Here is a 55,009-nt window from a genome sequence, read left to right as displayed (position 1 = left end):
GGGACGCGCACGGGGGGTGACGGCCGCGCGCGGTGCGCGGGCCGGTCGCGGCCGGGCCGCGGGTCGGCACGGCCCCGCGCCCCTTCGGGGGCGTTCCTAGTCGCCGGCGACGACCGGCTCGGGTCCCGCCCTCTTCGCCTTGCGCTTCAGCACCAGCATCGACGTCGCGCCGATCAGCACCGCCAGCACCAGGCCCAGCCACGAGAAGCGCTTCAGCCAGGACTCGGCGACGATGCCGACGTAGTAGATGACGGCGGTGGTGCCGCCCGCCCAGACGATGCCGCCGAGGACGTTGGCGATCAGGAACTTCCAGTACGGCATCCGCAGCACACCCGCGAGCGGGCCGGCGAAGATGCGCAGCAGGGCCACGAAGCGGCCGAAGAAGACGGCCCACATGCCCCACTTCGTGAAGGACCGCTCGGCGGCCGCGATGTGCCCCTCGCTGAAGTGACGGGGGAACTTGGCGCCCAGCCAGGCCAGCAGCGGCCGTCCGCCCTTGCGGCCGATGGCGTAGCCGATCGAGTCGCCGATGATCGCGCCGGCGGTGGCGCAGGCGCCGAGGACCACCGGGTCGATGTCGCCGTGCTGGGAGGCGAGCAGCGCGGAGGAGACCAGGATGATCTCGCCCGGCAGCGGGATGCCCAGGCTCTCCAGCCCGATGACCAGCCCCACCAGGGCGTACACGGCGACCGCGGGTACGGTCTCGAGCCACTCCTGCACGTGCAACGCCCCGTCCTCCCGGTCCGCCGTTCGTGCGCCGGGTCCCGGCGCACGAACGGGAAGCCTACCGGGTCGTGCCGCGCGCCCGGTCCGGCCGCGGAGCCGGTGGTCAGCCGTTGGGACGCAGGGTCCAGACGACGGTCATCTCGCCGGTGACGGCGCCGTCCTCGCGGCGGACGGCGACCGCGACCGGGAACTCGGGGCGCACGCCCGCGTCGAGTTCGGCGACGACCTCGGCGGCCGGGCGGCCGAGGGTCGCGGTGGCGGTGACCTGGCCCATCGCCAGCTTCTTGTAGGCGATCTCGGCCCGGACGGCCAGCGGCACGGCCCGTGCGAGCTGGTCCCCGAACGCGGCGAGCACGATCGCGCCGCTCGCCGACTCACCGAGGGTGAACATCGCGCCGGCGTGCGGCCCGCCCACGTGGTTGTGGTAGTCGGCCTGGTCCGGCAGGGCCACCACGGCCCGCTCGGGCGTGGTCTCCAGGAACCGGAGATTGAGGGTCCGGGCCATGGGCACCGTGGCGGCGAGCATCTCGCCGATGGTCATCCGGTCTGCGCTCATGAACGGATGTTACCCGCGAGTAGCCTCGATTCGCCATGCCGCGCGGCATCCGGTTTGCTACGTCCCCGTCAAAGGGCGGTGACCCAACCGTGTCCCTGGCGCGGCTAGGGTTGCTGCCCATGTGGCCAGGACAGCAGCCGCCCGGGGGCGAGCAGAACCCGCAGTCGGACAACCCGTACCAGCAGCCGGGGTACCAACAGCCGAATCCGTACCAGCAGCCCGGCTATCAGCAGCCGAACCCGTACCAGCAGCAGCCGGGATGGGGCGCGCAGACCGTGGCGGGCGGGCCTCGGCCACCGCAGGACGGGGGCGGCGGGAACCGGACGAAGCTGGTGGCGGTCGTGGCGGCGACGGCCGTGGTCGTGGCCGCCGGTGTCACCGGCTTCCTGGTGCTCGGCGGCGACAAGGACGACGAGGCCGGCGGCGGCAAGGACGCCAAGCCGACCGCGACCGTGTCCAAGGACACCTCCGCCGAGCCGAGCGTCTCCGCCTCGGACGACAACCCGCGCGGCGGCGAGGGGGACAAGGCGACCGTCCCGGGCTGGAAGGTCGTCGTCAACACGCGCTTCGGCACCGAGTTCGACGTCCCGGCCGACTGGGAGATCGAGACTCCCGGCACCAGCGTGGGCTTCGAGTGGGAGAAGGAGGACGGTGAGATGGACCGCACCACCGTCACCGCCCCCGCGTACCTGAAGTCCAAGTGGTGCACGAGCGACGACAACAAGGACGGCCGCGAGGAGGACACCGCCCTCGCCACCGCCGGCACCCGCGGTGAGAACGGCGCCAAGGACACGGACATGGCGGCCGAGACCCGGGTGCCGTGGTGGATCTACGGCGGGTACACGCAGCCCGACAAGAAGAGCGTGAAGTACGAGAAGCCGAAGGCGTACACCACGGCGTCCGGCCTCAAGGGCAGCGTGGCCACGGCGCACTCGGAGAACACGCCGCAGAAGGGCAAGTGCGACAGCGAGGGCAAGGCGATCACGTTCGCCTTCAAGAACGGCGCCGGGGACTTCGTCACCTGGAACCTGTACGGCGCCAAGGGCGTCAAGGACGAGATCCCGGAGGCGACCGTGCAGAAGATCCTCAGCACGGTGCGCCTCACGGAGGAAGCACCGACGGAGTCGTAGCAGGTCGGGGGGCCGGCAATCCATTTGGCAAGTCGGCCCCGGTCCGGCGATAGTCACCGGGTGCCGACCACCGTCTCCCGCCGTCCCGCCTGGGCCGGCCGCAACTACTCCCTGCTGACCGCCGCCGCCGTGGTGACCAGCCTGGGCAGCCACGGCGCGCTGATCGCCGCCGCGTTCGCCGTGCTGGGCGCGGGCGGCGACGGCGGCGACGTGGGTCTGGTGGCCGCCGCCCGCACCCTGCCGCTGGTGCTGTTCCTGCTGATCGGCGGCGCCGTCGCGGACCGGCTGCCGCGCCACCGGGTGATGGTCGCGGCCAACGCCCTGAACTGTGTCTCGCAGGCCGCGTTCGCGGCGCTGGTCCTCGCGGGCGAGGCGCGGCTGTGGCAGATGATGCTGCTGAGCGCGCTCGGCGGTACCGGTCAGGCGTTCTTCAACCCGGCCGCCGAGGGCATGCTGCTGTCCTCGGTCGAGGGCGAGCAGGCCGGCCGGGCGTTCGCGGTGTTCCGGATGGCGATGCACGGGGCGACGCTCGGCGGGGCCGCGCTGGGCGGGGCCATGGTCGCCGCGATCGGGCCGGGCTGGGTGCTGGCGGCGGACGCGGCGGCCTTCGCGGTCGCGGCGGCACTGCGGGCGTTCCTCGACGTGAGGCACATACCGCCGCGCGCCCCGGGCGGCGGCATGCTCGCCGATCTCAAGGACGGCTGGCGGGAGTTCAGCGGCCGGCCCTGGCTGTGGGGCGTCGTCGTCCAGTTCTCCGTCGCCAACGCGGTCGTCGGCGCGGCCGACGCGGTCTACGGGCCGCTCGTCGCCCGGGACCACCTGGGCGGCGCCGGGCCGTGGGGCGTGGCGCTGGCGTTCTTCGGCGGGGGCACGGTGGTGGGCGCGCTCCTGATGACCCGCTGGCAGCCCCGCCGTCTGCTGTTCGCCGGCACCCTGTGCGTGTTCCCGCTGGCCCTGCCGTCCGCCGCGCTCGCCGTGCCGGCGCCGGTCACCGTGCTCTGTGCGGTGATGTTCGTGACCGGCGTGTCGCTGGAGGTGTTCGGCGTCTCCTGGATGACCGCGCTGCACCAGGAGATACCGGAGGAGAAGCTGTCCCGGGTCTCGGCGTACGACTGGTTCGGCTCGGTCGCGCTGGTGCCGGCGGCGATGGCCCTGGCGGGCCCGGCGGAAACGGCGTTCGGCCGCCCGGAGGCGCTGTGGGGGTGCGCGGCGCTGGTCGTGGTCGTCACGGCGGCGGTCCTGTGCGTCCCGGACGTACGCGACCTGCGCCGCCGAAGCCGCCACGTCACCGGCGCGTCCGCCGCGCCGACCGGTGCCGAACGCCCCGTCGGGGAACTCGGGAAGGCGCCGCAGGACTGAACCGCGGCCCGGACGGTGCGTCAGCCGATGCCGAACGCCCCCGCGGGGGGCTCGGGTGACGGGACCGCGTCCTCGTCGCGCACCGGGCGCGCACCGCGTGTGAAGTCCCGCAGGGCCGCGCCGTGCTCGACCCTCGCGGGGAAGGCGTCGGCGGCGGTGGCGCGGGACAGGGTGGCGACGTCCAGGGGCCGGTGGGCGGCCACCAGGACCGCGTTGCCGAAGCGGCGGCCGCGCAGCACTCCCGGCTCGGCGATGAGCGCCAGCTCCTCGAACCGCGTCCCCAGGGTGGCGATCTGGGAACGGAGGAAGGCGAACGGGGCCGCGTCCGCGAGGTTGGCGAGATAGACCCCGCCGGGCCGCAGGACGCGCGCGGCCTCCTGCGCGTAGGCGGCGGAGGTCAGGTGCGCCGGGACCCGCGAGCCGCCGAAGACGTCGGCGACCAGGACGTCCGCGCTGTCGTCGGGGGCCGTCTCCAGCCAGGCGCGGGCGTCCGCCGCGTGCAGGGTGACATCGGCGTCGGCGGGGAGCGGCAGGTGCTCGGCGACCAGCTCCAGCAGCCCCCGGTCGAACTCCACGACGTGCTGCCGGGAGCCGGGGCGGGTGGCGGCCAGGTAGCGCGGCAGGGTGAGCGCCCCGCCGCCGAGGTGCAGGGCGTCCAGCGGGCGCCCCGGTTCCGCCACGGTGTCGAGGACGTGCCCGAGCCGCCGGGCGTACTCGAGCTCCAGGTGGGTCGGCTCGTCCAGGTCGACGTACGACTGCGGCGCCCCGTCGACGGTCAGCAGCCAGGCCCGCTCCCGGTCCACGTCGGGCATCAGCTTGGCGGTGCCGTGATCGACGACGCGGGACACGGGGATGGGCTCGCTCACCGTCCCATTGTGCCGCCGCCCGTACGGACGGCCGCCCGCCCCGGTCCGGGAGCGGGCGGCCGTCCGCCGCTCAGCCGACCGCCGTCACGGTGCCGGCGCCGACCGTGCGGCCGCCCTCGCGGACGGCGAACCCGAGCCCGGCCTCCAGGGGCACCTCCCGTCCCAGCTCGACGGTCATCGTGACCGTGTCCCCGGGCCGCGCCACCGCCGTCTCACCGAGGTCGACGTCGCCCACGACATCCGCCGTGCGGATGTGGAACTGCGGCCGGTACCCGGTCGACACCGGTGTCGTACGGCCGCCCTCGCGGGCCGACAGCACGTACATCCGCGCGGTGAAGCGCCGGCTCGGCACCACGCCGCCCGGCGCGGACACCACGTGCCCGCGCCGCACCGCGTCACGCGGCACCCCGCGCAGCAGCAGCGCCACGTTGTCGCCGGCCTGCGCCTCCTCCATGGGCTTGCCGAAGGTCTCCAGGCCGGTCACCACGGTCTCCACCCCGGCGCCGCACACCTCGACCCGGTCGCCGGCGCGGACCGTGCCGCGCTCCACCGCACCGGTCACGACGGTGCCCCGGCCGGTGATGGTGAGCACGTTCTCCACCGGCAGCAGGAACGGCGCGTCCAGGTACCGCTCGGGCACGGGCACATACGTGTCCACCGCGTCGAGCAGCGCGTCGATCGACGCCGTCCAGCGCGGGTCGCCCTCCAGCGCCTTCAGCCCGGAGACCCGTACCACGGGCGCGGACCCGCCGCCGTAGCCGTGCGCGGAGAGCAGGTCGCGGACCTCCAGCTCGACCAGGTCGGTCAGCTCCTCGTCCCCCGCGTCGGCCTTGTTGATCGCGACCACGATGTGGTCGACGCCCACCTGGCGGGCGAGCAGCACGTGCTCGGCGGTCTGCGGCATGATCCCGTCGAGCGCGGAGACGACCAGGATCGCCCCGTCGAGCTGCGCGGCGCCGGTGATCATGTTCTTGACGTAGTCGGCGTGGCCGGGCATGTCGACGTGGGCGTAGTGCCGGGTGTCGGTCTCGTACTCGACGTGCGCGATGTTGATGGTGATGCCGCGCGCGGCCTCCTCCGGCGCCCGGTCGATGCGGTCGAGCGGGACGAAGCCGCCGGAGCCGCGCTCGGCGAGGACCTTGGTGATGGCGGCGGTCAGGGTGGTCTTGCCGTGGTCGACGTGGCCCATCGTGCCGATGTTCAGATGCGGTTTGGTGCGGACGTACGCCGTCTTGGACATGGCGGTACCTCGAAGCCTCTCGGTGGTGACGCGTGAGCGTCCCGGACGCGGCGGATCGGGCGCGCGGCAGGGACGGGGACCCCGGGAACCCGGCCGACCCTCCCCCTGGGGGGTCCGCCGGACGATCCGGGGAGGGTCAGCTTCGGGCGCCGTCGACTGCGGCGAGGAAAGCGGGGACGGCAGCCTTCGGGGCATCCGCGACCGCGGATGCCGTGAGGTGGAAGGCGTACCGGAACATGGCGTCGATCCTCGCCGACGGCCCGCCCCGCGTCGAATGGTTTTCCGCGCCGGGCAAGGCCGCTACGCGCCGGCGTTCCTCAGCGCCTCACGCACCGACAGCGGCGCGAACCGTCCCTGCTCGCGCGCCAGGAAGGCCCGTACGGCGTCGGGGTCGGTCCTGGCGTACTCGCGCAGGCACCAGCCGATGGCCTTGCGGACGAAGAAGTCCGGGTGGCCGGACCGGCGCAGGCAGTGGTCGAAGAGGCGCGCGGTGTCGGTGCGTTCCCCGAAGCGCAGCTGGTGGAGCAGGGCGGTGCGGACGAGCCACAGGTCGTCGTCGCCGATCCAGTCGTCCATCTCGGCGGCGAGGCTCCGGTCGGCGGCGACCAGCGCCCCGACGACGTGCGCGGCGAGCGGATCGACGGTGTCCCACCAGGGGACCGTGGTGACGAGGTGCCGGACGACCGGCAGGAAGCCGGAGGAGCAGTGGCGCACGTGGCGGCGCAGGTAGTCCACGGCGAAGTACCGGTACTCGCGCTCGGGCAGCTCCCAGCAGCGCAGCGCGATCGCGGCGCAGTCGGCCTCGCCGGGGCGGGGCAGCCCCTCCACGACGGTGCGGGACAGGGCGCGGCGGACCGGGGTGGCCAGACCGAGGAAGGGGGCGACGTCCTTCATGTACGCCCGCATGGCCACGGCCCGCTCCGGGTCGGCCGCCGGCCCGTACGCGGCGGTGAGCCGCTCCAGCACCGTGTCGGCGAGCGGACTGCCCGGCGCCCGTAGTGCCGCCGTACCGTCCTCTGTGACGCGCATGAGACGAACACTACGGCGATCACACACATATGTCGGTTAGTGTCACCGGATGCTCGATGCCACCACCCGCTCTGGGGGCACCGCCACGGCCTCTCCCCGGGCCACCGCCACGGACCTCGCGGTACCGCTCCCGCCCGCCCCCGCCACGGGATTCGCCGCCCGCTGCGCCAGATTCCTGCTGTCGCCGTGGTCACGGCTGTCCCTGCTGGTCGCCCTGCTCCTCACCGCCGCGTCGCTGGTGCTCGCGTTCGAGCCACAGCGGCTGCTGACCGACGGCTGGCCGGCACAGCTCGGCGGGGCCGCGGCGGTCGTGGCGTACGCGGTGGCCTACGGGGTGTGCACGGTGGCGTTCGTGCCGCGCCCGCTGCTGAACCTCGCCGCGGGCGCGCTGTTCGGCTCCCAGCTCGGCCTGGGCGCGGCGCTGGGCGGCACGGTGCTGGGCGCCGGGCTGGCCTTCTGTCTGGGGCGGGCGCTCGGCCAGGAGGCGTTGCGTCCGCTGTTGCGCGGACGCTGGCTGAAGGCCGCGGACGACCAGTTGAGCCGGCACGGCTTCCGCTCGATGCTCGCGGCCCGGCTGTTCCCGGGCATCCCGTTCGCCGCCTCGAACTACTGCGCCGCCGTCTCCCGTATGGGCCTGCTGCCGTTCCTGCTGGCGACGGCGCTCGGGTCGGTCCCGAACACCGCCGCCTACGTGGTGGCCGGCGCCCGCGCGTCGACGCCGACGTCCCCGGCCTTCCTGATCGCGCTGGCCTGCATCGCCGTACCGGGTCTGGTGGGCGCGGTGGTGGCGTGGCGCAAGCGGCACCGTCTGCGCGGGCGGTGAGCCGGCCGGCGGCTCAGACGCGTTCGAGCACCATCGCGTTGGCGAGTCCGCCGGCCTCGCACATGGTCTGCAGGGCGTAGCGGGCGCCGCGTTCGCGCATCGCGTGCACCAGGGTCGTCGTCAGCCGGGTGCCGCTGGCGCCGAGCGGGTGGCCGAGGGCGACGGCGCCGCCGTGGACGTTGACCTTGCCGAGGTCGGCGCCGGTCTCCTGCTGCCAGGCCAGGACCACGCCGGCGAACGCCTCGTTCACCTCGAACAGGTCGATGTCGTCGAGTCCGAGACCGGCCCGGCGCAGCACCTTCTCGGTGGCCGGGACGACACCGGTGAGCATCAGCAGCGGGTCGGAGCCGGTGACGGCGAAGCTGTGCAGCCGGGCGAGGGGACGCAGGCCGAGGCGGGCGGCGGTCCCGCTCGACGTGATGAGCACGGCGGAGGCGCCGTCGTTGACGGGGCTGGCGTTGCCCGCGGTGACGTTCCACTCGATCTGCGGGAAGCGCTCGGCGAAGGCCGGGTCGTGGTAGGCGGGGCGGAGGCCGGCCAGGACGTCGGCGGTGGTGTCCGGTCGTACGCACTCGTCGCGGGTGACGCCGTCCAGGGGCGCGACCTCGGCGTCGAACAGTCCGGCGTCCCAGGCCTCGGCGGCCTTGCGGTGCGAGGAGACGGCGAAGGCGTCCATCTGCTCGCGGGTGATCGACCACTTGGCGGCGATGAGTTCGGCGCTGATGCCCTGCGGGACGAGCCCCTGCGGGTAGCGCCCGGCGACCCCGGGGCCGAAGGGGTCCTTGCCCTCGGGCACGTTGGACCACATCGGCACCCGGCTCATGGACTCCACCCCGCAGGCGACGACGAGGTCGTAGGCGCCGGAGATGACGCCCTGGGCCGCGAAGTGCACGGCCTGCTGGGAGGAGCCGCACTGACGGTCCACGGTGGTGGCCGGCACCGACTCGGGCAGGCCGGCGGACAGGACGGCGTAGCGGGTGGTGTTCATGGCCTGCTCGCCGACCTGGTCGACGGTGCCGCCGATGACGTCGTCGATCAGCGCGGGGTCCACGCCGGAGCGCTCGACGAGGGTGCGCAGGGTGTGGGCGAGGAGTTCGACGGGGTGGACGTGGGCGAGGGCACCCCGCGGCCTGCCCTTGCCGATGGGGGTGCGTACGGCTTCGACGACTACTGCGTCACGCATGGTGCGGGCCTCCTTGGCCGGAACGGCGTACCAGTGAGTAGGAAATCCGAACTCACCATAGTCCTGTGAGTTGGAAAAACAAACCCTCCCCTAGACTTGGCCGCATGGCCGCCCCCAAAGACCCGCGCCCCTGTTCGATCGCCGACACGCTCGCGCTGGTCGGCGAGAAGTACTCCCTGCTCGTCCTGCGCGAGGTGTGCCTCGGCAACGGCCGCTTCGACCAGTTGGTGCGCAACATCGGCGCTCCGCGCGACGTCCTGGCCACCCGGCTGCGGCGGCTGGTCGACGCCGGGATCCTCGCCAGGCACCCCTACAGCGAGCGCCCGCAGCGCTTCGAGTACCGGCCCACCCAGGCGGGACTGGAACTGGAGCCCGTCCTGCTGACCCTCAAGGAGTGGGGCGACCGTCATCTGCATCAGGACGGCGACCTGCCCATGGTGCTCGAGCACGTCTGCGGCAATGAATTCGTCCCGGTCGTCACCTGCCGGGCCTGTGGTGACGCGGTGCGTCACGAGGACCTGACCTCGCATCCGCAGGCGCCGGGCTGGACGGTGGGCGGCCCGACGGCGGCCTGAGCCACCGCTTCCCGCCGAAGGCGGACGGCCGCGAAGACCCTGTGTCGGAGCTGTCATCTTGGGGCGCTACGCTTCCCCCTCGGCGCACCCGATCATCGATCACCGCCCACGGCGGTGCGGTGCGTCCCGTCGCCCGTCCCACGATCGGCACTTGGACTCCGCTACCTCATGTCTTGGTTCGAATCACTCATCCTCGGACTCGTCCAGGGGCTGACCGAGTTCCTGCCCGTCTCCTCCAGCGCGCACCTGCGGCTGACCGCGGCCTTCTCCGGCTGGGAGGACCCGGGCGCGGCCTTCACCGCGATCACCCAGATCGGCACGGAGACCGCGGTCCTGATCTACTTCCGCAAGGACATCGGACGGATCCTGTCGGCCTGGACCCGCTCGCTGACGAACAAGGAGATGCGCCGCGACCCCGACGCGCGCATGGGCTGGCTCGTCATCGTGGGCTCCATCCCGATCGGTGTGCTCGGGGTGACGCTCAAGGACCAGATCGAGGGTCCGTTCCGCGATCTGCGGATCACCGCGGCGATGCTGATCGGCATGGGCATCGTGCTCGGCGTCGCCGACCGTCTCGCGGCGCGGGACGAGAGCGGCGGCCGGCACCGCGTGGCCAAGCAGCGCAAGGACCTCGGGGACCTGAGCGTCAAGGACGGTCTGATCTACGGCGTCTGCCAGGCCATGGCCCTCATCCCGGGCGTCTCCCGCTCCGGCGCCACCATCAGCGGCGGTCTGTTCATGGGCTACCGGCGCGAGGCCGCGGCCCGCTACTCCTTCCTGCTCGCCATCCCCGCGGTGCTCGCCTCCGGCCTGTTCGAGCTGAAGGACGCCACGGAGGGCGGACACGTCTCCTGGGGCCCGACGCTCTTCGCGACGGTGATCGCCTTCGCGGTCGGGTACGCCGTGATCGCCTGGTTCATGAAGTTCATCTCGACCAAGAGCTTCATGCCGTTCGTCTGGTACCGCATCGCGCTCGGCATCGTCATCATCGCGCTGGTCGCCACGGGAGCCCTCAGCCCGCACGCGGCGGAGTCGGCGGGCTGAGCCCCGACGGGCCCACGGCCCCGGAGCGGGAACGTGTCCGGGGCACGTGACCGAAGACATACGGTGCGCGTAGCCGTCCGGTAGCGCGCTGTCAGACCATGGCCCTAGGCTTGTCCGCATGTCCCCCGATTTAGTGACCCCTGGTTCCGTGCGGTCCGCCGCCGAGGTCAACGAACAGATCCGCGCGCTGTGGCTGCGCGCGGGCGGGGCCCTGTCCGCCCAGGAGCGCGAGCAGTACGAACTGCTGGTGGTCGAGTGGGCGGCGGCGATCCGCGGCCGGGTCGTCAAGGCGGCCTGACCCTCCCCGCCCTCGCGGTACGGCTCAGCGCCCGCCCGCCACTCTCAGCACCGCCCCCGTGGTGTACGAGGCGTCCGGCGACATCAGCCACGCCACGGCCGCCGCGATCTCCTCGGCCCGCCCCGCCCGCCGCAGCGGAACGTTCCCGGCGATCTCCCGGGCACGGTCCGGCGCCCCCATGGCGGCGTGCATCTCCGTGTCGATCACGCCCGGCGCGACCGCGTTGACCCGGATGCCGTCCGGGCCGAGCTCCTTGGACAGGCCGAGGGTCAGGGTGTCGACGGCGGCCTTGGTCGCCGCGTAGTGGACGTACTCACCGGGGCTGCCCAGGGTGGCGGCCCCCGAGGAGATGTTCACGATCACGCCCTCGCCCCGGGGCGTCATGAGCCGCGCCGCCCGCCGCGAGCACAGCAGTGTGCCGGTGAGGTTGACGTCGACGACCCGCCGCAGGGTGTCCGTGTCGACCTCGGTGAACCGTCCCAGCGGGCCCGTCACCGCCGCGTTGTTCACCAGCCCCGTCAGTGGCCCGAGCTCCCGCTCCGCCACCTCGAAGAGGCGGTCCACGTCCCTCTCGACGGACGTGTCCGCACGCACGGTCACGGCCCGCGCCCCGGCCGCCCGCACCCTCTCCGCCACTTCCTCGGCGGCCGCGGAGTCCCGGACGTAGTTCACCGCCACGTCGTGCCCCTCCGCCGCGAGCCGCAGACAGGTCGCGGCGCCGATCCCCCGGCTGCCACCGGTGACCACCGTGACGAGACGCTTCATGAGTACCTCCGGACGAAGAGCGCGGTACGAAGATCCTCAGGCTCGCAGATGCGCGAGCACGTCGTCGTCGAGGGGGTAGGACCGTTCCCCGGGCAGCAGCCCGGCCGCACGGTCGAGCTCTCCCGCGCGCACCAGGGCATGGATCTCCGTGGCGAGCGGTGTCACGTCCTCGATGCCCACGATCCACTCGTCCGCGTACCGCGCGGCCGCCTCCCCGGCGAGCCCCAGCTGGAGCGAGCGGTACGGCAACGGGTCGAGGCGCAGATCCCGCTCCGGGTCCCACTGCACCCGCGCGGGCGCCTGCCGCATCTTCCGCTTCCAGGCCGCCGCGTCACCGTGCAGGACCGGGACGTGGTGCGACAGACACGCGTTCCGCAGCGCCCACACGAACCCCTCCCGGCCGATCTCCACGGCCAGTACGGTCTCCTGGCCCTCCTTCGTGCCCCACCCGCAGCGGTACATCATCCACAGGAAGGACGGCTTGATCCACGTCATGCGCTCCCGGCTCCAGGACGACGGGAAGCGGCCGTGGCGTGCCGCGGCCCGGCCGATCCCGGGCCGGTAGGCCTGGTAGACGGTGACGGTGGAAGCGGTGTGGTGGGCGCGCACCTCGAATTCCGGGTGCCGGTCCGGCTGATCGTTCACGGTGTACAGCCTCGGCCGCGGCGTGCGCCGAAGGCCAGTGAATATCCGCGCACCCCCCTTGGCCCGGCTCACCCGTGGCCGGTGGACGGCTCCTGTGATCGACTGACCCCGCGTGCACTGTCCCGGATCACCGAGGGGACGCACACTGGAGGCACCACGGGGTAGGGAGGCGCCTATGAAGACGCTCGGCCACTGGCTCACCTCCCCCTGGCGGCGCTCGACCGTCGCCGCGGTCGTGGGCGCCCTGCCCGTCCTGGCCTTTCCGGCCCCGTCCCTGTGGTGGTTCGCCTACGTCGCCCTGGTCCCGTGGGTGCTGCTGATCCGTACCGCTCCCACGGGGAGGCGGGCGGCCCGCGACGGCTGGTGGGGCGGGTTCGGCTTCATGCTGGCCATGCACCACTGGCTGCTGCCGAATCTGCACGTGTTCACGTTCGTCATCGCCGCCCTGCTGGGCGCGCTGTGGGCGCCGTGGGGGTGGCTGGTGCGACGGCTGCTCGGCGGGGTGCCGTCGCACGGGCGGGTCGCGGCCGCGCTCGTCGTGGTGCCGTCGGGCTGGCTGGCGATCGAACTCGTCCGCTCCTGGCAGGGGCTCGGCGGCCCCTGGGGCGTGCTCGGTGCGAGCCAGTGGCAGGTGGGGCCCGCGCTGCGGCTGGCGTCGGTCGGGGGGACGTGGCTGCTCAGTTTCCTGGTGGTGGCCCTGAACGTCGCCGTGGCCGTGCTGGTCGCGGTCCGGCAGGCCCGGGTGCCCGCCCTGGCCGGGCTCGTCGCCACGGCCGCCGTCGCCTCCGCCGCCTGGGTGTACGCGCCCCGGCCCGACACCGGCGACCGGGTCCGGATCGCGCTCGTGCAGCCGGGTGTCGTCGCCGGGCCCGACAGCGCGGACCGGCGTTTCGACCGCGAGGAACGGCTCACGCGTGAGCTCGCCGGGCAGGACGCCGACCTGGTCGTCTGGGGCGAGAGCAGCGTCGGCTTCGACCTCGGGCAGCGGCCCGACCTCGCGCGGCGGCTCGCCGCGCTGTCCCGCGACACGGGCGCCGGGATCCTGGTCAACGTGGACGCCCGGCGGTCGGACAGGCCCGGTATCTACAAGAGCTCGGTACTGATCGGCCCGGACGGCCCGACCGGTGACCGGTACGACAAGATGCGGCTGGTCCCCTTCGGCGAGTACATCCCGGCCCGCTCCCTGCTGGGCTGGGCGACCTCCGTCGGCAAAGCGGCCGGCGAGGACCGCCGGCGGGGCTCCGAGCAGGTGGTGATGGACGCGGGGAACGGGCTGCGGATCGGCCCGATGGTGTGCTTCGAGTCCGCGTTCCCCGACATGAGCCGGCATCTCGCCGAGGACGGCGCCGACGTGCTGCTGGCCCAGTCCTCCACGTCGACGTTCCAGCGGAGCTGGGCCCCCGGGCAGCATGCCTCGCTCGGCGCGCTGCGCGCCGCCGAGACCGGCCGCCCGATGGTGCACGCGACCCTGACGGGCGTCTCCGCCGTGTACGGACCGGACGGGGAGCGCGTCGGCCCGCGGCTCGGCACGGACACCGTCGCCGCACAGGTGTACGAGGTCAGGACGGCGCACGGCACCACGCCCTATGTCCGTTTCGGCGACTGGCCGCTGCACGCGGCGCTGCTGGTCCTCGGGATCTGGGGCGTCACCGAGGTGGTGCGCGTCAGGCGGGGTGCTCGTGGATCGCTCGTACCACCCGTTCGCACAGTTCATGGGTCGCCAGCGCGTCCCGGGCGCTGAGCACCCTGCCCGCGCGGACCGCGTCCAGGAAGGCGAGCACCGCCTGCTCGATGCCGCGCTGCCGCGCCACCGGGACCCAGTCGCCGCGCCGCCGCACGGTGGGCTGTCCCTTGTGGTCGATCACCTCGGCGAGGTTGACCACCTGACGCTTGGTGTCCTGTCCGGAGACCTCGAGGATCTCCTCGGCCGAACCGCTGAGCCGGTTCATCACGCCGAGCGCGGTGAAGCCGTCCCCGGAGAGCTGGAGCACCACGTGGTGCAGCAGGCCGTTCCCGGTGCGGGCCCGCACGGTCACGTCGTCGACCGCGCCGGGCACCAGGAAGCGCAGGGTGTCGACGACGTGGATGAAGTCGTCGAGGATCATCGTGCGGGGTTCCTCGGGCAGTCCGACGCGGTTCTTCTGCATCAGGATCAGCTCGCGCGGGTGGTCGGCGCACTGGACGTAGCCGGGGGCGAAGCGCCGGTTGAAGCCGACGGCGAGGCTCGTGCCCCGTTCCTCGGCGAGCGCCACCAGCCGCTCGGAGTCGGCGAGTCGGTAGGCGAGCGGCTTGTCGACGTACGTCGATACGCCCGCTTCCAGGAGCCGGGTGACGATCTCCGGGTGGACCTCGGTCGGCGCGTGCACGAAGGCCGCGTCGAGGTCCTGGGCGATCAGGGAGCCGAGGTCCGCGTGGCGCTGCCCGGGCGGGACGCGGAGGCCGTCGGCGACCCGGTCGAGCGTCGCGGGGGTGCGGGTCTGCAGGTGCAGCTCCACTCCGGGCTGGTGGGCGAGCACCGGGAGGTAGGCCTTCTGCGCGATGTCACCGAGTCCGATGCAGCCGACCTTCACCGTGTGCGCTCCTCTGGCCCTTGCCTGTCGTGGTCCCGCTGAAGCATACGGCGGCCGGGGAGGGCACCACTCGGCGACGCCGGGCCGCCGGTACGGGAAATGCCTGGTGAGCCGGGGCCGAGGTGGGCAAGGATGCCGGCATGACGACCGAGCGCAGCGAACCCGCCCACGACGCCGACGAGCGCACCATGCTGGAGGGGTGGCTCGACTACCACCGCAGCACCCTCGCCCGGAAGTGCGAAGGGCTGACCGACGACCAGCTGCGCACGGCGTCGGTGCGGCCCTCGGAGCTGTCCCTGATGGGGCTGGTGCGGCACATGGCGGAGGTGGAGCGCTTCTGGTTCCGCCGGGTGCTCGTGGACGAGGACGCCGGCCCCCTCTACTTCAGCGAGGCCGACCCCGACGGCGAGTTCCACCTCACCGACGCGGACACCTGGCAGGAGGCGTACGGCACCTGGCAGGCCGAGATCGACGCCGCGCGGCGCAACGCGGCCGGCTTCGCACTGGACGACCTGTCCCGGGGCCGCGGCAGGCACACCGGCGAACCGTTCAGCCTGCGCTGGATCCACACCCACATGATCGAGGAGTACGCGCGTCACAACGGCCACGCCGATCTGCTCCGCGAGCGCGTCGACGGCGCCACCGGCGACTGACGTCACCCTCGGCACGTCCGAAGGCCCCCGTACGGGGCGGGGGATCACCCGTGCGGGGCATGCTGGGCCCGTCCGGCCCTCCCCGGGCGGCCGGAGCCAGCAGAGTGGCGCGGGTGCACCGAACGACGACCGCAGCAACGCTTCTGGTGACCCTGGCCGTCTCGGCCCTCTCGGGCTGTGTGACGGTCCACCGTCCCCTCGCACCCGGACCGGCGACGGCGCCGTCCCACAGGCCGGAGCCCCGTCCGGTCGGGGGGAACGAGACGGAGGTCGTGGAGGCACCGGCGCGCGAGGCCCTGGAGATGATCGGCCCGTCCCGGCCCTCGAGGACACCCGCGCCCCCGCCGCAGCGTGCCGCTCCCGGGGCCACGCAGGAGCGGAAGGCACCGCCCGACGTCCGGCACGGGCAGACCCGGCCGACTCGCCCCACGACCGGTGGGAACGACCGGCCGCGGCGTCCCGCGGCGGACCTCCCCGACCTGGCGGAGTCGATGCGCCGTGACGCCTCCCGCGAGCCGGACGTGTGCGCGCTGGGCAGGAAGTACGGCGGCTGGCGTCCGGGCAGCCCGGAGGCGACCCTCTGCCAGGAGACCTACGGGGGCTGAACCGGCCGGGTGAGGACGGACGCCGGTCCTAGGGACGTCGTCCCGCCAGTCCCCGGCCCCCGGAGGTCCCGTCCTCGTCCAGTGAGATCTCCAGTCGCCGGATGGCGGCCCGTACGCCCTCCCCGTAACGGTCGTCGGCCAGGGTGCGGGCCGCGCCCCGGGCCCGGTGGAGATGGGTGCGGGCGGCGTCGGGGCGGCCGAGGCGGGCGTAGTCGGCGGCCAGGCTGAGCTGCAGGCACGGGTAGAGCGCGCGCACGGCGAGGGATCCCTCGTACGCGCCGACGCGGTCGTCCGCGGCCTCCTCGGCCGCCGTCAGCGCCCGCAGGTCCCAGGCCAGTTCGTCCTCGGGATCGTCCTGCGTGTCGGCGAGGTAGTGGGCCAGGGTGCAGCGGTGCAGCGGGTCCCCGCGCTCGCCGATCTCCGCCCACAGGCCGAGCAGCCGGTGCCGGGCCTCCTCGCGGTCCCCCGCGTGGTGCAGCATCACGACCTGACCGATCCGCGTGAGCACGGCGTCCGGCGCCGTCTGCTCCTGTCGCTCCGCCACCACGTCCTCCGCACCGCTCGCCGACTGTCGCTCCCGACGCTAATCGCAGACCGGGGCGATACCGGACAAGCCACTCCGCAGTGCCTCGAGCGGGCCGGGTGCGGGGCCGATGGAGCGGTCCGCACCCGGCCGGACGGCGTCAGCCCAGATTCGGGATGGTCCAGTCGATCGGCTCGTGGCCCTGCGCGGCCACCGCCTCGTTGATCTGCGTGAACGGGCGGGACCCGAAGAACTTCTTCGCGGACAGCGGCGAGGGGTGCGCTCCCTTGACCACCACGTGCCGGCTCTCGTCGATCAGCGGCAGCTTCTTCTGCGCGTAGTTGCCCCACAGCACGAAGACCGCCGGGTCGGGGCGGTCCGCCACCGCGCGGATCACCGCGTCGGTGAACAGCTCCCAGCCGCGGCCCTTGTGGGAGTTGGCCTCACCGGCGCGGACCGTGAGCACCGCGTTGAGCAGCAGCACGCCCTGCTCCGCCCACGGCATCAGATAGCCGTTGTCCGGGACGGGCGTGCCCAGCTCGGCGTGCATCTCCTTGTAGATGTTGCGCAGGGACGGGGGGACCTTCACGCCCGGGCGGACGGAGAAGCACAGGCCGTGTCCCTGGCCCTCGCCGTGGTAGGGGTCCTGGCCGAGGACCAGGACCTTCACCTTGTCGTACGGCGTGGCCTCCAGCGCCGCGAAGACCTCCTCGCGGGGCGGGTAGACCGGACCGCTCGCCCGCTCCTCCTCGACGAACTCGGTCAGCTCCTTGAAGTAGGGCTGCTGCAGCTCGTCGCCCAGAACCCCGCGCCAGGACTCGGGCAGCATGGCGATGTCGGTCACGTCAATGTCCTTACGTGTGCGGTCGCTTCCAGACCACAGAACCTACAGGCGACCACTGACAACCGGCCCGGCGGACGGCCCTGCCCGGCTCTACCAGCTGGTCTTCCGGGAGAGTTCCCAGACCATCATGATGGTGGACGGGTCCAGCGCCCGCTCCGCGCCCGAGATGTCCCGGCTCGCCGCCACGTGCTGCCGGCCCTGCCACAGCGGCAGCAGCCGGACGTCGTCGACGAGGATCTGCTGGGCCTCCTCGAACTGCTTCACCACGTTGCCGCGGTCGCTCTCCCGGCGGGAGCTGGGCAGCAGCTCGGTCGTGATCTCGGTCGACTCGTAGGGCGTGCCGAGCGCGTTCTGCCTGCCGACGAACGGGGCGATGAAGTTGTCCGCGTCCGGGAAGTCGGGGAACCAGCCGCGCCCGAAGACCGGGTACTCGCCCTTCTGGTAGCCCTCGACGTACGTCTTCCAGGGGCGGCTCCTGAGCGTGACGTCGAACAGCTTCGACGCCTCCAGCTGACGCTCGAGCTCCTTGAACTCCAGCGCGGTCCCGGAGCCGTAGCGGTCCGTGGTGTACCAGAGGGTGAGCGGGACCGGCTCGGTGATGCCCGCCCCGGTGAGGATCCGCCGGGCCTTGGGCACGCTGGGCTCGCCGTAGTCGTCGAAGAAGCCGGTGGTGTGCCCGGTCAGGCCCTTGGGGACCATGGAGTACAGCGGGTCGACGGTGTCCCTGTAGACCTTGTGCGCGATCGCCGCGCGGTCGACGACCTGGGCGACGGCCCGGCGCACCTCCTTCCGGCCGGCCCACGGGTCCTTCGGGTTGAACACCAGGTAGCTGATGTCCGTCCCGGTGCCGTCGATCAGCTGGAGCTCCTCCTCCTTGGAGGTCTCGCCCTGGAGATCGATGATGTCGTCCGCCGCCAGACCGCGGTAGGTCAGGTCGATCCGGTCGTCCCGCAACGCCTTGACCATGGTGCCGGAGTCCTGGAAGTAGCGGATGGTCACCGCGTTGTTCCGGCGTTCGGCGAAGCCCTCGTAGCGGTCGTTGCGGACGAGTTCGGCCTGCTCGCCCTCCGCGTACGACCGGAGGGTGTAGGGCCCCGAGCCGACGACGCCGTCGCCCTCGCGCAGGGCGTCGGCCGGGTAGGCGTCGGGGTCGACGATGGACATCGCCGGGGTGGCGAGCACGAACGGGAAGGTGGCGTCGGGCTTGTTGAGGTAGAAGACGACCTCGCGCTCGCTGGGCGCCTGCACCCGTTCGAGACTGCCCAGCAGACCGGCCGGGCCTCCGTTGACGTTGATCTTCCGGATCCGGTCGATGGAGTGCTTGACGGCCTCGGCGTCGAGGGTGCCGCCGTCGGAGAACCGCAGCCCCTCGCGCAGCTCGCAGCGGAACACCCGGTTGGAACCGTCGGAGAACTCGCAGCTCTTGGCGGCGTCCGGCTGCGGGGTGGTCGCGCCGACCGGGTAGCTCAGCAGGGTCTGGTAGATGTTGCGGAACAGCTCCCAGGAGCTGTCCCAGGAGGCGGCGGGATCCAGCGTGCTGGGCGAGCTGGTGGTTCCCACGACGATGGGTCCCCCGTCGTCCGAGGTGTCCGACGACAGGACGCCGCATCCGGCCACCAAGGACGATATGGACGCGATGGCCGCCACCCGCCGCAGGCATCGGTTCCGGTTGAACACGCGCACGCTCCTCGATCTGCCGTCCCAAGAGTTGGCAGACCATACCGCAGTGTTCGCCCCGTTGACCCCCCTCTGTACGGCCCTTGAGATCGACTTTCCGATGACTACGTTGTCACGCACCGTCGCGACTCCGACACGCCGGCACGGGAGCCGTTTTCGTCGACGGAGGCCCGTGCCGGACCGTCGGACAGCGGCCCCGTGCGGGCGGCCGCGCCACCCGTGCGGCACGCGGAACGGTCCCGCGCGGCGCACGTGTCACACCGCGCGGGTCGTCCGGTTCAGGCGACGCCGGCGTTGAGGAAGATGCCGCCGTCGACGACCAGGGTCTGGCCGGTGACCCAGTCCGACTGGTCGGAGGTGAGGAACGCGGCGGCACCGCCGATGTCGGAGGGCACGCCGAGCCGGCCCAGCGGATAGCCCGCGGCGGCCTCGGCCTCCCGGCCCTCGTACAGCGCCTGCGCGAACTTGGTCTTCACCACCGCCGGGGCGATGGCGTTGACCCGCACCCCGGGCGCGAACTCGTGCGCCAGTTGCTGGGTCAGGTTGATCAGCGCGGCCTTGCTGACGCCGTAGGCGGCGATGAACGGCGAGGGCGCGATGCCCGCGACGGAGGCGATGTTGACGATCGCGCCGCCGTTGTCCTTCTGCCAGGCGTGCCAGGTCTTCTGCGCGAAGCCGAGCGCCGAGATCACGTTGGTCTCGAAGACCTTGCGCGCCACGTTCAGGTCGAGGTCGGCGATCGGCCCGAACACCGGGTTGGTGCCGGCGTTGTTGACCAGGTAGTCGATCCGGCCGAAGGCCTCCATCGCGCGCTCGACGGCGACGGCCTGGTGGGCCTCGTCGTGCGCCTTGCCGGCGACGTACACGGCACGGTCGGCGCCGAGTTTCCCGACGGCTTCCTTGAGGGCCTCCTCGCCCCGGCCGGTGATGCAGACCCGGTCGCCGCGCGCGACCAGCGCCTCGGCGACGCCGTAGCCGATGCCGCGGCTGGCACCGGTGATCAGGGCGACCTTGCCCGAGAGTTCCACAGCAGTCATGTTCCCGGTCTTCCTAGTCGAGCGGTCCGCCGGCGACGTACAGCACCTGGCCGGAGACGAAGCCGGCCGCCTCGCCGGTGAAGAAGGCGATCGCGTTGGCGATGTCCTCGGGCTCGCCGACGCGGGCGACCGGGATCTGGGTGGCGGCGGCGGCCTTGAAGTCCTCGAAGCCCATGCCGACGCGGTCGGCGGTGGCCCTGGTCATCTCGGTGGCGATGAAGCCGGGAGCGACGGCGTTGGCGGTCACGCCGAACTTGCCGAGCTCCTTGGCGAGGGTCTTGGTGAAGCCCTGGAGGCCCGCCTTGGCCGCCGAGTAGTTGACCTGGCCCCGGTTGCCGAGCGCGGAGGAGGAGGACAGGTTGACGATGCGGCCGAAGCCCGCGTCGACCATGTGCTTCTGGCAGGCCTTGGACATCAGGAAGGCGCCGCGCAGATGCACGTTCATGACGGTGTCCCAGTCGGAGACGCTCATCTTGAACAGCAGGTTGTCACGCAGCACGCCCGCGTTGTTGACGAGGATCGTGGGCGCGCCGAGCTCCTCGGCGATCCGCGCGACGGCCGCCTCGACCTGCGCCTCGTCGGAGACGTCGCAGCCGACCGCGATCGCCTTGCCCCCGGCGGCGGTGATCTTCTCGACGGTGTCCTTGCAGGCGGCCTCGTCGAGGTCGAGCACGGCGACCGCGCGGCCCTCGGCGGCCAGTCGTACGGCGGTGGCGGCGCCGATGCCGCGCGCGGCGCCGGTGACGACCGCGACCCGCTGCTCAGTGGTGGACATTGCTGCTTCTCCTCGCGCTTGGGATGCGGCTCCTGCGGCCGGACCGGAATCGGTGAGCGACCGCTTAGTACCTTCAGCAGACGTGACGCTAGAAGCCCTGGCACCCGGTGTCAACGGCACACCGCGCGTGTGTGATCCATTCCCCGCGCGGAGCCCTCTTCCGCCCGCCGTGGCCGTCGCGCACCCGGCGTCCGCGGGGAGCACCCGATCGGCCCAGCGCCGCGCGCCCTCGCGCCGGGCGGCCCCTAGCGTCGAGACGTGAGCCACCCGCGGCCGGAAAGGAGGCGCTCCATGCGCCGTCGCACCGGTGCCATGGGCACGCTGATCGCGCTCGCCGCGATCGTGCCGTTGGCCGACCCCGCTCACGCCCAGGACCTGGACTGCAGCGACTTCACCTACCAGGAGGACGCGCAGACCTTCTTCGACACGGACCGGAGCGATCCGCACCGGCTCGACGAGGACCCGGGTCCGGACGACGGAGTGGCCTGCGAGGCGCTGCCCAGGCGTGGTCTCACCTCGTCCACCTTCCGTCCCTCCCCCTCCGCCTCCGCACCGACCGGGTCACCGTCACCGTCGCTGTCGCCGACGACCGTCTCCCCCACCCGGACCGCGACTCCCACCACCGCGCCGACGACGCGGCCCGCGCCCGTGACCACCACGCCCGCGGCCCCCACCAGGACACCCGCCGCACCCACGACCCCCGCGTCCGTCGCACCGACGCGCGGTGTGCAGGGCGGGCTGGGCGGCTCCTCGGAGTCCGGGCCGAGCGGCTGGGACCTGGGCATCGGCACCGCGTTCGTGACGGGCGCCGCAGCCGCGACCGGCTACCTGGTGAAACGCCGCCGGACCTGACGGGCCATGGGCGACCACGAACCACCCGCGGCCGCCCGCGCCCACCGCCCCGGTCAGCGCACGAGCAGTTCGAGCAGCCGGTCCGCCTCCGCCGCCGGATCGGCGGTGAGCCCGGTGTGCACGGGGCCGGGCTGGACGATGGTGGACCGGGGCGCGATCAGCCAGCGGAAGCGCCGCCCGGCGTCGTCCCGCGCCGCCTGCCCGGCCGCGTCCCCGCCCGCGCAGACGCCCTCGACGGCGCGCAGCGCGGCCCGTACGCCGGGCACGTCGGCCTTCGGGTCGAGGGCCAGCAGCCGCGCCTCGTCGAGATGGGTGCGGGCCGCGACGAACGACTTGGGGCGGCAGTACACGAGCACCCCGGCGTTGACGCACTCACCGCGCTCGATGCGCGGTACGACCCGCAGCAGCGCGTACTCGAAGACGTGCCGGCCGCTCACTGGTCCCCCTCGAGGCCGTGGATGTCGTGGTGGACGGTGGCCGCGCGGGCGATCAGCGGCCGCGCGTAGGCCGCCCGGAGTTCGTCCGGGGTGTCGAAGCCGGGCTCACCGGTCAGCCAGAGGTCGGGGACCTCCGCGGTGACCTCGGCGAGCAGTTCCTCGGTGACCTGCGGCGCGAGCCGGGCCGCGGCGGACGCGATGTCCGGCGCGCAGGGTTTCAGGGCGTGGTCGGAGGCGTCGTAGGGACGGGCGGCGGAGGCCGCCGCACCGGGCCAGTTGTGGTGCCAGATCATGGTCGCGCCGTGGTCGATGAGCCAGAGTCCGCCGCGCCAGCGGAGCATGTTGGGGTTGCGCCAGGAGCGGTCGACGTTGTTCACCAGCGCGTCGAACCAGACGATCCGTCCGGCCTCCTCCGGGCTCACCTCGAAGGCGAGCGGGTCGAAGCCGAGGGCGCCGGAGAGGAAGTCCATGCCGAGGTTGGTGCCGCCGCTGGACTTCAGCAGCCGCTGCACCTCCGGCTCGGGCTCACCGAGCCCCAGCACGGGGTCGAGCTCCACGGTGACCAGGCGGGGCACCCTCAGTCCCAGCCGGCGGGCGAGTTCACCGCAGACGACCTCGGCGACCAGCGTCTTGCGGCCCTGTCCGGCACCGGTGAACTTCAGCACGTAGGTGCCGAGGTCGTCGGCCTCGACGAGTCCCGGCAGCGAGCCGCCCTCGCGCAGCGGCGCGATGAACCGGGTCGCAGTGACTTCCTTCAGCATCGCACCAGGCTACTGGCGCGTCGCCGCACGTCGGAGGCGGCCCGTGCGGGACGGCCCGGGACCGACAGCGGAACGACAGCCGTGGTTTACGCCCGTCCGACCGCGGACAGGCCAGGCTCTCGGCATCGCGTGAACAGCGTGGGCCCGCCGACCGTACCTCTCGACAGATCACGCATCCCCCGGAAGGAACACGGCATGACCAGCGCATCGCTCAAGCCCTCCCCCTCAGGACCCGCCCGTCGAACCGTCGTGGCGGCGGCCGGAGCGGCGGGCCTCACCGCCGCGCTGACCGCGTGCGGAGGCTCCGACGACGACACGTCGAGTTCCTCCGTGGACTCCGGCTCCACCGGCGGCGCGTCGGACGACGGCCGCACGGACGGCGGGGGTTCGGGCGGCGGCGGGGACGCCGGCGCCGCCCCGCTCGCCCCGACCGCCGACATCCCCGAGGGGGGCGGAAAGGTCTTCGCCGACCGTAAGGTGGTCGTCACCCAGCCGACGGCGGGCGAGTTCAAGGCGTTCTCGGCGACCTGCACCCACCAGGGATGCGCGGTGAAGAGCATCGCCGACGGGGTCATCAACTGCCCCTGCCACAACAGCAACTTCTCCATCACCGACGGCAGTGTGCAGAGCGGTCCGGCGACCAAGCCGCTGCCCGCCGTGGAGATCACGGTGAGCGGGGACTCGATCACCCTCGCCTGAGCCGCCGGCGCCGGGCACGACACGAGAGACGAAGGGGCCGTATGACCGCCACGCAGCGCCGGGGCCGGAAGATCATGATGACGCCCGGTGAGCTGGACGATTTCCTCACCGTCCAGCGCACCTGCCGGGTCGCCACGGTGTCCGCCGACGGCGCACCGCACGTCAGCACGCTCTGGTTCGCCTGGGACGGCAGCGCACTGTGGCTGTACTCCGTGGTGCGCAGCAGACGCTGGGCGGATCTGCGGCGGGATCCGCGGGTGGCGATCGTGGTCGACACGGGCGAGGAGTACGACGAGCTGCGCGGTGCGGAGCTGTCCGGACGGGTGGAGTTCGTGGGCGAGGTCCCGCGCACCGGCGGGCTGTGCGCGGAACTCGACGTTCCGGAGACCTTGTTCGCCCGCAAGAACTTCGGCCTGGACGAGATGCCCCACGACGGCCGGCACGCCTGGCTGCGCCTGACCCCGGAGAAGATCGTGTCCTGGGACTTCAGGAAGCTGGCGACGCTGCCGTAGCACCGGTGTTCTCCCCGGCCGCCCCGACGCGCTCCCCCGCCGCCCGCAGCGCCCGCACCGCCGCCCGGATCGACGGGCGGCGGTCGGCGTCCGCGCGCCAGACGACGAAGACGTGGCGTCGTACGCGCTGCCGGAGCGGGACGGTCACCACCCCGTCGGGCAGCGGGTCGCGGCCGAGCAGCGGGGCGATGCAGACGCCGAGCCCCGCCGCGACCAGGCCGAGCTGGGTGTGGCTCTCGGCGGCCCGGTGGCCGATGACCGGTTCGATGCCCTTGGAGCGCAGGGTGAACATCAGCCACTCGTGGCAGAACTCGCCCTCGCCCCAGGTGATCCACTCGTCCTCGGCGAAGTCGGCGAGGTCCACCTGGTCGCGGTCGGCGAACCGGTGACCGGCCGGGAGCGCCACGTCGGCCGGGTCGTCCAGCAGGGGCGCCTTGACCAGGCCGTCGGGCAGCGGCATCGGCTTGTTGTACCAGTCGAGCACCACCGCGAGATCGAGATCCCCGCGCACCACTCCCCGGATGCCCTGCTCCGGCTCCTGCTCGCGGGAGCGCACGCGCAGCGCGGGGTGCCGCTCGCGCAGGTCCCGCAGGGCCGCCGGGAAGAGTCCCCGCGCGGCGGTCGGGAACGCCGAGACCCGCAGCTCACCGGCGACCTGTCCGCGCTGTGCCTCCAGGTCGGACTGGGCGAGCTCGACCTGGGAGAGGATGCGCGCCGCGTGCTCGGCGAGCAGCCGGCCCGCGTCCGTGAGCCGGATCCCGCGCCCGTTCCTGGCCAGCAGCTGCTGACCGACCTCGCGTTCCAGCTTGGACATCTGCTGCGAGACGGCGGAGGTCGTGATGTGCAGGCCCTCGGCCGCGCCGCTGACCGAGCCGTGCCGGGCGAGGGCGTCGAGGGTGCGCAGGCGCTCCAGGTTCAACATGTAAGCGATGCTACGAGATACCGGGTGCGAAATCTCGATTGTGCTACGAGATGGATGTCCCGCATCGTTGCGTCCATGAGCAGCGTCACCGCGACCACCACCGCACCGGCCCCGGCCGGCCCCGCCCCGGAGCGCACCCTTCCCCGCCTGGACTGGCGGCTGCGTTTCGGCGCGCTCTCCCTGATCTGGGGGTTCAGCTTCCTCCTCATCAAGGTCGGCACCCAGGGCTACGCCCCCTTCCAGGTCACCCTCGGCCGGCTGGCCTTCGGTACCGCCGTCCTGGCGGTGGCGATGCTGGTGCGGCGGGAGGGGCTGCCGCGCGGTGCGCGCACCTGGGGGCATCTCGCGGTCGCCGGGTTCCTGCTGAACGCCCTGCCGTTCTCGCTGTTCGCCTTCGCGGAGCTGACCATCCCGTCCACGCTGGCCGGCATCTGCAACGCGACCTCGCCGCTGTGGGGCATGGCCCTGTCGCTGGTGGCGCTGTCCGAGGACCGGCCGACCCGGGTGCGGGTGGCGGGGCTCGGTGTCGGCTTCCTCGGGGTGCTGACCGTGCTGGGTGCCTGGCAGGGCTTCGCGGGCCTGGACGCCCGGGGCACGGCGCTGGCCCTGCTGGCCTCGCTGAGCTACCCCGTCGGCTGGATCTACGTCCGCCGCACCCTGGCGGGCAGCAGCCACTCGAACCTGTCCCTGACCGGCGGCCAGTTGCTGCTGGCCACGGTCCAACTGGCCGTCGTCACGCCGCTGTTCACCACACTGCCGAGCCGCTTCGCCGTCGGTCCGCTGCTGGCGATCGCCGCGCTGGGCATGCTGGGCACGGGTCTGGCCGTGCTCATCCAGTACGGCCTGGTGGCCGAGGTCGGCCCGACGACCGGCCAGATGGTCACCTACTTCGTCCCGGTGATCGCCGCCGCGGCCGGCATCGTCCTCCTCGGCGAGACCCTGACCTGGTCGACACCGGTGGGCGCGGCGATCGTCCTGGCGGGCGCGGCCCTCACCCAGGTGAGACCGAAGAAGCCGGCGTAGCCCCGAACCCACGGAGCTGCGGCCGGCCGTGCCTCCCCCCGCGCCTCGAGGGCCGGGGAGGCACCCCCCAGGGCGATGGGGTCCCCCGCTCACGGGGGTCCCCCTCCAGCTCGAGCGAAGCCGGAAGCGGGGGGATGGGCGCTGGGGGTACCTCCTCCGGGGGAAGCGCCCCGGCAACGCCGCGCTGCGGAACAACCGCCCGCCCAGCCCTCACCGGCACGGCCGACCGCGGGTGGCCCGCACCACCCGGCCGCCCGCCCCCGCCTCAGGCATACGTCCGCACCGGGCCCCCGGCCGGGCCGAGCGCCGCCGCGATCGCCTCGGCCAGGGGCTCGATCTCGTCCTCCGCGAGCGTCGAGACCGTGACGCGGACGCCCGGCGGCGCGCTCATGCGGAAGCGGGCGCCGGGAGCCACCGCCCAGCCGGCGTGCAGCAGGCGGGCGACGGCGCCGGTCTCGTCGGGGACCGGCACCCACACGTTCATGCCGCTGCGCCCGTGCGCCGCGATCCCGCGCCGGTCCAGCGCCTCGATCAGCGCGTCCCGGCGCCGCCCGTACCGCGCGGCCACGGCCGCCGGATCCACCGCGCCCTCGCTCCACAGCCGCACCACCGCGCGCTGGACGATCCTGCTGACCCAGCCCGGCCCGAGCCGCTGCCGTCCGCGCACCCGGTCGAGGGTGACCGCGTCCCCGGTGAGCACCGCGAGCCGCAGGTCGGGGCCGTACGCCTTGGCCGCCGAGCGCACGAAGGCCCAGCTGCGGGTCGTACCCGCCAAGGCGTGCAGCGGCAGGTCGACGATGTGGTGCCCGTGGTCGTCCTCGACGAGCAGCGTCTCCGGGTGGCCGGCGAGCACCGGGCGCAGGGCACGCGCGCGGGCGGCGCTCAGCGCGGCGCCGGTCGGGTTCTGCGCCCGGTCCGTGACGATCAGGGCCCGCGCCCCGCCCGCCAGCGCCCTGCGCACGTCGCCGGGCAGGGGGCCCTCGTCGTCGACCCCCACGGGGACGGTCCTCAGTCCCAGCGCGGGGAGCAGGTCCAGCAGGCTCCCCCAGCCCGGGTCCTCCACCGCGACCGCGTCCCCGGGCCTGAGGTGCGCCACGAGCACCCGCTCCATCGCGTCCAGCGCGCCCGAGGTGACGGCGACGGGCCCGTCGGGAACCCCGTCCGCGTCCAGCCGGGCCCGCGCCAGCCGCGCCAGCTCGGGCTCCACGGGCGCGTGCCCGTACAGCACGGGCTCCCGGTCGCCCTCCCCGGCCGCCGCGGCGAACGCTCCGGCCAGCGGGGGCAGCAGCGCGGGGTCCGGGTTGCCCTCGGACAGGTTCCGCACGCCCGGCGGGACGTCCACCCGGATGAGCTCCCGCGGGGTGGTGGCCGGCTTGGACCGCACCCGGCTCCCCCGCCGGCCCGCGGTCTCGATGACCCCGCGCTCGCGCAGGGTCCGGTACGCGGCGGCGACGGTGTTCGGATTCACCCCGAGCCGCTCCGCCAACTCCCGCATGGGCGGCAGCGGTTCGCCCGGCCGCAACGCCCCGTCCCCCACCGCGCGCTCGATGCTCGCGGAAATCTCCGCTGCGCGCCGTCCACCGATCCGATACTCTCCTAGCACAAAGCAGATTATGCACTAGTGCAATGGAGAGCGCCATGCAGGGGACCCAGCAGCAGCCCGCCGCCACCTACCCGCCCACCGGGCGCACCGTCCCCACCCGCTCCCCCGAACGCGCCGCGTACGACAAGGAGCTGGTGCACGCGATACTCGACGAGGGCTACGTCTGCCACCTCGGCTTCGTCCGGGACGGTGCGCCGGTGGTGCTGCCCACGCTGTACGGCCGGGTCGGCGAGCGTCTCTACGTGCACGGTTCGACCGGCTCGCGCCCGCTGCGCGCGGCGGGCGGGGCCGGTGCCGGCCTCCCGGTCTGCCTGACCGTCACCCACGTCGACGGGCTGGTGCTGGCCCGCTCGGCCTTCCACCACTCGATCAACTACCGCTCCGTGGTGGTGCACGGCCCGGCGTACGACGTAACCGACCCCGAGGAGAAGCGGCAGGCCCTCGACGCCCTCGTCGACCATGTCGTACCGGGGCGCGCCGCCGACTCCCGGCCGGCCAACAAGAAGGAGCTGGCCGCCACGGCGGTGATCCGCCTCGACCTGAACGAGGTCTCCGCCAAGCTCCGCACCGGCGGCGTCAACGACGAGCCCGAGGACCTCTCCCTCCCCCACTGGGCCGGTGTCGTCCCCCTGCGCAAGGGCTACGACACCCCGCTCGCCGATCCGGGCCTGGCCCCCGGCACCGGGCTGCCCGGCTACCTGGCGGCCCTGTGACACCGGTCCAGCCGCCGGAGCACGGCGTCCCGACGGGCCTTCACACCGCCGTCCGGCTGCGGTGGCGCCCCCATGCCGTGGGCGATCCCGCGCGGAAGGCCGCGCCTCCGAACCGCCGGACGGGCCGCTTCCGGCCGGAGGCCGGCTCCGCGCGGGCGACGGCGGGCGAGGCCCCGTAGGGCGGGCTGCCGCCGGGAATCCGCGGGCTTCGGCTCGAAGCGACGGGCGTACGGGTGAAGTTCACGTACACGGGCAAGCGGTCGGAGGCGGTGCGCGGCCGGGGCGGCGGACCGGGCCGGCGCGCCCGGCGCGGAGGCCCGCGCACGTCCCGCGCCGGCGGACGGCCCGGCCCAAAGGCCCTCCCGCCCGGAAGGGCCCTTCGCCGTCACACGGGTACGGCTGCCGGCTCCCCCTTGCCGGCCCGCGCACCCCGCGCCTCGCCCACCGCGAGCCCCGCGACCGAGCCCAGCATCAGCAGGGTGCCGGCCAGCGTGGCCGCGGTCAGCCGCTCACCGAGCAGGGCCACCGCGAGCACCGCCGCGCTCACCGGCTCCAGCAACATGATCACGGACACGGTGGCCGACCGTACGACGGCCGCGCCGGCGAAGTAGAGGCCGTACGCGAGCGCCGTCGGCACGGAGGCGACGTACGCCAGGAGGCACAGCAGCACGCCGGGCGCATCGGTGTGCGGCACCGGTCCCTCGACCGCGGCGAACGGCAGCAGCACCAGGCTGGTGACGGCGAACGCCCTCACGGTCGTACCGGAGGAGTCCACCGCGCCGTCGCGTCCCCACCAGCGGGTGAGCAGGGTCATCGCCGAGTATCCGGCCGCGGACAGCAGGGCGAGCAGGACGCCCCACGGATCCACGGCCGCCTCCCCGCCGCCGAGGACGAGCACGACGAGTCCGGCGAGCGCGCCCACGACGGCGGCCAGTCCCCCGCGCCCGAGGCGCTCGCCCATGGTCAGCCGGGCACCGAGTGCGATCAGTACGGGTCCGGCGCCGAGGGTGACGACGGTGGCCACGGCGAGTCCCGTGGCGGAGACGGCCGCGAAGTAGGCGGTCTGGAAGACCGCGAGACCGATCCCGGTGGTCCCGGCCCGCAGCGCCCGCCGGCCGAGCGGCTCGGGGGCGGCGCTCCGCGCGCGCCGCGACAGCGGCCGGGCCGCGAGCAGCAGCACCAGCCCGAGCGCGCAGCGCCAGAAGGACAGGGAGACGGGCCCCATGTCGCTGGTCCGGTAGACCAGCGACGCGGCCGCGCCCGCGGTGCCCCAGGCGGCACCGGCGACGATCAGATAGAGGAGGCCCCGCCCGACGGGCAGGCCGGAGACGGCGTTCGACACGTGTTCTCTCCGCAGGTACACGCACCACACGCACCGGCGTGGGCGCGGAAGTTCGGGAAGGGATCCCGGATCGGTCCCGGTCGGGGCCGGGCCGGCGGGATCCGCGGACTTCGTCTGCGGGCAGCACCGTCACGCCCGGCGACCGGCCGGGCGGATGTACCGGAGGGCCCGCCTCAGGCGGACGGAGGCGGAAGGAGGAGTGCTCGCGCATGCATGATCGGCACCCTATGCGGTCGTTTCCGGCGTGGACAACTCCCGTTCGGGTCCGCCGCCGGCCACCGGTTTCCCGGAACCCTTCGCCGGGGCCGAGGACTGGGCGATGAAGGCGCCCGTGAGGACGACCGCGCCGCCCACGATCTGCGGCGCCGACAGGTGCTCGCCGAGCAGGACCCAGGCGAGGAGGGTGGCGATGACCGCCTCAAGACAGGCCACGACCCCGGCGACCTGCGGCGAGAGCCGGCGCACCGACATCACCCCGGTGACGTAGGCGACCACCGTGGCGACGAGGACGATCCAGGCCAGCAGGACGAAGGCGGCGACCGGGGTGCCGTCCATCTCCGCGCTGCCGGTGAGCACGGACCATTCCATGGACCAGGGACGGGCGACGACGGTCAGGACGGCGGCGCCGATCAGCAGCCCGTAGGCGATCACACCGAGCGGGTGGGGGGCCTCCTCGCCGTCGCCGCCCTGGTCGGACAGGACGAAGTAGCCGACCTGGCAGCAGGCCGCGCCGAGCGCGAGCAGCAGGCCGAGCGCGTCGAAGCCGAGGCCCGCCCACACCTCCACGACACAGGCGAGCCCGCCCACCCCCAGGACCACGCCGACCGCGGCGGCACGGGTCACCGGCCGCCGCTGCACGAACCGCACCCAGCCGAGCACGAGCGCGGGTGCCAGGTACTCGACCAGCAGCGCGACCCCGACGGGGATACGGGAGAGGGCGGCGAAGTAGCAGGCCTGGACGCCGGCCACGGCGAACAGGCCGAACCCGGCGAGCAGCCCGGGCCTGCTGCGCAGGAGTTCCCGGTGGCGCACCGCCAGCGGCAGCATGACGAGCGCCGCGCCCGCCACCCGCAGCCACACGACGTGGAGCGGGTCGAGACCCGCCTCGATCAGCGGCTTGGCCGCCACACCGGACCCCCCGAAGGCCAGCGCGGACAGCAGCGCGAGGCCGAGTCCGACGCCCTTGCGGTGGTCGCTCGGGGTACTGACAGAGGTAGGCACCGGCACATGATGACAGGCCCCGACAGGAGCGTCACCCCTTATGACACCTGTCTCACCGGCTGGACGGCGCCTCGAGCCGGGCGAACAGCGCACGGGGGTCGATCCCGGCACGCTCGAGCACCTCGACGGCGCGCGCCCGCGGGTCCGCCACGATCGCCGCGAGCAGGTCCGTGCCGCACGCCGGGTCGCGGCCGTGACGGGCGGCGCGCCCGCGGGCGTACTCCACGCAGCCGGCGGCCAGCGGCGAGAAGCCCGCGGTCCCGGTCACCGCGGGGACGCCGCCGGAGTCCTCGACCGCGCCCTGCCAGCGCAGCCCGTAGCCGATGCTGCGCTGGACCAGGTAGCCGAGCAGCCGGGCGATCTGCGGACCCTCGCCGAAGGCGGCCCTCACCTCGGCGTCCGACTCCAGGAGCGAGTGCAGCAGATGGGCGGTGTCGATCTGGCGGTCCCCGTCCCGGACCGCTCTGCGCCGGGCGCCGGCCACCACCGCCGCCAGCTCTGCGCCGAGCCCGGCATCGTTCTCCGCGCGGTGGGCGCCCTGCTCCTGGAGCTCCTGGGCCTGCTGCCGGGGGATACGGGATTGCACGTCCTCCACCCCATCAGCCGCGCGGGCCCGGGGCATCCCCGGCGGGAAGCATCTTGGCGTCCCACGGAAAGTGGACGTCCCGGGCCGGAACCTCCTCCTTGCGGAGGAGATCGGGGCGTTTCCGCCCGAGGGGCGCGCGCCGGTTTGCGTCACGCCCCTCGCCGGCCCCCGCCGACTCCGTCAGTCTTCGTCGGCGAGGATCAGGTACAGCTTCCTGCGGGCCTCGTTGATGACGGCGAGAGCCTTCTCCCGCTGCTCCTTGCTGCCCGTCTTCCAGACCTGCCCGAAGGCCTCCATCAGACCGAAGCCGGCCTGCCGGATCTCGCTCAGCGCCTCCCAGTCGACCCCGCGCGAGGCCTCTTCCCAGGGCGCCTCGGGGCCTTCCCCGGCCGCCGAGCGGCCGGCGTCGGTCAGCGAGAACAGCTTCTTGCCGCCCTCGGACGCGCTGACGATCAGCCCCTCGTCCTCCAGCAGCTGAAGGGTGGGGTACACCGAGCCGGGGCTGGGCTTCCACGCCCCGCCGCTGCGCTCGGCGATCTCCTGGATCATCTCGTAGCCGTGCATCGGACGGTCCTTCAGCAGGGCCAGGATCGAGGCCCGTACGTCACCGCGCCGCGCCCTTCCCCTCGGTCCGCCGCGCCCTCGTCCGCCCCAGGGACCGCCATGCCCGAAACCCGGGCCGAAGGGACCGCCGGGACCACCCGGGCCCCCCGGACCGAAGGGCCCGAAGGCCGCCCGCAGCCGCTCGAAGTCGCCACGTCCGCCACGCGGGCCGCCATGACCGTGTCCGTACTCGTGACCGTGGGTGCGCATCGCCACCACTCCATTCCATCGTTGATCTGTCGCGATGCTTCAACGATATATCGGAACAGTTCGTTCGGCAACCCCCCGGCCGGGCCGCCGTCCGCGGCGACCGGGCCAACAGTCGCGCATTGGCCTTGGTCCGCGGCTTCGCACCGCCCTTACCGTCGGGACATGCGGATTCGAATCGTCGACGCCTTCACCGACCGGCCCTTCTCCGGCAACCCCGCCGGAGTGCTGCTGCTCGACGCCTTCCCGGACGACCCCTGGCTGCAGAACGTCGCCCTGGAGGTCAATCACGCCGAGACGGCCTTCGCCCACCCGCTCCCCGCGGGCGGCGAGGCCGACTGGGCGCTGCGCTGGTTCACCCCCACCACCGAGGTCGCGATGTGCGGCCACGCGACACTGGCCACCGCGCACGTCCTGCACACCACCGGCGCGCACCGGGGCCCCGTGCGGTTCGCCACCCGCAGCGGCGTCCTCGTGGCCACGCCCGGCGAGGACGGCTCCGTCACCCTGGACTTCCCCACCGCCCCGCTCACCGCGGTCGACGTTCCCGAGGGCGTCGCCGAGGCGCTGGGCACCCCGCCGCTCACGGCGTTCGACACCGGCCCGAACATCGGGGACCTGCTCGTCGAGGTCGCCGACGAGCGGACCGTCCACGCCCTGCGGCCCGACCTCAAGGCCCTGGCCGCTCACTCCGAGCGCGGCGTCATCGCCACCGCCCGCGCGGAGAACCCCGCACTCGGCTACGACTTCGTCTCCCGCTGTTTCTTCCCGAACGTCGGCATCGACGAGGACCCGGTCACCGGCAGCGCGCACACCGCCCTGGCCCCCTACTGGTCCGAGCGCCTCGGCCGCTCGGGCCTCACCGGCCTGCAGGCCTCGCCGCGCTCCGGCCGCGTCCGCACCGAGGTGCGCGGTGGGCGGACCCTGCTGAGCGGACGGGCCGTGACGGTCATCGAGGGCGACCTGCTGGTCTGAACCCGGTACGGCGAAGGGGCGTACGGCACTGCCGTACGCCCCTTCGCCACCGCCTCACGCCGTCGGCAGCCAGTCCACCTTGCCGGCCAGCAGCGCGTATCCCACGAACGCCCCGATGTCGAGCAGCGCGTGCGCGACCACCAGCGGACCGACGCGTCCCCAGCGCCGGTAGAGGTACACGAACACCACGCCCATCACCATGTTCCCGATGAAGCCGCCGATGCCCTGGTAGAGGTGGTACGAGCCGCGCAGCACCGAACTGCCCGCCATCGCCGCGCCGGGACTCCAGCCCAGCTGATCGAGCCGGCGCAGCAGATAGCCGACGACGACGACCTCTTCGAGGATCGAGTTCTGCATCGCCGAGAGGATCAGCACGGGGTACTTCCACCACACCTCGGGCAGCGCCTCCGGCACCACGGTGAGGTTGAAGCCGAGGCCTCGCGCGGCCAGGTAGAAGGCGATGCCGCTGCTGCCGATGACCGCCGCGACCGCCGCTCCGCGGCCGAGGTCGGACCAGGGCCGGGTGCGGTCGAAGCCGAGGGTGCGCAGCCCAGCGCCCTCGCGCAGCAGGAAGTGCGCGACCAGTGCGACGGGTACGAGCGCCGTGGTGATCCCGAAGAGCTGCCAGGCCAGGTCCAGCCAGGGGCGGCCCGGCGCGGCCGAGGCGTTGAGGGTGGCCGCCTGGTCCTTCAGACCGCCCGGTTCGGTGACCGAGCCGACAAAGCTGATCAGGGCCGAGACTCCGCTCGCGCCGAGCGACAGCGCGAGCACGAGAAGCGTCTCGTTGCGGAGCGTCGTCCGCGAGGGCCGCCGCTCGGAATACGCATCGGCCCCCGGGCCGGCCTCCGCCTGCACACCTGCCTCCCCACATCACCGATCGAATCAGATCAGTATGAGGGCAGCGGCTGTGCGCCCGGCCGGGGGGCCGTGCGGAGGCGGTCCGCGGGGGTCAGCCCGCCGGCACCGGTTCCGGCAGTCCCACCGGCCAGCTGTGCACCGGATCGCCCTGCTGCACCAGCTCGCGGTAGCGGAGGGTGGTGGCGGCCAGGGCGGCCTCCCGGCCGAGGCCCAGCTCGAGGGCCCGGTGGAAGGTCGCGGCCTGCCAGGTCGCGCCGTTCACCCTGCGCCGGCACCGCTCCTCGATCACCCCGAGGTACAGATCCCGGTCGGCGGGCTCGATGCCCCACGCGTCCAGCCCTGCCTCGGCGAGCGGCAGCAGTTCGTCCCGTACGAGGGTGACCGCGTCCACCTCGCCCAGCCCGCCGAGGCGGCCGCGCCGGGGCCAGGTGAGACGGGCGTCGATGCCGTACCTGCAGGCGGCGTCGAAGTTGGCGGCCGCCGCCTCGAACGGCAGCCGGGTCCACACCGGCCGGCTGTCCTCGGCGAGGGCGCGGACCACTCCGTAGTAGAACGCCGCGTTGGCGAGGACGTCGGTGACGGTGGGGCCGGCGGGCAGCACGCGGTTCTCCACGCGCAGGTGGGGGACGCCGTCGGCGATGCCGTAGACGGGGCGGTTCCAGCGGTAGACGGTGCCGTTGTGCAGCACGAGTTCGGCGAGGCTGGGGACGCCGCCCCGGTCCAGCACCTCGAGCGGGTCCTCGTCGTCGCAGATGGGCAGCAGGGCCGGGTAGTAGCGCAGGTTCTCCTCGAACAGGTCGAACGCCGAGGTCACCCAGCGCTCCCCGAACCAGGTGCGCGGCCGCACCCCCTGGGCCTGGAGCTCGGGCGGGCGGGTGTCGGTGGACTGCTGGAACAGCGGGGGCCGGGACTCGCGCCACAGTTCGCGGCCGAACAGGAACGGCGAGTTGGCGCCGACGGCGATCTGCGCGGCGGCGACGGCCTGGGCCGCGTTCCACACACCGGCGAAGCGCTCCGGGGTGACCTGGAGGTGCAGTTGCACCGAGGTGCAGGCGGCCTCGGGGGCGATGGACTTGGAGGTGCAACTGAGGCGCTCCACACCGTCGATGTCGAGGGTGAAGTCCTCACCGCGCGCGGCCACGATCTGTTCGTTGAGCAAGGCGTAGCGGTCGACGTCGGAGAGATTCGAGGAGACCAGGTCGTCCCGGTCCAGCGTCGGCAGGATGCCGATCATCACGATCCCCGCGTCCACCTCACCGGCTTTCCGGTCGGCGTACGCCAGCGAAGTGCGCAGTTCCTCGTCGAGCCGGTCGAATACCCGCCCGCCCAATCGGTGGGGGGCGATGTTCACTTCCAGATTGAACATGGCGAGTTCTGTCTGGAAGTCCCTGCTGGCGATCCGTTCGAGGACTTGCGCATTCAACATTCTCGGCATGCCGTCGGCGCCCGCGAGATTCAATTCGATCTCCAGCCCCATGAGGTTCTTGGGGCGGTCGAACCGCTTCTCCGCCAGGAGTCGCTCCAAGCCCGTCAGACAACTGCGGAGCTTCTCGCGGTAGCGCTGGCGATCGGACAGGTCGAACTGACCTGCCACGACCTTCTCCCCCATCGGAGCTTCCTTCCTCGCACGGGCGGACCGAAGATCGTCCGCCGGAGTCCCGGTCCACAGGCAAGGATGCCCCGTCGATGCGATCGATAACGCCCCGGAGGGCACCATCGGCCGCTAGTCTGGTCGATGTGACCAGTGGCACATTCACGGGGCATGGAACGGAAGGCGTCTTACGGGCCGGTTGCGAACTCGTGAAAAACGCCGACACGAATTGGCCGACCACTTCGGGGCCATTTCCCGAGGTCATCGGCGTGCACCCCGCCTGGAATCGGGACCATTTTCGCATTTCACCGGCCAAAAGTACCCTTGTTCCGCCGGTTGAAAACAGCTAGCCGAAACACAGTCCGAACACGCGTCGTATAAACTTTGCGCACAAGGCAGAAGGTTGGCGCCCGCGGTTCGAGTGATCCAGCCGAGAGGTGGCGTGCGGCACTCCTCGCCCCCGTCTCCCGGACTCGGCCCCCGGCCCCTGCCTCTCTGGCCTTCGCGAGCTGACAGCGCCGTCCGCCCCGCCACGCCCCGCCCTCGCGCCACTGTGCCTTCGAATGAGAGGCGACCCACCATGCCCCTGCACGTTCCCCCGGCTCCCGCGCCCGCCCTGCGTTCCGTCCTGACCGCGCTCTCGTCGCCGACCGCGGTCCGCGAAGCCCGGACCCCGTCCCTGCTCGTCTCCCAGGGACCCGCCTCGGCCGAGCTGCCCCTTCCCGTGCACGTCCTGGACCGGGCCGCCTCCGACGGCGGGAGCGCGACCCGGTTGGCCGGGTGGCGTTTCCTGATCCGCACCGGCGACCGCGCGGTGGCCGCCGCGGACACCGTGCTCACCGCCGACGGCTGGACCTTCTCCCGCTTCTTCGAGGGCCCCTACATCACCTCCACCGAGCTCGCACTGCGCCAGGCCGACGCCCTGACACAGCCGTACCAGCCCCGGCTGCTCTCGGTGCCGAGCCTCTACATGCTCACGCTCTGGCTGCACGGCGACCCCACCGCGGACGGCGCCGCCGGCCACCCGGCCGCCACCGATCTGCTCGTCCCGCTCGCCCCGGCGCCGCCCGGCATCGCGGCCCACCGCCCGCACCGGTTCACCGACCTGCTCCCGGTCCTGACGCACCGGGTGACACCGACCCGCCTGCTCGGCTCACCCGCCTGAGAAGAGACCGCGTACCCCGCCGCCCGGGACTCCCGACGCGGCGGGGTACGTGCTGTTCCCGGGCGGACTAGCCCCATCCGGCCACGGTGAACCACCCGAAGTGACCGTGCAGTCGAGGTGAACCGTCCGTGCGGGCGACGCGTCATCAACCTGTGAGGAGCGGTGCCGCGAAATCCCTGCGGATCGTCGTCCGTGGGGCAACACTGGTTTCCGACCGACCTATCACAACGGGGGGGGCGGCCATGAACGAAGCTTCACGCCGCGGAACTGAAACGACAGCCGACTCACAGGTCACCACAGAGCGAGAGATCCCACCCATGTGCCAGCACCAGCCACCGTGCCCCTCAGCCGACTCCGCCGACCGGGAATCCGCCCGTCTCGTGGCGCACCACCCGGAGCAGGGCTGGAGCCTGCTGTGCAACGGTGTCGTGTTCTTCGAGGACACCGGTGAACTCCTGCCCGACGGCAGGATCATCGCCCCGCAGCGTCCCCGCGGCGCCAGCCTGACCACCGCCTGAGCACGACCGGGCGGAACGGGGCCCGCCCGGGGACACGAGGGGCCGGACGCGGGAACTCCCGCGCGCCGGCCCCGACGCGCGTCCGGGGTGCGTCGCCCACCGCGGTCCGGCACGGGAAAGGGGTGCCCGGCCCGCCCGCCCCCGCCGGGTGCGGCTGACGCGCCTTCGGCACCGCCTATCGTGACCGGCATGCAGTCCTACACGATCGGCCAGGCAGCGAGGCTGCTCGGCGTGAGCCCGGACACCGCCCGCCGCTGGGCGGACGCGGGGCGTCTCACCACCCACCGCGACGACGGCGGACGCCGGCTCGTCGACGGACGGGACCTGGCGGCGTTCTCCGTCGAACTCGCCAGGGCCGGCGCCGCCGAGGAGGGCACCCCGTACACCTCCGCCCGCAACGCCTTCCCCGGCATCGTCACCGCGATCAAGCTCGGCGACGTCGCCGCCCAGGTCGAGATCCAGGCCGGCCCGCACCGCCTCGTCTCGCTGCTCACCCGGGAGGCGGTCGAGGAACTCGGACTGGAGGTCGGCATGGAGGCCACGGCCCGCGTGAAATCGACGAACGTCCACATCGACCGCATCTGACGGCGGCAGCGCACCTGCCCGAACGCACATGCACACCCTCTGGCTATTTTTCCTTGCTCATGCAGTGAGACAGGGGGTGAAAGCCTGGCAGATGCGTCAGTATGATCGACGTATCGCGAGGGCTTCACCGGCTCTTCCACCGGCCCGCAGAGGGAGTGCTCCGACATGACCCGTTCGCATCGGACCCGTCGGATCGCCGGCGCCGGGACAGCCGCCGCCGTACTGGCGCTGAGCGCCTGCTCCGGGTCCGGCTCGGGCTCGTCGGCGTCCGCGGGGTCCGGCGGGCGGGAGATCACCGGCACGGTCACCGTCTTCGCGGCCGCCTCGCTGAAGGAGAGCTTCACAGTGCTGGGCGAGCGCTTCGAGAAGGAGCACCCGGGGACCGAGGTCACCTTCAACTTCGGCGGCAGCGACGGCCTGGCGGCCGGCATCGGCAACGGCGCGCCGGCCGACGTCTTCGCGGCGGCCAGCGCCAGGACGATGAAGCTCGTCGTGGACGGGGGACACACGGCGGGCAGCCCGAGCACCTTCGCCCGCAACCGGCTGGAGATCGCCACCGTGCCGGGCAACCCGCACGCGATCGACTCCCTCGAGGACCTGGCCGTGTCCGGTCTCAAGGTCGTCCTGTGCGACAGGACGGTGCCCTGCGGAGCCGCCGCGCGGACCGCCCTCGCCGCCGGCGGGGTCGAGCTGGAGCCGGTCTCGTACGAGCAGGACGTCAAGAGCGCCCTGACGAAGGTCGAGCTGCGGGAGGCCGACGCCGCCGTCGTGTACCGCACGGATGTGAAGGCGGCCGGTGACAAGGTGGAGGGCGTGGAATTCCCGGAGTCCGCCGAGGCCGTCAACGACTATCCGATCGCCCGGCTCGAGAACGCCCCCAATCCCTCGGCGGCGAGGGCGTTCGTGGAGCTGGTCGGGTCGCCGGAGGGCCAGAAGGTGCTGGGTGGGGCGGGATTCCTGAAGCCATGACCACCGGCCAGGAAGCCCCCCGGAGGGCACGCCCCCGTGCCCCCGGCCGCGGTGTCCCCCTCGCCCTCCTCGCGCCCGCCCTCCTGGGCCTGGCGTTCCTCCTGGTCCCGCTCCTCGCCCTCCTCCTGCGCGCCCCCTGGCGCAGCCTCCCCGAGCAGCTGTCCAGCCCCGAGGTGTGGGACGCGCTGCGGCTGTCGCTGTTCTGCGCCACGACGGCGACCGCGCTGAGCCTGGTCCTCGGCGTTCCGCTGGCCTGGCTGCTGGCCCGTACGGACTTCCCCGGCCGGGGCCTGGTCCGCGCCCTGGTGACGCTCCCACTGGTGCTGCCCCCGGTGGTGGGCGGTGTCGCCCTGCTGCTCGCCCTGGGCCGCAACGGCGTCGTCGGCCAGTGGCTGGACGCGTGGTTCGGCGTCACCCTGCCCTTCACCACCGCGGGCGTCGTCCTCGCGGAAACGTTCGTGGCGATGCCGTTCCTCGTCATCAGCGTCGAGGGCACGCTGCGGGCCGCCGACCCGCGTTACGAGGAGGCGGCCGCCACCCTGGGCGCCTCCCGCTTCACCGCGTTCCGCCGGGTCACGCTGCCGCTGATCGCTCCCGGCATCGCGGCGGGCGCCGTACTGGCCTGGGCCCGGGCCCTCGGGGAGTTCGGCGCGACGATCACCTTCGCCGGCAACTTCCCCGGCCGCACCCAGACCATGCCGCTCGCGGTCTACCTCGCCCTGCAGAACGACCCGGCCGCCGCGATCGCCCTCAGCCTGGTCCTGCTGGCGGTGTCCGTCGCCGTACTGGCCGGGCTTCGGGACCGCTGGATGAGGGCCGTCTGACACCATGGCGAAGAATCCCGGACACCTGCCCGAGCCGGCCGGCACCACGGCCGAAGGGCTGGACGCGCGGCTCGTCGTGGACCACGGCTCCTTCCGCCTGGACGTCGCGCTCACCGCCGCGCCCGGTGACGTCGTCGCCCTGCTGGGCCCGAACGGGGCCGGCAAGACCACCGCCCTGCGCGCACTCGCGGGCCTCGCCCCGCTCAGCGCCGGGCACCTGCGGCTGGACGGCACGGAGCTGCGCCGCACACCGCCGGAGTCGCGCCCGGTGGGTGTCGTCTTCCAGGACTACCTGCTCTTCCCGCACCTGACCGCGCTCGACAACGTGGCCTTCGGGCCGCGCTGCCGGGGCGTCGGCAAGGCGGAGGCACGCGCCCAGGCCGCCGAGTGGCTCGACCGCATGGGTCTGGCCGGGCACGCGGGTGCCCGGCCCCGGCGGCTGTCCGGCGGCCAGGCCCAGCGCGTGGCCCTCGCCCGCGCCCTGGCCACCCGCCCCCGGCTGCTGCTCCTGGACGAACCGCTCGCCGCCCTGGACGCCCGTACCCGGCTGGAGGTGCGCGCGCAGCTCCGCCGTCATCTGGCCGCCTTCGAGGCCGTGGCCGTCCTGGTCACGCACGACCCGCTGGACGCCATGGTGCTCGCCGACCGTCTGGTCGTCGTGGAGCAGGGCCGGATCGTGCAGGAGGGCACGCCCTCCGACATCGCCCGTCACCCGCGCACCGAGTACATCGCCCGGCTGGTGGGCCTCAACCTGTACCGCGGGCAGGCCGACGGCCATGCGGTGCGGCTCGACGCGGGGCCCGCCGTGAGCACGACGGAGCACCTCTCCGGGCCCGCCTTCGTGGCGTTCCCGCCCGACGCCGTCACCCTGCACCGGGACCGGCCGACCGGCTCCAGCGCCCGCAACCTCTGGCGCTGTGAGGTCGCCGGTCTCGAGACCCACGGGGACCGGATCCGCGCGGAGCTCACCGGCGAACTCGCCCTGGCCGCCGACCTCACCACGGTCGCCGCGGCCGAACTCGGCCTCCACCCGGGCGCGACGGTCTGGGCGGCCGTCAAGGCGACGCAGACGCACGCGTACCCGGCGTAGCCGCACACGCCGCAGGGCCCCGCTCCGGTCGAGCGGGGCCCTGCGGCGTGCGTCAGTCCTCGTACGCGTCCAGCGGCGGGCAGGAACAGACCAGGTTCCGGTCGCCGAAGGCCTGGTCGATGCGGCGCACCGGCGGCCAGTACTTGTCGGCGGCGCTCACCCCGGCCGGGAACACGGCCTCCGTCCGGCCGTACGCGTGCTCCCACTCCCCGCCGAGCGCGGCAGCGGTGTGCGGGGCGTTGCGGAGCGGGTTGTCGTCCGCGGGCCACTCGCCGGAGCCGACCTTCTCGATCTCCGCGCGGATCGCGATCATCGCCTCGCAGAACCGGTCGAGTTCGGTGAGGTCCTCGGACTCGGTGGGCTCGATCATCAGCGTGCCGGCCACCGGGAACGACATCGTCGGCGCGTGGAAGCCGTAGTCGATCAGCCGCTTCGCCACGTCGTCCACGCTGACGCCGGTCGCCTTGGTCAGCGGGCGCAGGTCGATGATGCACTCGTGCGCGACCAGGCCGGCGGGGCCGGTGTAGAGCACCGGGTAGTGCGGCTCCAGGCGCTTGGCGATGTAGTTGGCGCTGAGTACGGCCACCTGCGTGGCCCGCTTCAGGCCCTCGCCGCCCATGAGACGGACGTACGCCCACGAGATCGGCAGGATGCCCGCCGAGCCCCACGGCGCCGCCGAGATGGGCCCGACACCGGTCTTCGGGCCGGCCTCCGGCTGGAGCGGGTGGTTCGGCAGGTACGGCGCCAGGTGCGCCCGCACGCCGACCGGGCCGACGCCGGGGCCGCCGCCGCCGTGCGGGATGCAGAAGGTCTTGTGCAGGTTCAGGTGCGAGACGTCACCGCCGAAGTGGCCGGGCTTGGCCAGGCCCACCAGCGCGTTGAGGTTGGCGCCGTCCACGTACACCTGGCCGCCGGCCTCGTGCACCTCGGCGCAGATGTCGGCGACGTGCTCCTCGAACACGCCGTGCGTCGAGGGGTACGTGATCATCAGCACCGCCAGCTCGTCGCGGTGCTGCCCGATCTTCGCCCGCAGGTCCGCGACGTCGATCTCGCCGTCGTCGGACGTCTTGACGACGACGACCTTCATGCCGGCCATCACGGCGCTGGCGGCGTTGGTGCCGTGCGCGGAGGACGGGATGAGGCAGACGGTGCGCTGCTCGTCGCCGTTGGCCCGGTGGTAGCCGCGCACGGCGAGCAGACCGGCCAGCTCGCCCTGGGAGCCGGCGTTCGGCTGGAGGGACACCTTGTCGTAGCCGGTGACCTCGGCGAGACGTTCCTCCAGCTCGCGGATGAGCGTGAGGTAGCCCTGGGCCTGCTCGGCGGGCGCGAAGGGGTGCAGCTGACCGAACTCCGGCCAGGTGACCGGCTCCATCTCGGTGGTCGCGTTGAGCTTCATGGTGCAGGAGCCCAGCGGGATCATGCCGCGGTCCAGCGCGTAGTCGCGGTCGGAGAGCCGCCGCAGGTAGCGCAGCATCGCGGTCTCTGAGCGGTGCTGCCGGAAGACGGGGTGGGTCAGGTACTCGTCGTTGCGCAGCAGGGCGTCCGGCAGCGTGTCCCGCGCGGCCGCGTCCAGGGCCTCGGCGTCGCCCTCGACGCCGAAGGCGCTCCACACGGCGGCCAACTGCTCCCGGGTGGTGGTCTCGTCGCAGGCGATCGAGACGTGGTCGGCGTCGACGAGGCGCAGGTTGACGCCGTTGTCGCGGGCGGCGGCGACCACCTCGGCGGCCCGTCCGGCGACCCGCACGGTCAGCGTGTCGAAGTAGGAGCCGTGCACGATCCCGGCTCCGCCGGCCCGCAGTCCCTCGGCGAGGACGGTGGCGTACCGGTGGGTGCGCCGGGCGATCAACCGCAGCCCCTCCGGACCGTGGTAGACGGCGTACATCCCGGCCATGACGGCGAGCAGCACCTGGGCGGTGCAGATGTTGCTGGTGGCCTTCTCGCGGCGGATGTGCTGCTCACGGGTCTGGAGGGCGAGACGGTAGGCCTTGTGTCCGTCCGCGTCGACGGAGACGCCGACGAGCCGCCCGGGCAGGCTGCGCGCCATCTTCTCCTGGACGGCCATGTAGCCGGCGTGCGGCCCGCCGAAGCCCATCGGCACACCGAAGCGCTGCGTGGTGCCGACCGCGATGTCCGCGCCCAGCTCACCGGGCGACTTCAGCAGGGTGAGGGCGAGCAGGTCGGCGGCCACGGTGACGAGCGCGCCGAGCTCGTGCGCCCGGTCGATCACCGGCTTGATGTCGCGCACGGCGCCCGAGGCGCCCGGGTACTGGATCAGCACGCCGTTGATCTCGCGCTCGGCGAGCTCGGCGGGGATGCCCTCACCGAGGTCGGCGACGACGACCTCGACGCCGGTCGGCTCGGCGCGGGTCTCGATCACGGCGATGGTCTGCGGCAGCACGTCCGCGTCGACCAGGAACAGGCCCTTCTTGTTCTTGCCCATGCGCCGCGACAGCGCCATCGCCTCGGCGGCGGCGGTGCCCTCGTCGAGCAGGGAGGCACCGGAGGTCGGCAGGCCGGTGAGCTCGGCGACCACGGTCTGGAAGTTCAGCAGCGCCTCGAGCCGCCCCTGCGAGATCTCCGGCTGGTACGGGGTGTAGGCCGTGTACCAGGCCGGGTTCTCCATCACGTTGCGCAGGATGACGGGCGGGGTGAACGTCCCGTAGTACCCGAGCCCGATCATGGAGCCGAGCACCTCGTTGCGGTCGGCCAGCGCACGCAGCTCGGCCAGCACCTCGGCCTCGCTCCGCGCACCCGGCAGGTCCAGCGCATCGGCGTTCTTGATCACATCCGGCACCGCGGCGGCCGTCAGCTCGTCCAGCGAGCCGTAGCCGACCTGGGCGAGCATCTTGGCCCGGGCCTCGTGGTCGGGGCCGATGTGGCGCTGCTCGAAGGGGATTCCCTGTTCGAGCTCGGAGAGCGGAGTGCGAGGGGCGGTCATTGAGGAGGCCTCCTGGTCCGACGACCTTCGAGGGGCACCACGGCGCGGGTGCCCGAACGGCCTCCCCCTCTGTCATCTCAACCTGAGAGCTTCACCGGACGGCCCGAAGGCGTCCGGTTTTCACCGTCGGTGAGAGCGGAAGCCGTCGACACCCGCCCTGCTTTCCAGAGTGACCTCGTCCGTGCGGTACGTGTGCCTGAGAGATTCCGGGGAGGATTTGCTCCTTCGGCGCCTCCGGTGGTGTCCGGAAGGGCTCTCCCGCACGGGGTCAGCAGCCGTTTGCCAGCCTACCAGCGAGCACCGCACCAGTACCTTCGAGTGGCCGCCCAGCCGATTGTGCCGTTCTGTAGTGCTTACGGATGAGTTTGCGACCAGTGGAGGGCCCGTGCAGACCGACATCGATCCGCGCCACCTGATCGGCCGCAAGGCGTTCGACCGCAACGGAAACCGGATCGGCACGATCGACGAGGTCTACCTCGACGACGCCACCGGCGTACCGGAGTGGGCGGCGATACGCACCGGTCTGTTCAGCAGGGACGCCTTCGTCCCCCTGGAACCCAGCGACCTCATCGACGGCGCCCTCCACGTCCCCTTCGAACGCGCCCTCATCAAGGACGCCCCCGACTTCGGCGTGGGCCGCCACCTCTCCCCCGAACAGGAACTCCAGCTCTACCACCACTACGGCCTGGACCTCGCCGCTCCGCCTCCCCTCCCGGACCGCGACTTCGGCAAACTCGCCGGGAACGACAAGCCGGCCTGATCCGCCTTGCTCACCGTCCCCGCGCCCCTCGGCCGGCCCCCGCGCCCTCGCCCTCCCCGGGTCCTCGGGCCACCAGCGGCAGCGGTTCCGCCGGTTGCAGAGCCGGGTCGTCGACGCGGAAGGTCTTCACCCTGCCCGGCTCCGAGCCGGGTGTCTCGAAGCGCACCGTGACCCGGCCCAGCCCGCTGCCCTGCACCCATCCGTGTCCGTGCACGGCGTGCCGTACGTCGTGCCCCGCCGGCCAGCGCCGCTCGGCGGGTGCCTCCGGCTCCGGCGCGGGCGCGGCCTCGGCCTCCTCGCGCAGGAGGTCGTCCACGGGGCCGCCCGCCTGCGCGAACAGGTCCTCCTGCGTGTAATCGGCCAGCCCGCTGACCCCGACGCCCAGCAACCGCACCCCGCCCGTCGTGTCGACCGAGTCCAGCAGCCGCGCGGCCGCCTCCCGCACCACCGCCGGATCGTCCGTGGGGCCCCGCAGCGTCTCGGACCGGGTGAGGGTCGAGAAGTCGTACCGGCGCACCTTCAGCACGATGGTCCGCCCCGACAGGCCCGCCGCCCGCAGCCTGCGCACGCACCGGTCCGCGAGCCGCCGCACCTCCCCGCCGACCCGCACCCGGTCGTGGATGTCCACGTCGTACGTGTCCTCCACCGACACCGACTTGGCCTCCCGCTCGGCCACCACGGGCCGCTCGTCCCGGGCCAGCGCCATCGCGAACAGCGCGCGCCCATGGGCCTTGCCCAGCAGCCGTACGAGCTCGTCCTCCCCGGCCTCGGCGAGCTCGTCGACCGTGTGGATCCCCGCCCGCCGCAGATGATCACCGGTCGCCGGTCCGACGCCCGGCAGGGTGCGGACCGACAGCGGCCCCAGCAGGGCCCGCTCCGTGCCCGGCTCGATCAGCACCAGTCCGTCCGGCTTCGCCTGCTCCGAGGCGATCTTCGCCAGCATCTTGGAGGCCGCGAGCCCCACCGACCCGGTGAGCCCCGTGACCGCTCGTATGTCCGCGCGCAGCTTCGCCCCGGCCAGCCGCGCCGACCGCTCGTCCCAGGCCGTGCCGCCGGCCTCCAGGTCCACGAACGCCTCGTCCAGGCTCAGCGGCTCCACCAGCGGCGACAGGGCCCTCAACAACCCCATCACCTGCTCGCTGATCGACCGGTAGAGGGCGAACCTCGGCACCAGATACGCGGCGTTCGGCGCGAGCCGACGGGACTGCGCCATGGGCATCGCCGAGTGGACGCCGAAGACCCGTGCCTCGTACGAGGCGGTGGCCACCACACCCCGTGGCCCGAGCCCGCCCACGACGACCGCCTTCCCGCGCAGACTCGGCTTGGAGGCCTGCTCCACCGAGGCGAAGAAGGCGTCCATGTCGAGATGCAGGATCGTGGGCGCGGTTCTCACCTCTCCGATGCTGCCGCACGCCACTGACAACGGCCGTTGCGGGGCGGTCTCAGACGGCCTTGTTCCGCCGCCGCGCCAGCTCGTCCATCGGGTTGTGCCCGACCAGGGTCTCCCCGGTGTCGACGCGCTCCCCGTGCAGCTGGGACAGCGCGCTCTCCACGTCCCGCCACACCACGCCCACGGCGATGCCGAAGACGCCCTGGCCGCCCTGGAGCAGGGCGTGGACCTCGTCGGGCGAGGTGCACTCGTAGACCGTGGCCCCGTCGCTCATCAGCGTCATGCGCTCCAGGTCGCTGAAGCCGCGCTCGCGCAGGTGCTGGACCGCGGTGCGGATGTTCTGCAGGGAGACGCCCGTGTCCAGGAACCGCTTGACGATCTTCAATACGACGACGTCGCGGAAGCTGTACAGCCGCTGCGTACCCGATCCGTGGGCCGGCCGCACGCTCGGCTCGACCAGCCCCGTACGGGCCCAGTAGTCGAGCTGCCGGTAGGTGATACCGGCGGCGGCGCAGGCCGTGGGCCCCCGGTAGCCGATCTGCTCGGACGCCATGGATGTCGCCCCTCCGCTGCTCGGCACAGCCGTCGGTCGCTGTGGAGCGTGGTCGATCGCGCCGCCGTGGACGGGATGCCCCCCGCTCGGACGGAGCCGGGAGTTCTGGGGAGGGTACGGCCCGCTCGCCCCGAAACCACGTCCGGGGACACCCCCAGCCGTACCGTCGCCGCTGCTTCTCACGCCGACCTCCGTCCTTGACCTGCCTCCTCGAAGGTAGGCAGTCACCAAGGGTGCGTCAACGATCGCCACACTCGGCACGCCGAGTGATAATCACCCTAAGAGTGGTTTCCCGTACCCCACCGTGGGGAAAGGCTAGCCGAATGCCTTCGGCGTGAGCCCCGGCGGCCGACCCGGTCGGCGGCCACCGACCGCCCTCACTGGTTACTGGTTCCGAAGTCCTCCGGCGAGATCTGGTCGAGGAACTCGCGGAACTTCTCCACCTCGTCCTCCTGCTCGTCCGGGATGGCGATCCCGGCGTCGTCGAGCACCGTGTCACTGCCGTAGATCGGCGTACCCGTCCGCAGGGCCAGCGCTATGGCGTCGGAGGGGCGGGCACTCACCTCGACACCGCTGGCGAACACCAGTTCCGCGTAGAAGACGCCCTCGCGCAGATCGGTGATGCGCACTTCCGTGAGCTCCTGTCCGACGGCTTCCAGCACGTCCTTGAACAGGTCGTGGGTCAGCGGCCGTGCGGGTGCCATGCCCTGCTGGGCGAAGGCGATGGCCGTCGCCTCCCCCGGCCCGATCCAGATGGGGAGGTAGCGGTCGCCGCCCACTTCACGCAACAGCACGATCGGTTGGTTGGAGGGCATCTCGACCCGGACACCTACGACATCGAGCTCGTTCACACAGCAACCCTAGGCCGTGCCCGGGACGTTTGGGTAGTCGGGCAGGCAACGGGTGGCAGATCCGGCCCCCGCGCCGCTCCGTCTCAGGGCAGCCGTATCCCGAGTGCCGCCTGCACCAGCGCCGCGTGCAGCTTCACCGTGAGCCCCGCCAGCTCCTTCGTGCGCGCCTGGGCGTGGGCCCTGGTCTGCGGGTTCCGGTGGCGCTTCAGCGGGGCGACGACCTGGTCCACCAGGCCGGCCTCACGGTCGGCGGCGGCCTTCATCGCCCTCAGATGACGCGGCTCGATCCCGAACCGCCCCAGCTCGGTGATGAGCCCGGCGACGGTGACCGACTCGGCGTCGTACATGCCGTCCTCGACCGGGGCGAGCAGCCCGTACGACTCCCACTCGGCGAGCATCGGCTCGTCGATGCCGGCGACCGCCAGCAGCCGACCGCGCCCGATGCGTGCCACCGTGGGCGCCTCGACGGCGTGCTCCTGACCGGTGTCCCCGTCCCCCGGACGGCCCAGCGCCGGCAGGTGGACGGCGTCGCCGCGCTCCACGGCGTCGAGGTGCTCACGGATCACTTTGAGCGGCAGATAGTGATCGCGCTGCATGCGCAGCACATGACCGAGGCGCTCGACGTCCCCGGCGCTGAACTTGCGGTACCCCGACGGAGTCCGCTGCGGCTCGATCAGCCCCTCCGACTCCAGGAAACGGATCTTGGAGATGGTGACCTCGGGGAACTCCTCGCGCAGCACGGTCAGCACCGCGCCGATGCTCATCAGTCCGGTGCCCGTGGCGGCGGCGCCGTTGCCGGCACCGCCGCTCGGTGTCTGAACCATGGACCTTCCCTGGGGTTCCCCGGACGGATCCGGGGAGGTCAGTAGCCCCGCTGGCTCGCGTAGAAGACCAGCCGGTACTTGCCGATCTGCACCTCGTCGCCGTTGGACAGGGCGACCTGGTCGATCCGCTCCCGGTTGACGTACGTGCCGTTCAGGCTGCCCACGTCGGCCACCGTGAAGGAGCCGTCCGGGCCGCGCCGGAACTCCACGTGCCGACGGGAGACCGTCACGTCGTCCAGGAAGATGTCGCTCTGCGGGTGACGCCCGGCCGTGGTCAGGTCGCCGTCCAGCAGGAAGCGGCTGCCCGAGTTCGGCCCGCGGCGCACGACCAGGAGCGCGGAACCCATCGGCAGCGCGTCGACGGCCGCCTGCGCCTCGGGAGAGAGCGTCGGCGTCTGCGTCTGTCCGGTGACTTCCGCGTCGTAGGCCTCCAGACCGGAGATCGAGATCGTGGACGTCGTCTCCGAGGGGCGCTCCGGGGTGACCCCGGGCCTCAGCGGCGCGCCGCAGTTGGAGCAGAAGCGGCTGTTCTCCGCGTTGCGGTTGCCGCACCTCGTACACACCAGGGCCGACATGGACGGATCCTCCTGCCGCGGCTGCCCCCCAGGGGCGTGGGACGCGTACGGGTCGGAGAACCCTCCACCCGTACCTGAGGTCGACGGCTGCCCGAAACCTATGCCGCCCGACTGCGCGGGGTCAACGGACGGCGCGCCCTGACCCACCTGGTCCCGGTACAGCGGACGCTGGCCTTCCGCCTCAGGCTGTGCGCGATGACGAGCGGTCGCGTTGCCGCTGCCCTCTCGCCGCGCGCTCTTGCCGAACAACTTCGCAAACAACTTCACGGGCGATTCCCCTTGACCGAAACAGACCCGCCCGTGGGGCAGGACGAACCCTGACTGAACACATTGGCCGACCCGGACATCTTCACAACGTCCGCCTCCGCCAGACAGTTTCCACCACGCACCACCCATTCGGTGCGCCGACCCCCCGCAACCTCATGCCCTGGCCGAACGCGCCCCATGCACCTCCGGTTCACCGGGAGGACGACCGAGCGTAGTCAGGCCGCTTCACCGCCCGCAAGGCATCCACGACGATCTTGGTCGACCGCTCCACGGTAACGGTGGCCTGTTCCTTTTCGAGAGTCTGCACCACGCCTCCGGGGATGTTGAGCGCCGGCTCGAGGTCCTGCGGCTTGCCGATGACCTTGAAACGATAGGGCGCGGTGATCTTGTTCCCGTCCACGCCGACACCGTTCCCGGAGTCCGTCAGGTAGGTGCCCGCCACCACCCGCACACCGTTCACCTGGATCGCCTCGGCGCCGGCCGCGCGCAGCTCCTGGATGGCGTCGAGCAGCATGTTCGCCTCGACCGTCCCCTTCGTGTCCTCGATGGCCATCGTGATCCCGGGCCCCTGCGCGGCCACGGTGCCCGCCAGCACACCGAGCTGCCGTTCCTTCTCGATGGTCTGCTTGCGGGCCTCCTCGGCCTGGTCGGAGCTGTTCTCCAGCTCGTCGCGCTGCTTCTCGAGTCCCTGCTTCTCGTCCTCAAGACGCTCTGTGCGGTCGTCCAGTTCATCGAGGATGCGCACAAGATCTTCCTGACGTGCCCCGCGCAGCGCGCTGTCGCTGTCGCTGTTCGACGCCACCTGGACGGCCAGACCGAACCCGAGGCCGAACAGCAGCAGGGCGACGATGAGTTGGGCCCGGGTCACCCGCGGCGGCCAGAGCCCCTTCACCAGCCGCTGCCGGCCGGTCAGACCGGACGAGGACTGCGGAACGTCCTCCTCCGCGGGTGCGGGCGCCCTCGTGGGCACCTCGGCGGGCACCTCCGCGGGCAGTTCCCTGCGCAGGCCGGCCGCGGGCGGGGCGTCCGGAGCCGGCCTCGGCGGGTACACCGCCGGGCGCGCCGTCTCGTTGTGCTCGTGCTCACTCATCGGCCTCACGCCCGGAACACGTGCCGGCGGATCGCCGCGGCGTTGGAGAAGATGCGGATGCCGAGGACCACCACGACGCCCGTCGACAGCTGGGCCCCCACGCCGAGTTTGTCGCCGAGGAACACGATCAGGGCGGCGACGACGACGTTCGACAGGAACGACACCACGAAGACCTTGTCGTCGAAGATGCCGTCCAGCATGGCCCGCAGCCCTCCGAACACGGCGTCGAGCGCCGCGACGACGGCGATCGGCAGGTAAGGCTCGACGACCGCCGGAACCTCGGGCCGGACCAACAGTCCGGCCACGACTCCCACGACGAGGCCCAGTACGGCGATCACGATGTGCCCTTCTCGGTTATCGGCTGTGCGGTACGTACGATCACACTCGGTGCGGCGGACAGCCGGACGTCGTCCTCCGCGGAGATGGCCGTCCGGATCCCGTAGTTCTCCTGCAAGGCGTGCAGATACAGCCCGTCCGCGCTGTTCTGGAACCGCTCGCTCAGTTTTCCGCCGTCCCCCACCGCGAGCACCGTGTACGGCGGCACCAGCGGTCTGTTGTCGACCAGTATCGCGTCTCCCGCGGCCCTGATCGCCGACAGGGCGGTCAGCCGCTGTCCGTTGATGGAGACCGCCTCGGCGCCGGACTCCCACAGGCCGTTCACCACACGCTGCATGTCACGGTCGCGCACCCGCCCGGTGTCGGAGAACCCGGTGGTCGACCGGGCGTCCCCGTCACCGCCCGTGCTGGCGTCCTTGGCGTCGTCCACCACGAGCCGCACGCCGGGCCCGTGCACCGCGGTGGCGCCGGACAGGATGCCCACCAGCGTGGACCGATCGCCTCCGCCGCTGTCCCGGAGCGCATCGCGCTGCCGCGCGCTCACGTCGGCGCGCAGCTTGTCGACGCCGTCCTCGAGCTCGTCCGCGGCCTCGGTCTCCCGATCGATCCGGTCGATCAGCTCCTCACGCTCCTTGGCCACGACGGGGGCCGCGACCCTGGCCTGCGCGGCACCGACGGTCACGATCAGCGCGGCGAGCACCAGGCCGCCGGCCAGCCCCAGCTTCGCCCTGAGCGTCTTCGGCATGCCGCCGTCGCCGTCGGCCTTCCGCCGCGCGGCGGCCTCGGCGTATCCGTCGTCGAGGCTGTGGTCCATGACGTTGGTGATCAACGACATGGAGGCGTCCGGGCGAGCTGGCCGCGCGGGTGTGCTCCGAACGGGGGGTTGCTGCGGCATGCCGCACATCGTCGCACGCCGCGGCCACTCCCTACGAACGGACCTACCGGCGTGCCGGACAGGCCCCGTTGGGGACACTTGTCCGGCACGCACGCGTACCGCTCGTTTTACCGCGCGTGCCGGCCGCTCACCGACCCGCGCTGTCGACGACCGCCGACCACTCGTCGAGCAGGGCCTGCGCGGAGGCGTCGTCGGGCCCCTCGGCCCACAGGTGGGTGACCGCCTCGGCCGGATCGGGCAGCACCATCACCCAGCGGCCGTCGGCCTCCACCACACGCACGCCGTCGGTGGTGTCCACGAACCGGTCTCCGGCCGCCTCCACGACCCGACGCATCACCAGGCCCTTGACTGCCCACGGGGTCGCCAGGTCCCGCTTGAGCACATGTGCCCGCGGAATGCGCGCGTCGATCTGGCTCAGCGTGAGCTGGGTGCGCGCCACCAGCCCGATGAGCCGCACGAAGGCCGCGGTGCCGTCGTAGACACTGCTGAACTCCGGAACGATGAAGCCGCCCTTGCCGTCACCACCGAAGATCGTCCCTTCCTCGCCGCCCACGCGCGTGAGGTCGTCGGGCGAGGTGGTCGTCCATTCGACCTGCGTGCCGTGATAAGCCGCGACCTGCTCGGCGATCCTGGTGGTGGTCACCGGGAGCGCCACCCGGCCGCTGCGCCGTTCGGACGCGATGAGGTCGAGCATCACGAGCAGCGACCTGTCGTCCTCGATGATCCGCCCCTTCTCGTCGACCAGGGACAGCCGCTCACCGACAGGGTCGAACCGTACGCCGAAGGCGGCACCGGAGGACGCCACGATCTCCCCGAGCCGGACCAGCCCCGAGCGCCGCATGTCGGCCGTCTCGGTCGGCCTGGACTCGTCGAGACCGGGGTTGATGGTCAGCGAGTCGACGCCCAGCTTGCCCAGCAGGCTCGGCAGCACCAGGCCGGCACTGCCGTTGGAGGCGTCGACGACCACCTTGAGTCCGGACTCCGCGATACCGGTGATGTCGACGTTGCGCAGCAGGGAGCCCGTGTATGAGTCGAAGACACTGGCCGGGAAGTGCAGGTCCCCGATCTCCCCGGGGAACGCGCGCCGGTACTCCTGCCGCGCGAACACCCGGTCCAGCTTCCGCTGGCTGCCTTGGGAGAGGTCGGCGCCCTGCCCGTCGAAGAACATGATGTCGACGGAGTCCGGCACACCGGGCGTGGTCCGGATCATGATGCCGCCCGCGCTGCCCCGCGCTGTCTGCTGCCTGGCCACGGGCAGCGGCACGTTCTCCAGGTCCCGTACGTCGATGGCGCTGGCCTGCAGTGCGGAGATGACCGCCCGCTTCAACGCACGGGCACCGCGGGAGTGGTCGCGGGCCGTGGTGACGGTCGAGCCCTTCTTCAGCGTCGTCGCGTACGCGCCGGCCAGCCGCACCGCGAGTTCCGGGGTGATCTCGACGTTCAGGATGCCGGACACGCCCCGGGCCCCGAAGAGGTGCGCCTGCCCCCTGGACTCCCAGATCACCGAGGTGTTGACGAACGCGCCCGCCTCGATGGTCTTGAACGGGTAGACCCGCACATTGCCCTGGACGATCGATTCTTCACCGATCAGGCACTCGTCACCGATGACGGCGCCGTCCTCGATCCGTGCCGCGCGCATGATGTCGGTGTTCTTGCCGACGACACAGCCCCGCAGATTGCTGTGCGGTCCGACGTACACGTTGTCGTGGACGACGGCCTTGTGCAGGAAGGCACCGCTCTTCACGACGACGTTGGAGCCCACGACGGTGTGTTCGCGGATCTCCGCGCCTGCCTCGACCTTGGCGTAGTCACCGATGTAAAGGGGCCCGCGCAGCACGGCGTCGGGGTGCACTTCGGCTCCCTCGGCGACCCATACGCCCGGGGAGATCTCGAAGCCGTCGATGTCGACGTCGACCTTGCCCTCCAGGACATCGGCCTGCGCCTTCACATAGCTCTCGTGCGTGCCCACGTCCTCCCAGTAGCCCTCGGCGACATAGCCGTAGACGGGCTTGCCTTCCTTCATCAGTTGCGGGAAGACATCACCGGACCAGTCGACGGGCACATCGGGCTCGACGTAGTCGAAGACCTCGGGCTCCATGACGTAGATGCCGGTGTTCACCGTGTCGGAGAAGACCTGCCCCCAGGTCGGCTTCTCAAGGAAGCGCTCGACCTTGCCTTCCTCGTCCACGATGGTGATGCCGAATTCGAGCGGATTGGGGACGCGGGTCAGACAGACCGTGACCAGGGCGCCCTTTTCCTTGTGGAAATTAATCAGCTCGGTGAGGTCGAAGTCGGTGAGGGCATCACCGGAGATGACGAGGAAGGCATCGTCCTTCAGCGCCTCCTCGGCGTTCTTCACGCTCCCGGCGGTACCGAGTGGCTTCTCCTCATTGGCATAGGTGAGCTCCATTCCGAGCTCTTCGCCATCGCCGAAGTAGTTCTTGACGAGCGAAGCAAGGAACTGGACGGTCACAACGGTTTCGTTGAGCCCATGCTTTTTGAGCAACCGCAGAACATGCTCCATGATCGGCCTATTGGCCACCGGCAGGAGCGGCTTGGGCATGCTTGAGGTCATGGGACGAAGGCGAGTGCCTTCACCCCCGGCCATCACGACGGCCTTCATGTCGGAAGCGTCCTCCTCGAAGAGACGACGGTCTAGCCGACTTCCCCCACCAGGATTGTCCCGCACTTTTCCACTGCGAGCCACCGCACGACGCTGTGCGCACCAATCAGCGAGTTCAATCGGCCACGGTGTCCGCACGAACCAGACGGCGGACTTGGACCACGTAGAGCACTCCTGCCCACCAATAGAGGGTTGTACCCCATCCGGCGAACGCCCAGCCGAAAATAGCAGCGAGTGACGAGATCCAGCCACTTCCGTCACTGAGCAGGAGCAGCGGGAAGGCATACATCAGATTGAAGGTGGCGGCCTTCCCCAGGAAGTTCACCTGCGGCGGTGGATAGCCGTGCCGGCGGAGGATGCCCACCATGACCAGGAGAACCAGCTCACGCGCCAGCAGAACGGCGGTCAGCCAGAGCGGAAGGATCTCGCGCCAGGTGAGGCCGACCAACGTCGAGAGGATGTAGAGCCGGTCGGCGGCGGGGTCGAGCAGCCGGCCGAGGCTGCTGATCTGGTTCCACCGCCGCGCCAGCTTGCCGTCCAGGTAGTCGCTGACGCCGCTGAAAGCCAGCACCAGGAGGGCCCAGCCGTCGCTCTTCGGACCGCCGAACTCCGGCCTGAGGATCAACCACAGGAACAGCGGTACGCCAATGAGCCGTGCCATGCTGAGCATGTTCGGGATGGTGAGGACGCGGTCTGTCTGGACCCGCGTCTCCTGGACCTCCACCCGGGATCCTCCTGTGGGAAACGTGTCGACGATGCCCCCCGACCCTACCGCAACGCAAAAAAGCTCTGACTCTCGGGCTGTACACCCGAGAGTCAGAGCTCTAAAAGGAGTTCGGCGGCGTCCTACTCTCCCACAGGGTCCCCCCTGCAGTACCATCGGCGCTGTAAGGCTTAGCTTCCGGGTTCGGAATGTAACCGGGCGTTT

The 55,009-nt window shown here is 72.4% G+C and carries 58 protein-coding genes, 1 rRNA gene and 1 riboswitch (1 of these 60 cut by a window edge); of the genes, 23 read left to right on the top strand and 36 right to left on the bottom strand.

Going from position 1 to position 55,009, the window contains the following annotated elements:
* Positions 1-20 carry the end of a gamma carbonic anhydrase family protein gene (locus ACFY3N_RS29560; protein WP_390819833.1) on the top strand. 511 nt of this gene lie to the left of the window's left edge, so the window shows 20 of its 531 coding nt (coding positions 512-531); its start codon lies off the left edge, out of view; it ends in the stop codon at positions 18-20.
* Positions 21-96: 76 nt separating this feature from the next.
* Here ACFY3N_RS29560 and ACFY3N_RS29555 read toward each other — a convergent pair whose 3' ends face one another.
* Together ACFY3N_RS29555 and ACFY3N_RS29550 are read right to left on the bottom strand one after the other, a co-directional pair.
* The gene (locus ACFY3N_RS29555) at positions 97-726 is read right to left on the bottom strand and encodes a DedA family protein (RefSeq protein ID WP_390819832.1); all 630 of its coding nucleotides are present in this window, start codon (positions 724-726) and stop codon (positions 97-99) included.
* Positions 727-829: 103 nt separating this feature from the next.
* Complete coding sequence (locus ACFY3N_RS29550; protein ID WP_390819831.1) at positions 830-1,282, bottom strand: DUF4442 domain-containing protein; 453 nt, start codon at positions 1,280-1,282, stop codon at positions 830-832.
* A 119-nt stretch (positions 1,283-1,401) separates the two neighbouring features.
* Between ACFY3N_RS29550 and ACFY3N_RS29545 the strand changes: the two genes are divergently transcribed.
* Both ACFY3N_RS29545 and ACFY3N_RS29540 read left to right on the top strand, forming a co-directional pair.
* On the top strand, positions 1,402-2,412 hold the full coding sequence (locus ACFY3N_RS29545) for a hypothetical protein (protein ID WP_390819830.1): 1,011 nt from the start codon (positions 1,402-1,404) through the stop codon (positions 2,410-2,412).
* A gap of 60 nt (positions 2,413-2,472) precedes the next feature.
* Positions 2,473-3,771 carry an MFS transporter gene (locus tag ACFY3N_RS29540; RefSeq protein ID WP_390819829.1) on the top strand — a complete coding sequence of 433 codons (1,299 nt, stop codon included), beginning with the start codon at positions 2,473-2,475 and terminating at the stop codon, positions 3,769-3,771.
* Positions 3,772-3,791: 20 nt separating this feature from the next.
* Here ACFY3N_RS29540 and ACFY3N_RS29535 read toward each other — a convergent pair whose 3' ends face one another.
* The 3 genes from ACFY3N_RS29535 to ACFY3N_RS29525 all read right to left on the bottom strand — a co-directional run bounded on the left by ACFY3N_RS29535 (position 3,792) and on the right by ACFY3N_RS29525 (position 6,906).
* Positions 3,792-4,637, bottom strand: a complete 846-nt coding sequence (locus ACFY3N_RS29535; RefSeq protein ID WP_390819828.1) for a spermidine synthase — start codon at positions 4,635-4,637, stop codon at positions 3,792-3,794.
* A gap of 70 nt (positions 4,638-4,707) precedes the next feature.
* Complete coding sequence (tuf, locus tag ACFY3N_RS29530; RefSeq protein ID WP_390819827.1) at positions 4,708-5,877, bottom strand: elongation factor Tu; 1,170 nt, start codon at positions 5,875-5,877, stop codon at positions 4,708-4,710.
* A gap of 300 nt (positions 5,878-6,177) precedes the next feature.
* A complete protein-coding gene (locus ACFY3N_RS29525) occupies positions 6,178-6,906 on the bottom strand; it encodes a DNA alkylation repair protein (protein ID WP_390819826.1) in 729 nt (242 codons plus the stop codon).
* A 49-nt stretch (positions 6,907-6,955) separates the two neighbouring features.
* Here ACFY3N_RS29525 and ACFY3N_RS29520 point away from each other — a divergent pair, with 49 nt between their 5' ends.
* Positions 6,956-7,729, top strand: a complete 774-nt coding sequence (locus tag ACFY3N_RS29520; protein ID WP_390819825.1) for a TVP38/TMEM64 family protein — start codon at positions 6,956-6,958, stop codon at positions 7,727-7,729.
* A gap of 13 nt (positions 7,730-7,742) precedes the next feature.
* On the opposite strand, the gene ACFY3N_RS29515 is transcribed toward ACFY3N_RS29520, so the two are convergent.
* A complete protein-coding gene (locus tag ACFY3N_RS29515) occupies positions 7,743-8,912 on the bottom strand; it encodes a thiolase family protein (protein WP_390819824.1) in 1,170 nt (389 codons plus the stop codon).
* Positions 8,913-9,016: 104 nt separating this feature from the next.
* Between ACFY3N_RS29515 and ACFY3N_RS29510 the strand changes: the two genes are divergently transcribed.
* The 3 genes from ACFY3N_RS29510 (at position 9,017) to ACFY3N_RS29500 (ending at position 10,829) form a co-directional block, all read left to right on the top strand.
* Positions 9,017-9,487 carry a winged helix-turn-helix transcriptional regulator gene (locus ACFY3N_RS29510; RefSeq protein ID WP_390819823.1) on the top strand — a complete coding sequence of 157 codons (471 nt, stop codon included), beginning with the start codon at positions 9,017-9,019 and terminating at the stop codon, positions 9,485-9,487.
* Between the two features lie 168 nt (positions 9,488-9,655).
* Complete coding sequence (locus tag ACFY3N_RS29505; protein WP_390819822.1) at positions 9,656-10,531, top strand: undecaprenyl-diphosphate phosphatase; 876 nt, start codon at positions 9,656-9,658, stop codon at positions 10,529-10,531.
* Positions 10,532-10,649: 118 nt separating this feature from the next.
* Entirely contained in the window at positions 10,650-10,829 is a 180-nt protein-coding gene (locus tag ACFY3N_RS29500) for a hypothetical protein (protein ID WP_390819821.1), read from the top strand.
* Between the two features lie 24 nt (positions 10,830-10,853).
* Here the strand turns inward: ACFY3N_RS29500 and ACFY3N_RS29495 are convergent, their stop codons facing one another.
* Both ACFY3N_RS29495 and ACFY3N_RS29490 read right to left on the bottom strand, forming a co-directional pair.
* Positions 10,854-11,594 (bottom strand): SDR family NAD(P)-dependent oxidoreductase, encoded by a 741-nt coding sequence (locus ACFY3N_RS29495; protein ID WP_390819820.1) that lies wholly within the window; start codon positions 11,592-11,594, stop codon positions 10,854-10,856.
* A gap of 36 nt (positions 11,595-11,630) precedes the next feature.
* The gene (locus tag ACFY3N_RS29490; protein WP_390819819.1) at positions 11,631-12,239 is read right to left on the bottom strand and encodes a DUF4291 domain-containing protein; all 609 of its coding nucleotides are present in this window, start codon (positions 12,237-12,239) and stop codon (positions 11,631-11,633) included.
* Between the two features lie 175 nt (positions 12,240-12,414).
* Between ACFY3N_RS29490 and lnt the strand changes: the two genes are divergently transcribed.
* Complete coding sequence (gene lnt, locus ACFY3N_RS29485; protein WP_390819818.1) at positions 12,415-13,980, top strand: apolipoprotein N-acyltransferase; 1,566 nt, start codon at positions 12,415-12,417, stop codon at positions 13,978-13,980.
* On the opposite strand, the gene ACFY3N_RS29480 is transcribed toward lnt, so the two are convergent.
* Positions 13,904-14,809, bottom strand: a complete 906-nt coding sequence (locus tag ACFY3N_RS29480) for a Gfo/Idh/MocA family protein (RefSeq protein ID WP_390819817.1) — start codon at positions 14,807-14,809, stop codon at positions 13,904-13,906. The two genes, lnt and ACFY3N_RS29480, sit on opposite strands and share 77 nt — an antisense overlap.
* A gap of 140 nt (positions 14,810-14,949) precedes the next feature.
* Here ACFY3N_RS29480 and ACFY3N_RS29475 point away from each other — a divergent pair, with 140 nt between their 5' ends.
* On the top strand, positions 14,950-15,462 hold the full coding sequence (locus ACFY3N_RS29475) for a DinB family protein (RefSeq protein WP_390819816.1): 513 nt from the start codon (positions 14,950-14,952) through the stop codon (positions 15,460-15,462).
* Positions 15,463-15,734: 272 nt separating this feature from the next.
* The gene (locus tag ACFY3N_RS29470) at positions 15,735-16,067 is read left to right on the top strand and encodes a hypothetical protein (protein WP_390819815.1); all 333 of its coding nucleotides are present in this window, start codon (positions 15,735-15,737) and stop codon (positions 16,065-16,067) included.
* A gap of 28 nt (positions 16,068-16,095) precedes the next feature.
* Here the strand turns inward: ACFY3N_RS29470 and ACFY3N_RS29465 are convergent, their stop codons facing one another.
* The 5 genes from ACFY3N_RS29465 to fabG all read right to left on the bottom strand — a co-directional run bounded on the left by ACFY3N_RS29465 (position 16,096) and on the right by fabG (position 20,923).
* Positions 16,096-16,611, bottom strand: a complete 516-nt coding sequence (locus ACFY3N_RS29465; RefSeq protein ID WP_390819814.1) for a hypothetical protein — start codon at positions 16,609-16,611, stop codon at positions 16,096-16,098.
* Positions 16,612-16,750: 139 nt separating this feature from the next.
* On the bottom strand, positions 16,751-17,434 hold the full coding sequence (ung, locus tag ACFY3N_RS29460; protein ID WP_390819813.1) for a uracil-DNA glycosylase: 684 nt from the start codon (positions 17,432-17,434) through the stop codon (positions 16,751-16,753).
* 90 nt (positions 17,435-17,524) lie between these two features.
* Positions 17,525-19,111 (bottom strand): ABC transporter substrate-binding protein, encoded by a 1,587-nt coding sequence (locus ACFY3N_RS29455; RefSeq protein ID WP_390819812.1) that lies wholly within the window; start codon positions 19,109-19,111, stop codon positions 17,525-17,527.
* A gap of 278 nt (positions 19,112-19,389) precedes the next feature.
* Entirely contained in the window at positions 19,390-20,148 is a 759-nt protein-coding gene (locus ACFY3N_RS29450; RefSeq protein ID WP_390819811.1) for an SDR family oxidoreductase, read from the bottom strand.
* A 13-nt stretch (positions 20,149-20,161) separates the two neighbouring features.
* Positions 20,162-20,923: a 3-oxoacyl-ACP reductase FabG gene (fabG, locus tag ACFY3N_RS29445; protein WP_390819810.1), complete on the bottom strand. Its 762-nt coding sequence runs from the start codon at positions 20,921-20,923 to the stop codon at positions 20,162-20,164.
* A gap of 291 nt (positions 20,924-21,214) precedes the next feature.
* Here fabG and ACFY3N_RS29440 point away from each other — a divergent pair, with 291 nt between their 5' ends.
* Positions 21,215-21,775 carry an excalibur calcium-binding protein gene (locus ACFY3N_RS29440; RefSeq protein ID WP_390819809.1) on the top strand — a complete coding sequence of 187 codons (561 nt, stop codon included), beginning with the start codon at positions 21,215-21,217 and terminating at the stop codon, positions 21,773-21,775.
* A 53-nt stretch (positions 21,776-21,828) separates the two neighbouring features.
* On the opposite strand, the gene ACFY3N_RS29435 is transcribed toward ACFY3N_RS29440, so the two are convergent.
* Positions 21,829-22,212, bottom strand: a complete 384-nt coding sequence (locus tag ACFY3N_RS29435; RefSeq protein ID WP_390819808.1) for a DUF3037 domain-containing protein — start codon at positions 22,210-22,212, stop codon at positions 21,829-21,831.
* Positions 22,209-22,973, bottom strand: a complete 765-nt coding sequence (locus ACFY3N_RS29430; protein ID WP_390819807.1) for a HipA family kinase — start codon at positions 22,971-22,973, stop codon at positions 22,209-22,211. The genes ACFY3N_RS29435 and ACFY3N_RS29430 overlap by 4 nt, the downstream gene beginning before the upstream one ends.
* Positions 22,974-23,168: 195 nt before the next feature.
* Between ACFY3N_RS29430 and ACFY3N_RS29425 the strand changes: the two genes are divergently transcribed.
* Both ACFY3N_RS29425 and ACFY3N_RS29420 read left to right on the top strand, forming a co-directional pair.
* Positions 23,169-23,672: a Rieske (2Fe-2S) protein gene (locus ACFY3N_RS29425; protein ID WP_390819806.1), complete on the top strand. Its 504-nt coding sequence runs from the start codon at positions 23,169-23,171 to the stop codon at positions 23,670-23,672.
* A gap of 41 nt (positions 23,673-23,713) precedes the next feature.
* Positions 23,714-24,184, top strand: a complete 471-nt coding sequence (locus ACFY3N_RS29420) for a pyridoxamine 5'-phosphate oxidase family protein (protein WP_390819805.1) — start codon at positions 23,714-23,716, stop codon at positions 24,182-24,184.
* On the opposite strand, the gene ACFY3N_RS29415 is transcribed toward ACFY3N_RS29420, so the two are convergent.
* Positions 24,159-25,106, bottom strand: a complete 948-nt coding sequence (locus ACFY3N_RS29415) for a LysR family transcriptional regulator (protein ID WP_390819804.1) — start codon at positions 25,104-25,106, stop codon at positions 24,159-24,161. The two genes, ACFY3N_RS29420 and ACFY3N_RS29415, sit on opposite strands and share 26 nt — an antisense overlap.
* Before the next feature lie 75 nt (positions 25,107-25,181).
* Between ACFY3N_RS29415 and ACFY3N_RS29410 the strand changes: the two genes are divergently transcribed.
* Positions 25,182-26,129 (top strand): DMT family transporter, encoded by a 948-nt coding sequence (locus ACFY3N_RS29410; protein ID WP_390819803.1) that lies wholly within the window; start codon positions 25,182-25,184, stop codon positions 26,127-26,129.
* 265 nt (positions 26,130-26,394) lie between these two features.
* Here ACFY3N_RS29410 and ACFY3N_RS29405 read toward each other — a convergent pair whose 3' ends face one another.
* Positions 26,395-27,732, bottom strand: coding sequence for an aminotransferase class I/II-fold pyridoxal phosphate-dependent enzyme (locus ACFY3N_RS29405; protein WP_390819802.1), 1,338 nt, complete (start codon positions 27,730-27,732; stop codon positions 26,395-26,397).
* A gap of 35 nt (positions 27,733-27,767) precedes the next feature.
* On the opposite strand from ACFY3N_RS29405, the gene ACFY3N_RS29400 reads away from it, so the two are divergent.
* Entirely contained in the window at positions 27,768-28,445 is a 678-nt protein-coding gene (locus tag ACFY3N_RS29400) for a pyridoxamine 5'-phosphate oxidase family protein (protein WP_390819801.1), read from the top strand.
* A gap of 385 nt (positions 28,446-28,830) precedes the next feature.
* Here the strand turns inward: ACFY3N_RS29400 and ACFY3N_RS29395 are convergent, their stop codons facing one another.
* From ACFY3N_RS29395 to ACFY3N_RS29380, 4 genes are all read right to left on the bottom strand, one after another.
* Positions 28,831-29,787, bottom strand: a complete 957-nt coding sequence (locus tag ACFY3N_RS29395; protein WP_390819800.1) for a DMT family transporter — start codon at positions 29,785-29,787, stop codon at positions 28,831-28,833.
* A 225-nt stretch (positions 29,788-30,012) separates the two neighbouring features.
* Positions 30,013-31,014, bottom strand: a complete 1,002-nt coding sequence (locus ACFY3N_RS29390) for a DMT family transporter (protein ID WP_390819799.1) — start codon at positions 31,012-31,014, stop codon at positions 30,013-30,015.
* Between the two features lie 46 nt (positions 31,015-31,060).
* Positions 31,061-31,594, bottom strand: a complete 534-nt coding sequence (locus ACFY3N_RS29385; RefSeq protein WP_390819798.1) for a Clp protease N-terminal domain-containing protein — start codon at positions 31,592-31,594, stop codon at positions 31,061-31,063.
* Positions 31,595-31,774: 180 nt separating this feature from the next.
* Positions 31,775-32,407 carry a PadR family transcriptional regulator gene (locus ACFY3N_RS29380; protein WP_390819797.1) on the bottom strand — a complete coding sequence of 211 codons (633 nt, stop codon included), beginning with the start codon at positions 32,405-32,407 and terminating at the stop codon, positions 31,775-31,777.
* Between the two features lie 162 nt (positions 32,408-32,569).
* Here ACFY3N_RS29380 and ACFY3N_RS29375 point away from each other — a divergent pair, with 162 nt between their 5' ends.
* Positions 32,570-33,379 (top strand): PhzF family phenazine biosynthesis protein, encoded by an 810-nt coding sequence (locus ACFY3N_RS29375; RefSeq protein WP_390819796.1) that lies wholly within the window; start codon positions 32,570-32,572, stop codon positions 33,377-33,379.
* A gap of 54 nt (positions 33,380-33,433) precedes the next feature.
* On the opposite strand, the gene ACFY3N_RS29370 is transcribed toward ACFY3N_RS29375, so the two are convergent.
* Together ACFY3N_RS29370 and ACFY3N_RS29365 are read right to left on the bottom strand one after the other, a co-directional pair.
* On the bottom strand, positions 33,434-34,234 hold the full coding sequence (locus ACFY3N_RS29370) for a CPBP family intramembrane glutamic endopeptidase (protein ID WP_390819795.1): 801 nt from the start codon (positions 34,232-34,234) through the stop codon (positions 33,434-33,436).
* A gap of 94 nt (positions 34,235-34,328) precedes the next feature.
* Entirely contained in the window at positions 34,329-35,846 is a 1,518-nt protein-coding gene (locus ACFY3N_RS29365) for a glutamate-cysteine ligase family protein (RefSeq protein ID WP_390819794.1), read from the bottom strand.
* 562 nt (positions 35,847-36,408) lie between these two features.
* Between ACFY3N_RS29365 and ACFY3N_RS29360 the strand changes: the two genes are divergently transcribed.
* From ACFY3N_RS29360 to ACFY3N_RS29335, 6 genes are all read left to right on the top strand, one after another.
* Positions 36,409-36,993, top strand: coding sequence for a hypothetical protein (locus tag ACFY3N_RS29360; protein ID WP_390819793.1), 585 nt, complete (start codon positions 36,409-36,411; stop codon positions 36,991-36,993).
* A 317-nt stretch (positions 36,994-37,310) separates the two neighbouring features.
* Positions 37,311-37,511 (top strand): DUF5999 family protein, encoded by a 201-nt coding sequence (locus ACFY3N_RS29355; protein WP_073934577.1) that lies wholly within the window; start codon positions 37,311-37,313, stop codon positions 37,509-37,511.
* Positions 37,512-37,700: 189 nt separating this feature from the next.
* Entirely contained in the window at positions 37,701-38,096 is a 396-nt protein-coding gene (locus tag ACFY3N_RS29350; protein ID WP_390819792.1) for a molybdopterin-binding protein, read from the top strand.
* Between the two features lie 165 nt (positions 38,097-38,261).
* On the top strand, positions 38,262-39,065 hold the full coding sequence (gene modA / locus ACFY3N_RS29345; protein WP_390819791.1) for a molybdate ABC transporter substrate-binding protein: 804 nt from the start codon (positions 38,262-38,264) through the stop codon (positions 39,063-39,065).
* Complete coding sequence (modB, locus tag ACFY3N_RS29340; RefSeq protein ID WP_390819789.1) at positions 39,062-39,889, top strand: molybdate ABC transporter permease subunit; 828 nt, start codon at positions 39,062-39,064, stop codon at positions 39,887-39,889. Before modA ends, modB begins: the two co-directional genes overlap by 4 nt.
* Before the next feature lie 4 nt (positions 39,890-39,893).
* Positions 39,894-40,979, top strand: coding sequence for an ABC transporter ATP-binding protein (locus ACFY3N_RS29335; RefSeq protein ID WP_390819788.1), 1,086 nt, complete (start codon positions 39,894-39,896; stop codon positions 40,977-40,979).
* Between the two features lie 52 nt (positions 40,980-41,031).
* Here the strand turns inward: ACFY3N_RS29335 and gcvP are convergent, their stop codons facing one another.
* Positions 41,032-43,917, bottom strand: coding sequence for an aminomethyl-transferring glycine dehydrogenase (gcvP, locus tag ACFY3N_RS29330; protein WP_390819787.1), 2,886 nt, complete (start codon positions 43,915-43,917; stop codon positions 41,032-41,034).
* Between the two features lie 174 nt (positions 43,918-44,091).
* A riboswitch (glycine riboswitch) is annotated at positions 44,092-44,188 on the bottom strand.
* A 114-nt stretch (positions 44,189-44,302) separates the two neighbouring features.
* Between gcvP and ACFY3N_RS29325 the strand changes: the two genes are divergently transcribed.
* On the top strand, positions 44,303-44,677 hold the full coding sequence (locus ACFY3N_RS29325; protein WP_030833737.1) for a PRC-barrel domain-containing protein: 375 nt from the start codon (positions 44,303-44,305) through the stop codon (positions 44,675-44,677).
* Positions 44,678-44,687: 10 nt separating this feature from the next.
* Here ACFY3N_RS29325 and ACFY3N_RS29320 read toward each other — a convergent pair whose 3' ends face one another.
* The 11 genes from ACFY3N_RS29320 to rrf all read right to left on the bottom strand — a co-directional run.
* Positions 44,688-46,070: a DNA polymerase IV gene (locus ACFY3N_RS29320; RefSeq protein WP_390819786.1), complete on the bottom strand. Its 1,383-nt coding sequence runs from the start codon at positions 46,068-46,070 to the stop codon at positions 44,688-44,690.
* A 49-nt stretch (positions 46,071-46,119) separates the two neighbouring features.
* Positions 46,120-46,803, bottom strand: a complete 684-nt coding sequence (locus ACFY3N_RS29315; RefSeq protein ID WP_390819785.1) for a MerR family transcriptional regulator — start codon at positions 46,801-46,803, stop codon at positions 46,120-46,122.
* A gap of 194 nt (positions 46,804-46,997) precedes the next feature.
* A complete protein-coding gene (locus ACFY3N_RS29310; RefSeq protein WP_004934251.1) occupies positions 46,998-47,471 on the bottom strand; it encodes a bifunctional nuclease family protein in 474 nt (157 codons plus the stop codon).
* A gap of 83 nt (positions 47,472-47,554) precedes the next feature.
* Complete coding sequence (locus tag ACFY3N_RS29305) at positions 47,555-48,295, bottom strand: MerR family transcriptional regulator (RefSeq protein ID WP_390819784.1); 741 nt, start codon at positions 48,293-48,295, stop codon at positions 47,555-47,557.
* Positions 48,296-48,333: 38 nt separating this feature from the next.
* On the bottom strand, positions 48,334-49,266 hold the full coding sequence (locus ACFY3N_RS29300; protein ID WP_390819783.1) for an FHA domain-containing protein: 933 nt from the start codon (positions 49,264-49,266) through the stop codon (positions 48,334-48,336).
* A 61-nt stretch (positions 49,267-49,327) separates the two neighbouring features.
* Positions 49,328-50,227 (bottom strand): DUF881 domain-containing protein, encoded by a 900-nt coding sequence (locus ACFY3N_RS29295; protein ID WP_390819782.1) that lies wholly within the window; start codon positions 50,225-50,227, stop codon positions 49,328-49,330.
* Between the two features lie 5 nt (positions 50,228-50,232).
* Positions 50,233-50,565, bottom strand: coding sequence for a small basic family protein (locus tag ACFY3N_RS29290; protein ID WP_003988855.1), 333 nt, complete (start codon positions 50,563-50,565; stop codon positions 50,233-50,235).
* Entirely contained in the window at positions 50,562-51,398 is an 837-nt protein-coding gene (locus ACFY3N_RS29285) for a DUF881 domain-containing protein (RefSeq protein ID WP_390819781.1), read from the bottom strand. The genes ACFY3N_RS29290 and ACFY3N_RS29285 overlap by 4 nt, the downstream gene beginning before the upstream one ends.
* A 187-nt stretch (positions 51,399-51,585) precedes the next feature.
* Positions 51,586-54,081 carry a sugar phosphate nucleotidyltransferase gene (locus ACFY3N_RS29280; protein WP_390819780.1) on the bottom strand — a complete coding sequence of 832 codons (2,496 nt, stop codon included), beginning with the start codon at positions 54,079-54,081 and terminating at the stop codon, positions 51,586-51,588.
* 115 nt (positions 54,082-54,196) lie between these two features.
* Positions 54,197-54,805: a CDP-alcohol phosphatidyltransferase family protein gene (locus ACFY3N_RS29275; protein WP_390819779.1), complete on the bottom strand. Its 609-nt coding sequence runs from the start codon at positions 54,803-54,805 to the stop codon at positions 54,197-54,199.
* A 109-nt stretch (positions 54,806-54,914) separates the two neighbouring features.
* A 5S ribosomal RNA gene (gene rrf, locus ACFY3N_RS29270) occupies positions 54,915-55,009 on the bottom strand; the annotation flags it as partial.

The sequence above is a fragment of the Streptomyces sp. NPDC000348 genome, assembly GCF_042898795.1.
Lineage (GTDB): Bacteria > Actinomycetota > Actinomycetes > Streptomycetales > Streptomycetaceae > Streptomyces.
Note: the sequence above shows the minus strand (reverse complement) of the source record. Positions and strands in the feature narration are given on the sequence as shown.

Coding starts and splice junctions, on each gene's coding strand:
- ACFY3N_RS29515 (WP_390819824.1), bottom strand. CDS start 8,912: ATGCGTGACGCAGTAGTCGTCGAAGCCGTACGCACCCCCATCGGCAAG.
- gcvP (WP_390819787.1), bottom strand. CDS start 43,917: ATGACCGCCCCTCGCACTCCGCTCTCCGAGCTCGAACAGGGAATCCCC.
- ACFY3N_RS29500 (WP_390819821.1), top strand. CDS start 10,650: ATGTCCCCCGATTTAGTGACCCCTGGTTCCGTGCGGTCCGCCGCCGAG.
- modA (WP_390819791.1), top strand. CDS start 38,262: ATGACCCGTTCGCATCGGACCCGTCGGATCGCCGGCGCCGGGACAGCC.
- ACFY3N_RS29450 (WP_390819811.1), bottom strand. CDS start 20,148: ATGACTGCTGTGGAACTCTCGGGCAAGGTCGCCCTGATCACCGGTGCC.
- ACFY3N_RS29415 (WP_390819804.1), bottom strand. CDS start 25,106: ATGTTGAACCTGGAGCGCCTGCGCACCCTCGACGCCCTCGCCCGGCAC.
- ACFY3N_RS29380 (WP_390819797.1), bottom strand. CDS start 32,407: ATGCGCACCCACGGTCACGAGTACGGACACGGTCATGGCGGCCCGCGT.
- lnt (WP_390819818.1), top strand. CDS start 12,415: ATGAAGACGCTCGGCCACTGGCTCACCTCCCCCTGGCGGCGCTCGACC.
- ACFY3N_RS29400 (WP_390819801.1), top strand. CDS start 27,768: ATGCAGGGGACCCAGCAGCAGCCCGCCGCCACCTACCCGCCCACCGGG.
- ACFY3N_RS29375 (WP_390819796.1), top strand. CDS start 32,570: ATGCGGATTCGAATCGTCGACGCCTTCACCGACCGGCCCTTCTCCGGC.
- ACFY3N_RS29355 (WP_073934577.1), top strand. CDS start 37,311: ATGTGCCAGCACCAGCCACCGTGCCCCTCAGCCGACTCCGCCGACCGG.
- ACFY3N_RS29520 (WP_390819825.1), top strand. CDS start 6,956: ATGCTCGATGCCACCACCCGCTCTGGGGGCACCGCCACGGCCTCTCCC.
- ACFY3N_RS29305 (WP_390819784.1), bottom strand. CDS start 48,295: ATGGTTCAGACACCGAGCGGCGGTGCCGGCAACGGCGCCGCCGCCACG.
- ACFY3N_RS29280 (WP_390819780.1), bottom strand. CDS start 54,081: ATGAAGGCCGTCGTGATGGCCGGGGGTGAAGGCACTCGCCTTCGTCCC.
- ACFY3N_RS29440 (WP_390819809.1), top strand. CDS start 21,215: ATGCGCCGTCGCACCGGTGCCATGGGCACGCTGATCGCGCTCGCCGCG.
- modB (WP_390819789.1), top strand. CDS start 39,062: ATGACCACCGGCCAGGAAGCCCCCCGGAGGGCACGCCCCCGTGCCCCC.
- ACFY3N_RS29510 (WP_390819823.1), top strand. CDS start 9,017: ATGGCCGCCCCCAAAGACCCGCGCCCCTGTTCGATCGCCGACACGCTC.
- ACFY3N_RS29525 (WP_390819826.1), bottom strand. CDS start 6,906: ATGCGCGTCACAGAGGACGGTACGGCGGCACTACGGGCGCCGGGCAGT.
- ACFY3N_RS29365 (WP_390819794.1), bottom strand. CDS start 35,846: ATGGGGGAGAAGGTCGTGGCAGGTCAGTTCGACCTGTCCGATCGCCAG.
- tuf (WP_390819827.1), bottom strand. CDS start 5,877: ATGTCCAAGACGGCGTACGTCCGCACCAAACCGCATCTGAACATCGGC.
- ACFY3N_RS29360 (WP_390819793.1), top strand. CDS start 36,409: ATGCCCCTGCACGTTCCCCCGGCTCCCGCGCCCGCCCTGCGTTCCGTC.
- ACFY3N_RS29545 (WP_390819830.1), top strand. CDS start 1,402: ATGTGGCCAGGACAGCAGCCGCCCGGGGGCGAGCAGAACCCGCAGTCG.
- ACFY3N_RS29475 (WP_390819816.1), top strand. CDS start 14,950: ATGACGACCGAGCGCAGCGAACCCGCCCACGACGCCGACGAGCGCACC.
- ACFY3N_RS29495 (WP_390819820.1), bottom strand. CDS start 11,594: ATGAAGCGTCTCGTCACGGTGGTCACCGGTGGCAGCCGGGGGATCGGC.
- ACFY3N_RS29410 (WP_390819803.1), top strand. CDS start 25,182: ATGAGCAGCGTCACCGCGACCACCACCGCACCGGCCCCGGCCGGCCCC.
- ACFY3N_RS29350 (WP_390819792.1), top strand. CDS start 37,701: ATGCAGTCCTACACGATCGGCCAGGCAGCGAGGCTGCTCGGCGTGAGC.
- ACFY3N_RS29300 (WP_390819783.1), bottom strand. CDS start 49,266: ATGGGTGGTGCGTGGTGGAAACTGTCTGGCGGAGGCGGACGTTGTGAA.
- ACFY3N_RS29425 (WP_390819806.1), top strand. CDS start 23,169: ATGACCAGCGCATCGCTCAAGCCCTCCCCCTCAGGACCCGCCCGTCGA.
- fabG (WP_390819810.1), bottom strand. CDS start 20,923: ATGTCCACCACTGAGCAGCGGGTCGCGGTCGTCACCGGCGCCGCGCGC.
- ACFY3N_RS29420 (WP_390819805.1), top strand. CDS start 23,714: ATGACCGCCACGCAGCGCCGGGGCCGGAAGATCATGATGACGCCCGGT.
- ACFY3N_RS29505 (WP_390819822.1), top strand. CDS start 9,656: ATGTCTTGGTTCGAATCACTCATCCTCGGACTCGTCCAGGGGCTGACC.
- ACFY3N_RS29550 (WP_390819831.1), bottom strand. CDS start 1,282: ATGAGCGCAGACCGGATGACCATCGGCGAGATGCTCGCCGCCACGGTG.
- ACFY3N_RS29430 (WP_390819807.1), bottom strand. CDS start 22,973: ATGCTGAAGGAAGTCACTGCGACCCGGTTCATCGCGCCGCTGCGCGAG.
- ACFY3N_RS29285 (WP_390819781.1), bottom strand. CDS start 51,398: ATGTCGTTGATCACCAACGTCATGGACCACAGCCTCGACGACGGATAC.
- ACFY3N_RS29335 (WP_390819788.1), top strand. CDS start 39,894: ATGGCGAAGAATCCCGGACACCTGCCCGAGCCGGCCGGCACCACGGCC.
- ACFY3N_RS29295 (WP_390819782.1), bottom strand. CDS start 50,227: ATGAGTGAGCACGAGCACAACGAGACGGCGCGCCCGGCGGTGTACCCG.